Source organism: Parvimonas parva (genome assembly GCF_045866535.1).
GTDB classification, from domain to species: Bacteria; Bacillota; Clostridia; order Tissierellales; family Peptoniphilaceae; genus Parvimonas; species Parvimonas parva.
In genome coordinates this window covers 519,043-576,713 of sequence record NZ_AP038371.1, presented here as the reverse complement: position 1 = coordinate 576,713, position 57,671 = coordinate 519,043, and the positions used below count along the sequence as shown (strand labels likewise).

Genomic DNA, 57,671 nt, shown 5'->3' with positions numbered 1-57,671 from the left:
AATATCAATTCCCTTAGGAGCTAATATAAAAATGTCTTTTGTAACTTTTTGGATTTTTCCACTTAAAGAATAAATACCACCACTTACAAAGTCAAAGATTTGTCTTTTCTTATCAACTTCTAACATTTCTAAATTTAATACAACAACTTTTCCCTTTAAAACATCATCTAAAACTTGAGTTCCATCATCAAAAGTTATCGGTTCTCTAATAGAAATTAAAAATCTGCTAATATTTGGCATTGTAACCACATTAGATTTTTCTTTTTCTAAAGCTAATTTACTACTAGCGTTTTTAGCATAAGTTTCTCCAACTGATTTAGGTTGTTTTTCTACAACCACTTCTTCTTCATAATCATCGTATTCATCTTCTAAATCATCATTTCCAACAAATTTCTTTATTTTGTCCATAAAGCCTGCCATAACGTTCCTCCTCATATTTTTATTTTTTATAACAAGCGAAAATTTAAAATTTTCTAATTGTAATCTAAACATTATTCAACTAACAAATTAACATTTGATATAGTTTCTTTTACCAAATATTGAAGTTCCAATCCTTATAAGATTAGCGCCTTCCTCTATGGCAATTGTAAAATCATTACTCATTCCCATAGATAATATTTTCATATCCACATTTTTTAAATTTAATTTTGAAATTTCATCAAAAAGACTTTTCATCTTTCTAAAATAAACTCTTGTATCCTCAATATTTTCACAATATGGAGCCACAGTCATAAGTCCATTTACAAAAACATTATCTCTTTTTGAAATTTCTTTTATAAAATCAAATACATTCTCCTCAAAAATACCAGATTTACTTTCTTCTTTTCCGATATTTACTTCAACTAAACACTTTACAATAATTCCCTTGTTTTTTGCCTCCAAGTCCAATTTATCTAAAAGTGAAATTCTATCCAAAGAATGTATCAATTCAACCTTATCAATTATAGACTTAACCTTATTCGTTTGAAGATGACCAATCATATGAAATTTAACTTTTCCCTCAAAGTATTCATACTTTTTTAAAATTTCTTGAACTTTATTTTCTCCAAAAGTGTTAAAGCCTAAATCTATCGCCTCCTGAATCTTATCAACATCAACAGTCTTTGAAACAGGTAATAAAAATATTTCTTTTTCATCTCTATTTACATTTTTACAAGCTAGAGATATTTTTTCTCGTATATTATTTATATTTGATTTCATTATTTTAAAATTGCTCCTTCTTTAATCTTACTAGCATCTTTTAAAATATTAGAAAAAATTCCAACCGAGCTATTAACAGAATCAATATAAACCTTAGAATTTATCTTGTCGATAAATTTAATCACAACCTTTGACCTCTTAATATTATTAAAAGAATCAACAGTTAAAACATAATTTTCTCCATCTTTAGAAGTCAATGCACTAGAGGGTAACTCAAAAGCACCGGTAACAGATTTTACTACATTTAAATCTATAAATCTCTTATCTGCAACTTCGTTAAAAGCTGATGAGAATTGAGCAACTATTAAATCATATTCTGAACCACTCTTTATATTTTTTATAACTCCAGTAGCAACAGAATCTCCAATATTTACCTTTATGCTATTATTTACAGCTATATTATCCAACGCTCCAGTTTTTAATCTAATACATAAATAGTATTTTAAATTATCTACTATTTTTATGCCTTCGATATTTGATATATTATCACTACTATCAAAATTAAAATCTTTTTCGTCAATAGAATCAATAACAGAAAAATCATATACATTTTCAAGACCATCAATTTTTTTAAGGACAATTCCTGAATTTTTTGAAACAATTTTTCCAGAATTAATTGTATCATTTAACAAAGAATATCTAAAAAGTTTATCTGAACTGTATTTTTTCCCAAAAGCAATTTTATTTTGCTCACTTGAAAGTATATCAAAAGTTTTTGAAAAATTCTTATCTCTAATAAATTTCAAAATATTTTCCAAATCAATTTTTTCAGTATTTGTTTCCTTACTTTCAGATTGTTTCTTTAAAGTTTCAACCTTTTCAGCCAAATAATCTTTAAAGTTCGAATCAATTTGGGAAACATCAACCTCTCCAATTTCTTTATCAACATTTACTTTTGAACTATCTACTTCAATATCACTTTTTCCTAAATAATATAAGTATTCATCTTTTATAACTAATGCTTTAGAAGAAAGTTTTAAGTCATAAGTTTTAGGCTTTTCTAAAACAATTATTTCATCACTATAATTTTTATTAAAAAACACATTTTTAACTAAAAACAAAATACCAAATAAAATAAAAATAATTAAAACCCAATGTCCTCTAGCATTAGACAAAACATTATTACGTTTTTTCATATAATACCCAATTATGCAATTTACAAAAATAAAACAATATTTAATTATCTATTTTTATAAATTATATCTTCTCTCTTTGGACCATTAGAAATCATCTTAACAGGAACTTCCAATTCTTTTTCTATAAACTCAATGTATTCTCTACATTCGACTGGCAATTCTTCATAATTTCTAATTCCTCTAATATCTCTATTCCAACCTTTTAATACTTTCCAAACAGGTTTAGCTTTTTCTATCAAAGTTGTAGTTGGAAAATCTCTAGTAACTTTACCATCAATTTCATATCCAATACAAACTGGAATTTCTTCTAAATATCCTAAAGCATCAATAACAGTTAATACAGCCTCTGTACTTCCTTGAACTCTACAACCATATCTTGAGGCAACAGCATCAAAATAACCAACACGTCTTGGTCTGCCTGTTGTAGCACCATATTCACCCTTATCTCCACCACGTTTTCTTAATTCTTCAGCCTCTTCCCCAAAAATTTCACTAACAAAAGCTCCTGCACCTACAGCGCTGGAATATGCCTTAACAACTGTAACAATATCAGTAATTGTATAAGGTGGAATACCTGCACCAATAGCTCCAAAACCTGCTAAAGTTGATGAAGAAGTTACCATTGGATAAATTCCATGGTCTGTATCTTTTAAAGAACCTAATTGACCTTCAAGTAAAATCTTTTTACCATCTTTAATTGCATCATTTAAAAATTTTGACACATCACAAACATAAGGTTTGATTGCATCTCTCCAAACAAGCATAAGCTCATATAATTCTTTTGCATCAATTTTTTCTTTTTTATATAAATTTTCTAAAATTATATTCTTATATTCAACAACTCTTTCAACTTTTTCAAATAAATTATCATCAAATAATTCACTAACTTGGAAACCAATCTTAGCATACTTATCTGAATAACAAGGAGCTATTCCTGATTTTGTAGAACCAAAAGAATTTTTTCCAAGTCTTTCTTCTTCATAAGCGTCAAAATCAATATGATAAGGCATAACAAGTTGTGCTCTATCTGAAACTAAAATATTAATATCAGGAACATTTTTTTCCTTTAAATATTCAATTTCTTTAAGTAGATAAGGAATATTAAGTGCTACTCCATTTCCAATTACAGATGTTGTATGTTTATAGAAAACACCTGAAGGTAGTAAATGTAAAGCAAATCTTCCATACTCATTTATTATAGTATGCCCTGCATTAGAACCACCTTGAAATCTAACGATAATATCAGCATTTTCTGCTAACATATCCGTTATTTTTCCCTTTCCTTCATCGCCCCAATTTGCTCCTACTACTGCTTTAACCATAGTTAAAAATCCTCCTAAATATTAAAATAAAAATTTATAATAAAATCCAATATTATATAAATATATTGTCCAACTAAAAAATACAAGTCCCATCAAAGAACCAAAAACAACATCTGAAAACCAATGTACTCCAACAATGATTCTACTTATTGCAATACTAAGTCCAAACAAAAGTCCAACAGTCATCCAAATTGGAAATGAACTATGTCCACTAAATAAAACATACATCACAGTAGGATAAAAACTAAGTCCTATGCAAGAATGTCCACTCGGAAAGCTATATCCCCAATATTTTATATCACAATGTGAAACAGGACGTTCCCTTCTAAATAAAAATTTAAATGAATTTAAAAATATCATATTAAAAATTGAAGAATTTAATATTGCACTTGCCAATACATAATTCTTCTCTGAAACAGAATAAAAGAAAATTGGAAATATAATAATCAATGAAGTTACTACATCCCCCATTGAAGTTATATGTTTCATAGAAGATTTCAAAAATCTTAAATTATTATTTTGAAAAAAATTCTTCAATTTTAAATCTATTAAAAAATTCTGTTTTTTTAATTTATTTCCAACTATCGAAGTCAAAATAAAGACTACAACAGAAAATATAATCAAATATATCATTAACTCCTCCAAAAACTAAAATACAATCTTTTAGCCAAATTATAACAAAAATAACCCAATATAAAGCCAATAACAACATCAGTCGGCCAATGAACTCCTAAAATCACTCTACTAATAGCAACTAAAAAAATCAAAATATAAACAATCACATCAATTATCTTGCTATTTAATTTTTCTCTTAGTAAAAACCTAAAAGTTAAATAAAAAGAAGAGAAATTCATTGAATGACCACTTGGATAACTAAAACCATTCATATTTATTACAAAAAATTCAATCGGTCTTTGTCTTGATACAATCAACTTAATTAACTCATTAAGAGCAAAAGTAAAAATTAAAACAATAGCCAAAAAGACAAACTCTTTCTTTAAATTATTACAATAAAAATAAATTCCAAAAGGAATAAACAAAAACAAATAAGTTCTACTATTTCCAAGAGTTGTTATAAATTTAATAAAATTTAGAAGAATACTACTTTTAGTAAAAATATTATTACTTTGAATAAAAAACATAATTTTATAGTCGATACTATCCTTTAAATTAATATTTTTTAAATAAAAACCTAAAAAAACACTACAAACTAAAACAGTAAAAAACAAAATTATGAAATTTTGAAGATTTAATTTTACTTTTTTCATTTTATCCTCCTAAATCACAATAATTATAACATAAATTAAGCTATTAATCAAAATTTTTATAATTAACTTATAAAAAAACTACTATAAAATTATGTATATTGTAAAATTACAAAAATTTAATAGTAGTTTATTTCAAACAAATTAATCTCTTAAAAATAATTTTTAATATTATACAAAAAAGGTTCAGTAATACTACTGAACCAAAATTTTTTATTTATATTATAATCCTAATGCTTTTGTTAATTCAGCTTTATCGAAACCAACCATTTCTACATCGTCAACACAGATTACAGGAACGCCCATATGTCCTTTTGCCATTAATTCTTTTCTAGCTTCTAAATCTGTTGAAACATTCTTTTCAATGTATTCTACATTGTTTGCTTTTAAAAATTCTTTTGCTTGTTTACAATAAGTACAAGATTCACTTGAATATACTACTACTTTTGCCATTTTAATTTCCTCCTAATTTATCAATCAAAGTTTTTTGATTTTTTATTAATTTTTTTATACCCTAGAAATTTATCACTAAACAATTAAATTTCTTCATATTCTTTTGCAATTTTTTGAAATTCTATAAGTGATAATTTTTCAGCTCTTGTTCGTGGGTCTATATTTAATTTTTCTAAAACTTTAATAATTTTTTCTTTTTCAATTCCGGATTTACAAAATGAATTTAAAATTGTCTTTCTTCTATTTTCAAATCCATTTTTAATAAGTTTGAACATAGTTTTTTCATACTCAAATCTTTCTTTTTTAAGTTTCATATTGACAACTGCACTATCAACATTAGGTGCCGGAACAAAAACATTTCTTGAAACATTAAAAGCTATACTTGCATCTGCATAATATTTTACAAAAAGACTTATGCTTGAATTGTCTTTGCTATTCTCATCAGCTACAAGTCTTTGAGCAACTTCTTTTTGTACCATTACGGTTACAGACTCCAAGTCTAAATCACTTTCCAAAATTTTTGTTATAATCGGTGTTGTTACATAATATGGTAAGTTTGCAACTACAACTATTTTCTTTTGAGTAAATTTTTCTTCAATAAGTTTTTTAAAATCAATCTTTAAAGCATCTGACTGAACAAATTCAAAATTGTCATATTCACTCAATGTATAATCCAAAACTTCTTTTAATCTTGTATCAATTTCTATGGAAACAACTTTTCCTGCCTTTTCCAGCAAAAATTTTGTAAGAACGCCAAAACCAGGTCCAATTTCTATTACTCCATAATCTTTGTCAACTTCTGAAACTTCAACTATTTTTTCTAAAATATTTCTATCTGTTAAAAAATTTTGTCCAAAATTTTTAGAAAAAGAAAATCCAAACTTATCACAAATTTCTTTTATCACTGATAATTTATATAAATCCATTTTAAACTTCCTCTCCTAAAATTTTTTCGGTAGCTAAAAGCAATTCTTCTTTAGTTATTCCAAAACTGTTTAATCTGTTTACAAATTGTTTTGAATTACAGTAGCCAATTTTAAAATATTCACAAAGTTTTTCTCGATACATTTTGCTATTTCCTGTTCCACTTATTCCAAGTGAAATTAAATCACTCAAATCAATTTCATCTTTTCTTTCCAAAACTGTTACTTTTGCATTTTCAATCGCCTCAATTACATCTTCAACCTTTGCATTCTCAACGCCTACATTATCGCCTTTTAATGCAAGATTTCTACTTAAAAAAGCATTTTTACAATTTGGAACAACTCTATTTATATTTTTTCTAATCTTTTCTCCTGCATAGTCGGGGTCGGTAAATACAATTATCCCACATTTTTCATTTGCCTCTTTTAATCTTTTTAACAAATTTTTAGAAAAATGTGTCCCGTTAGTTGCGATAACATCACAATCAAAGGCTGATTTTACTTTTGAAATATCATCTTTCCCCTCAACTACTATTATTTCCTTAATTTTTTTCATATTAATCCTCTATTGAAAAAAGATTTCTAACATTACTATTTGTATTATAAATTAAATCATTTATTTCCATTTCTTTAAGTTCTGCAACTTTTTCAGCAGTAAATCTTACATACTTTGGCTCATTTCTCTTTCCACGATTCGGCTCAGGAGTTAAGTACGGACTATCCGTTTCCACAAGCAAATTATCAAGTGGAATAGTCTTTACCATTTCTCTAACATTAACTGCATTTTTAAAAGTTACTGCTCCGGAAATTGAAATATAATATCCAAGCTCCATAAATCTTTTTGCCATTTCACTTGAACCGGTATAACAATGCATTACTCCGACAACTTCTCCTTTAAATTCAGATAAAATATCGTAAGTATCTCCCATTGCATCCCTTGTATGAATTATAACCGGAAGATTTCTTTTTTTAGCTATTTCAAGTTGTTTTCTAAAAATTTCTTTTTGTTTTTCTCTTGGAGAATTGTCGTAATAATAGTCAAGTCCAATCTCTCCAATGGCAACTATCTTTTCGCTAAAAGACATTTCATAAATTTTTTCCAAATCTTCATCAGTTATTCCTTCAACTTCATGTGGATGAATACCGACAGCTCCATAAACTCTATCGTATTTTTTTACAATTTCTATAATCTTTTCACTTGATGCAATATCACAAGCAGGGTCAACGATAAAGTCAATCTCGTCATTTTCAAAATTTGAAATTATCGCATCTCTATCTTGGTCGAATTTTTCATCATCAATGTGGCAATGACTATCTACTATCTTCATTATGATACCTTTGTTCCTTCTTTCATATCACTTAAAACAGTCAACACACTCAAATCTTTATCGTCAGAGGCAGCAAGAATCATTCCATTACTTTCAACACCTCTTAGATTAACCGGTTTTAAGTTTGTAACAACGATAACTTTTTTACCTATCAAGTCCGTTTCTGAATAGAATTTTCTTATTCCTGAAACGATAGTTCTAACTTCATTTCCTAAATCAATTTTGAAAACTAAAAGTCTATCAGCTTTTGGGTGTGGCTCACATTCTAAAATCTTTCCAACTTTTAATTCAACTTTTGCAAAGTCATCTATTGTTATAGTTTCTCTTTCTTCTACAACTTCTTCTTTTTCTTTCTCTCCTGAATTTTTCTTCTTTCTAAATTCTATAAGCTCAGCATTTTTTTGAACAATTATCTCTAATTCTTTTTCAACATCAAGTCTGTCAAATAAGTTTTTGCCTTTACAAACTTTTGTGCTTTCTTTGATAAGACCAAATTTAGTTAAATCTTCATAAGAAAATTCAGAATAACCTATTTGTTCATTTATTTTTGATGAAGTTTCACTCATAAACGGCTTTATTAAACCTGAAATAATTCTAATGCTTTCAAGTAAATTGTAAATTACAGTCTTTAATCTATCAACTTTTTGCTCTTTAATCAAAGCCCAAGGAGTTGTTTCATCTATATATTTATTTGTTCTTCTAACAAATTTCCAAATTTCTTCAAGTGCCATTGAGAAGTTAAGTTTATCAATTAAGTCAGAAACTCTATCTCTTGTACTTGTTGCCATTTCAATTAAATCTTTGTCAAGTTCTGTTAATTCTGTTTGAGCAGGAACTAAACCTTCAAAATATTTTTCACACATTGCAACACTTCTTGAAACTAAATTTCCCAAATCATTTACAAGGTCTGAGTTAATTCTATTTAACATTTTTGAATAAGTGAAGTTTCCGTCTTGTCCAAAAGTAAATTCTCTAAGCATAAAATATCTTAAAGCGTCCATTCCATATCTTTCGATGATTGGTTCTGCGTAAACAATATTTCCTTTACTTTTACTCATTTTATCTTCATCGAATAAAATCCAACCATGTCCAAAAATTTTCTTTGGAAGTGGTAAATCTAAAGCCATTAAGATTGCAGGCCAAATAATTGCATGGAAACGCATAATTTCTTTACCAACTAAATGAACATCACAAGGCCAAAATTTATTGAATTTTTCTTCATCTGTTCCATATCCTATACCTGTTAAATAACAACTTAAAGCATCTATCCAAACATATACAACATGCTTTTCATCAAAAGGAACTTTAACACCCCAATCAAAACTTGAACGTGTAACAGAAAGGTCTGTTAAACCCTCTTTAATGAAACTAATCATTTCATTTTTTCTTGATTCAGGTTGAATGAAATCCGGATTTTCTTCATATAATTTTAGAAGTCTATCTTGATATTTAGAAAGTCTAAAGAAATATGTTTCTTCTTCACTAGGAACAACTTCTCTGCCACAATCAGGACATTTATTTCCCTCTACAAGTTGACTTTCAGTCCAAAAAGCCTCACAAGGAACACAATACATTCCCTTGTAACTTCCCTTATAGATTTCACCTTTTTCATAAAGTTTTGTAAAAATTTCCATAACATTTTTTTCGTGAGTTTTATCTGTACTTCTAACAAAGGCATCAAAATCTATATCTAAAGTTTTCCAAAGTTCTTTTGCACTTTCAACTATCGGGTCAATATATTCTAACGGTTTTTTACCAGCTTTAATTGCAGAATCTTGTAACTTTTGACCATGTTCATCAGTACCTGTTGTAAAAAATACATTAAAACCTTGAGTTTCTTTATATTTTTTCAAAACATCTGCAACTATTGTTGTGTAAGTATGCCCCAAATGTAAATTACTATTTGGATAATAAATCGGTGTTGTTAAATAAAAATTTTTCTTTTCCAAAATAATCCTCCTATCAAATCTTTATTTTACTTGCAAATCCAAAAATTTCTTCTCCCTCAACTGAAAGACCATTACAATAAACTACTTTATTTTTCATATTTTCATTGTATGGAGCAGAGAATCTGATATAATTTCTTGTATAACCCACAAGTCTATTTCCATTAACATTTTCTTCAAATAGCACTTCATGTCTATCTGAAAGTTCTTTTTTCAAAAATTCCGTTGTCATATCTTTTGCCAACAAAATTAATTCATTACTTCTAAGTTTCTTTATATTACCATCAACTTGTTCTTTAAAATCATAAGCCGGAGTTCCTTTTCTTGGAGAATATTTAAAGACATGAATTTTAGAAAATCCAATTTCTTTTACAAATTCTAAAGTTTCCTTAAAGTCTTCATCATTTTCTCCTGGAAAACCAACGATTATATCTGTTGTAAGAGCAACATTTGGAAAAATTTCTTTAATCATTAAAACTTTTTTTCTATACATATCCGTTGTGTATCTTCTATTCATAAGTTTTAAAATCTTATCGCAACCACTTTGTAACGACAAGTGGAAATGCTCACAAACTTTCTTGCAATTTTTAAGTCTTTCTAAGAAATCTCTCGATATAATTCCTGCCTCAATTGAACTAAGTCTAATTCTGTCAATATTTTCTATCGTAGATAATTTTTCTATAACATCAATAAGTCTAATATCATTTCCAAGGTCAAGTCCATAAGAGCCAACGTGAATTCCGGTTATAATTATCTCCTTATATCCGTTGTTTCCAAGTTTTATAGCCTCATCATATATATCATCAATCGATCTTGATTTAATTGGACCTCTTGCATAAGGAATTATACAGTATGTACAAAACATATTACAGCCCTCTTGAATTTTTATATATGCCCTTGTTTTGCTCTCCTGATTGTCGATTGACAACACATCGAAACCACAATCTTTTGTAAGCTCTGAAACAATATTAAATTTTATATTTGATTTTTTAGATTCTTCACATAATTCAACTATCCTAGCTCTATTTTTCGTACCGATGATTACATCAACATCATCAATCGCAGAAATCTCGTCCGGTGCAACCTGTGAATAGCAACCTACAACGGCTAAAATAGCATCTTTATTTAATTTTTTCGCTCTGGAAATAAATTGTCTTGATTTCCTATCGCTCAAATTAGTAACGGTACAAGTATTTATAACATATACATCGCATATATCATTTTCGTTACAAATCTCATATCCTCGCTTTTTAAATAACTCCTGCATGGCCTCAGTTTCATACTGATTGACCTTGCAACCTAGAGTTAAAAAACTAACTTTATTCATAAACCTCCTACATAAATTCATATTGTAAAATTGAAAGTAAATTTATGCCTGCAGTTTCTGTCCTTAAAATTCTAGCACCAAGTCCAATGCTATAAGCACCTTTTTGAGTCAGAGATTCAACCTCTTCTCTCTCAAATCCACCCTCTGAACCTATCAATATATAAATATCTTTATGGGTATTTTCTTCCTTTATCTTGGCAATTATATTTTTTAGAGAAATATTTTTATCCTCCTCATAAGCGACAAGCAAAATATTATCTCCAACAAAATCCATAATTTCATTAAACTGTATCAATTCATTAACTTTAGGAACAATCAATCTCTTTGACTGCTTTGATGCCTCATAAGAAATTTTTTGCAATCTTTCAATTTTTTTATGCTCTTTTTTTTCATCAAATTTTACAACACATCTTTTAGAATTTACCAAAGTTATATCAAAAACTCCAAGCTCAACAGCCTTTTGCACTATCAAATCCATCTTTTCACCCTTTGCTAAACATTGTAGCAAATGAATTTTTACATTTGATTCAGTATTTTCTAAAGATTTTTCTAAATTATATACAGAAATGTATTTATCACAAATCTGTATATTTCCAATATAAAGTGCTCCCGAAACTACAACTTCGATTTTCTCGTCCTCTGCAATTCTAAGAACTTTTTTTATGTGATTATAATCATCACCATAAATTTTAACTTCTCCGTCTATAATAGACTCATCTGTAAAAAATCTATGCATTTTTTCTCCTTGCAATAACACAAACCCAGTCTTTATTTTTGTTTACTTCCAGAATTTCAAAATTACTTTCAATCAAAGCATCTTCAACGTCTTTGTACTTTGAATCAATAATTCCTGAGCCGACAAAAATTCCATCATCTTTTATAAATTTACTTATATCTCCAAGTAATTTTACCAAGATATGTGCTAATATATTTGCAACAATAACATCAGCTTTTGAATTTAATTTTTCACATAAATCTCCATGATGAACTATAATTCTATCTTCAACTTTATTAAGTTTTGCATTGTCTAAAGTAGCCTCCACACCTAGAATATCAATATCTACTGCCTCAACCTTTTTGGCCCCAAGTTTTAAAGCTCCAACAGATAAAATTCCACTACCTGAGCCTATATCGAAAACTAATTTATCTTTTAACTCTAATTTTTCAAGAGCCTCTAAACATAAAGCTGTTGTTTCGTGAGTTCCTGTTCCAAAAGCCATTCCAGGGTCTAATTCAATCATAACTTCATTTTCGGATAAGTCATATTCTTCCCAAGTTGGTTTTATAATGAAATTTTTACCGACCTTTGTTGGTCTGTAATATTTCTTCCATTCATTAGCCCAGTCCTCAGTCTTTATCTTAGAATCTATCTTTAAAATGACTTTTTCATTATATTCCTTTTCAAATTCTGAAATTCTTTCATTTAAAAGTTTTAAATTTTCTTCAAGCTCATCATCATTTTTTAGATAAGTTTTAGCAGTAATAAATTCACTCTTAACAAAATCTTCCTCATCTAAAACTACCCAATAAGGCTTTTCTTTCGCAAACTCTTCATAATCTCTTGAATCTGATATATTTATACCATCAATATCAAATAAATAAAGTATTCCTACAATATTATTTTCATATTTATTCTTTACTACAACTTCAATTTCGGTCCAATCCATTATTCAAATAGCTCCTTTACTTTTTCAAAAAAGTTCTTCTTATGCTCTGTTAAATGTTCTTCTCTTTCATTAGAAAATTCTTTCAAAAGCTCTTTTTGTTTATCAGTTAAATTCTTTGGAGTAATAATTTTAACCTTAAAACTTAAATTACCCTTCCCATATCCATTAACATCAGAAATTCCTTTATCCTTTAAAGTAAATACAGTTCCTGTATCCGTTCCTTCAGGAATTGTATAAGTTTCTTTTCCTTCAAGAGTCGGAATTTCCACTTCTGCACCCAAAGTTGCCTCTGTAAAAGAAATTGGCAATTCATAAGAAACGTCGTTTCCGTTTCTTACAAAAAGTTCATGAGATTTTACTTTAAAAATTACATAAACATCTCCATTAGGTCCACCATTTTCTCCACAATTTCCTTGAGCCTTTAAAGTCATAATATTATTTGTATTTACACCCTTAGGAACTTTAATAGTGAATTTTTTTCTAACTAAAACATATTTTTTACCCTTACATTTTTCGCATTTTTCTTCTACAATTTCTCCTGTACCGTTACATTCGCTACATAATTCCTCAGATACAACTGTTCCAAAAAAACTTTGTCTTTGAACTCTAACACTACCACGTCCATTACATTTTTTACAAGTTACCTTTTTTGTTCCGGGTTTTGCGCCTGTTCCTGAACAAGTATTACATACAGTTTTTACATTTACAAAAATTTCTTTTTCTACACCATTAACTGCCTCAAAAAAATCTAAATCTAAATAAACTTCAGTATCTTGACCCTTTCTTGGACGATTTGAATTCCTTGAACTTGAACCAAATCCACTAAAGTCTCCAAATCCACCAAAGAAACTTTCAAAAATATCTCCCATATCTGAAAATCCACCAAAGCCTGAGCCACCTGATGCGTTTGAATTAAAACTTGCCTCTCCGTATGTATCGTACTTTTGCCTTCTATCATCATCGCTTAAAATTTCATAAGCAAAGTTTACTTCTTTAAAATTTTCTTCTGCCTCTTTATCATCAGGATTAACATCAGGATGATATTTCTTTGCAAGCTTTCTATAAGCAGATTTTAATTCTGCTTTATTACAATTTTTATCCACCCCTAAAATTTCATATAAATCTCTCATAATCTCTCCTAACATAAATAAATCATAATTTCTCAATATATTATTTTACCACAAATGTGATTTTCTTTCTAGTATTAAAGATTATTTTGAGTAACAAAAAAATTGCATTAAAGCTAATGCAATCTTCTTTTAAAAATTTTCTAATATTAATCTGGCAAGTTTATCTTCATTATGTCTTGAATAACCTGAAGTTTTACTTACTAACTTTTCTTCTAAGACTCTTATTTTTAATTTTTTTAAATATTCTCTTTCTTCATCAGTTAGTAACAACTGACTTGCACTTTTTCTTTTGTATTTTATATTTATTTCATCAGAAATTTTTTCGTTATTTACAATTATGGTATCAATCTTAATTCCCTCACAATGCTTATAAATTGCATTTAAATGGTCAATAACTTTGTAATTGAAAGTTTCTGTTGATTGATTAACAACATTTAAAACAAAGCATATTTTTGCCTTTGTATTAACTAACGCATCACCTATTTCAGAAATTAATAAATTAGGAATTACAGAGGTGTATAAACTTCCTGGACCTATTAAAATTACATCTGAATTATAAATTTCATATACAACTTCATTAAGTGGTTTTGCAAATTTTGGAGAAATAAAAACTCTATCAATTCTACTGCTGTTTTTATCTTCTAAGTTTAAAGCTGTTATATTACTTTCACCCTCAATTATTTCTCCATTTTCAAGCTCTGCAAATAATTTAATATTATCCAAAGTAACCGGTAAAACTTTCCCCGTTATTGCTAAAATATTTGAAGTTTCTTCTATTCCCAAGACAAAATCTTTGTATATATCAGCCATTGCAACTAAAAATAAATTTCCAAAATTTTGTCCTTTTAAATTTCCCTCTTTAAATCTATAATTCATCAATCTTTCCATAGATTTTTCTGTATTTGCAAGAGAAATTAAACAAGCTCTAATATCTCCGGGAGGAATAACACCTAAATCTTCTCTTAACATTCCGGAGCTTCCTCCATCATCAGCAACAGTTACAATTGCAGTAATATCTTTAAAATATTTTTTTAACCCTTTTAGTATAGTCGAACTTCCTGTCCCACCACCAATTGTTGTTATTTTAATATCTTCTACCATAGTCTTTCATCCCTATGAGAAATATTTACATTTGAATGAGATTTTTTTAATTCTATAAATAATTTTTCAGCTAAGCAAACAGAACGATGCTTTCCACCAGTACAACCAACTCCAATAGTAAGCATACTCTTTCCCTCTGCCTTATATTTCGGAATTAAAAATTCTAACAAATCTACAATTTTATTTAAAAAAGTATTTGAATCTTCAAAACTCATAACATAATTTTGGATTTCTTCATTTTTTCCGTTAAGCGCTTTTAATTCTTCAATATAATACGGATTAGGTAAAAATCTAACGTCAAAAACTAAATCTGCCTCTACTAAAATTCCGTTTTTAAAACCGAAAGATTCAATATTTATAACTAAATCTCTCTTATTTCCATTAAAGAAAAATGAATTCAATCTATTTTTAAAACCCGTTGGAGAAAGTCTTGTCGTGTCTATAATAATGTCTGACTTATCTTTTATATCATTAAGCATTTCTCTTTCCAATTCTATTGAATCAGATAAAGAGCCATTCGGATTTATCGGGTGTGGACGTCTTAACTCCTTATATCTATTTATAAGAGTTCTATTACTTGAATCTAAAAACAAAACTTTAAGTTCACAATCCATCTTTTTTAAATTTTGAATTGTTTCTGATAAATCTTCAAAAAATCTCGCTCTAACATCTATAACTATCGCAAGTTTTTCAATTGTTTTTGTGGAATTATTTATAAGTTCAACAAAGTCAACAATAAATTTTGGTGGCAAATTTTCCATACAATAATATCCCATATCTTCAAAATGATTAAGGGCTAATGTCTTTCCTGCACCACTCATTCCTGTAATTATAACTGCTTCCATAATCTAATCCTTTAAAATTTTTACTTCCATTTCCAACTTAACGCCAAATTTTTCAAAAACTATATTTTTTACATGGTCGATAAGTTCTAAAATTTCTTTACAACTTGCATTTCCTTTATTAACTACAAAACCGGAATGTTTTTCGGAAACCCAAGCGTCATTTATATGATAACCTTTAAGCCCTGAATCTTCTATTAACTTTGATGCAAAATGTCCTTCAGGTCTTTTAAATGTACTACCGGCTGAGCCGAAATTCAAAGGTTGTTTTGAATTTCTTTTTTCTCTTAAATCCTCATAAATTGCTTTTATTTCTTCTTTATTTCCTTTTTGCAATTTTAATTTTATTGCCAATGCTATATAATTTTTATTTTGAATTATACTATTTCTATAAGAAAATTCAAGTTCTTCATTTTTTAATTCTTTGACTTCGAAAGTATCCATATCCAAAACTTCAACAGTTTCAACTATGTCTTTCATCTCTCCACCATAAGCACCGGCATTCATATAAATAGCTCCACCTATGGTTCCTGGAATTCCTGAGGCAAATTCAAATCCGGCTAAAGAATTTTCTAATATTACATCAAAAACCTCTGAAAGCTTTGCGCCGGATTTTGCTATTACATACTCCCCTTCAACTTTGATTGTTGAAAATTCTTTCTTTAATTTTATTATAACTCCATTGTATCCTTCATCTGAAACCAGTAAATTTGACCCATTACCTATTACAAAAAATTTAATATTATTTTCTCTACAAATTTTTATAGCCTCAATTATATCTTCAACTTCTCTTGGCTCTATCAAAGCAATACAACTTCCACCAATTCCAAATGTCGTGTGATTTTTTAAAGGCTCATCGTATCTTACAATACAATTTAATTTATCAAATATCATATCTACCTACCTACTTTGTTTTATTTTTTATTTCTTCCATTATTCTCTTGCTAAGTTCCTCAGCTGCATTATAACCATACATTTTTTGACGCATATTTCTAGCTGCAACTTCAACAATCAAAGCAATATTTCTACCAGGTTTTACCGGAATTACAATATAAGGAAGTTCCATTCCCAATATAGTTTTATATTTATCATCAAGACCTAGTCTATCATATTCTTTATCATCTTTCCAATTTTCAAGCTCGATTATAAAATCTATTTCAGTAGATTTCTTTATTGCACCTACGCCATATAGTCTTTGAATATCCAATATCCCAAGACCTCTTATCTCTAAGAAATGTCGAATATTTTCAGGAGATTCTCCATAAAGTTTATTATCTATCTTTCTAATATCAACGGCATCATCGGCAACAAGTCTATGTCCACGACCAATAAGTTCTAAAGCAGTTTCACTTTTTCCTATACTACTTTTTCCAAGTATCAAAATACCCATACCGAAAACTTCAAGTAATCCACCATGTATTCTAATCTCTTCGCTAAGTTCATATTCTAAAATAGCATTCATTTTAGAAATTAATTTTGTAGTACCATAGTCAACTCTCAAAATTGTCCTATTATGTTTTTTAGCCAGAGAATAAACTTCATAAGGAACAGATATTCCATAGCTATAAATTAAAGCAGGAATTTCATAAGTAAAAATTTTATCAAAAATATTTCTTCTCTCATCAAAAGGCAAATATTTATTATAGTATTCATGTTCCGGTTGACCAATTATTTGAATTCTCTTATACGGAAAATTATCAAAAAAACCACAAAGTTGAAGTCCCGGTCTATTTACTTCATTAAAATCAATTTCTATATTTTCATAATTTTCACTTTTATAAACAATCTCAAGTCCAAGTTTTTCAACTAAGTCTTTTAGCAGAACACTTTTTTTCATATTATCCCTCACTATTAAAAAAATCAAAAATATTTTTAGCCGTCTTTTTATCCATTTTATCAACCATAGCAAGTTCATCTAAACTAGCTTTTTTTATCGCTGAAATACTTCCAAAATGTGATAATAATTTAATTTTCTTTATTTCTCCAACACCTTTTATCTCATCAAGTATAGAATTTTGTAATTTTTTATTTTGCAAACTTCTATGATAATTTATAGCAAATCTATGTACCTCTTCTTGAATATCAAAAAGAAATCTATATATATTTGTATATATATTTGTATTTATATCCAATTCAATGTAATTATCTTCAAAAATTATACCCTTAGTCCTATGCTTATCGTTTTTCACAAGTCCAATAACCGGAATGTTCAAATTTTTCTCCAAAAGAACCTCTTTTGCAACATTAACATGACCTTTCCCACCGTCCATAAGAATTAAGTCCGGAGTTTCTGAAAAACTGCTACCTGTTGAATTAATTTTTTCATCTAAAAGCCTATTAAATCTTCTTGTAAGCATTTCTCTATGACTTGAATAATCATCTTGCCCTACAACAGTTTTTATCTTAAATTTTCTATAATCTTTTGAGCTTTTAAAACCATTTTTATAGACAACCATACTTCCAACATTAAAATCTCCGGAAATATTTGAAATATCATAACATTCAATCCTATTTAAAATTTCAATATCTAAAATATTTTTAAGATAATTTATTGCTTGTAAATATTTAACGTTAATGCTCTTATTATCAAAAATATGTTTTGTTAAAATTTCGCTTGCATTCTTTTTCAAAATTTTCATTTGGTCAAATTTTACACCTTTTTTAGGATTTTTAACCAAAACAGAATTTTTAGAAAATACATTTGATAAGAATGATGAAATTTCATCTAAAAATCTCTCTTCTGCATAGTCTATATAAACCTCTTTAACATTACTATGATGATTTATATAGAATTGTCTTATTACATTTGAAAATAATTCTTCAAAATCCAAGTCCAAAATGTTTTCTACAATAAAATGTTTTCTATCAACAACAAGACCATCGTTTACAACAAAAATAGCAACTGTTAAAATATTCTCAGCATAAGCATAAGAAATCAAATGATATTCTTTAAATTTTTTTATATTAAAAATTTGTTTTGTAAACAAGTCATCTAATTCATTCAAAAAATCTCTATATTTCATAGCAAGTTCATATTCTTGCTTTGCAGATGCTTGTTTCATTCTATTAAATAAAATTTCTTTAACTTCAGTTGTATCCCCTGAAAGAAATTTTATTAATTTTTTTATATCTTTATTATAATTTTCTCTATCTATATTTTGAGTACAAGGTGCAGAACATCTCTCCAAGTAATAACTCATACATGGTCTTTGTAAAAATCTTCCCTTGTCAAAATTCAATTTACAATCTCTAACATTATAAATTAATATAGATAATTCCACTAATTTTTCCAAGTCTGAAATTGTAGGAAAAGGCCCAAAATATTGAGCCTTATCATTTTTTACATCCCTAACTTTTAAAATTTTAGGAAATTTTTCATTTGTAATTTTTATATAAGGATATTGCTTATCGTCCTTTAAATTTATATTGTACTTAGGTCTATTCTTCTTAATTAAATTAGCCTCTAAAACTAAACTTTCAGTTTCATTATTAACGATAATATATTCAAATCTATGAATATGCTCTACCATAGCTTGAACTTTTTTATGTTTATGATTTGTATTGAAATATGACCTAACCCTATTCTTTAAAGAAACAGATTTGCCAACATAGATAATCTTATCTTCCTTATCATACATTATATAAACTCCCGGAGAGTCCGGTAGCTTTTTCAATTCGTAATTTATATCAAATTCTCTTAAATTTCCTTGCATTGTTCTCTTAAATATTCTAAATCATGTCCACTTAAATATGGAGATAATTTTTCGTAACACATCTTATTATAGTCATTTAACCAAACAATTTCTTCTTTAGTTAATAATGACTTATCAACCGGTCTTGTGTCAATAGGTACAACTGTAAGATTATCAAATTTTAAGAATTGACCGAATTCAGTCATTTCATCTTTAACACAAACCATAATATTTTCAATTCTAATTCCATGACTACCACTAATATAGATTCCAGGTTCATCAGAAGTTACCATTCCAACTTCCATTGGATAATCATTTCCACCTGTAGCTATTCTTTGTGGACCTTCATGAACATTTAAAACATGACCAACCCCATGTCCTGTTCCATGGTTAAAGTTAATTCTGTTTTTCCATAGATTATATCTAGTGAAAGCATCTAAGTAACCACCATTTGTTCCTTCTAAGAACTTAGCGTCCATTAAAGCAATATGCGCTTTTAAAACTAATGTATAGTGGTAAATTTCTTCTTCTTTTAATTCTCCAAGAGCAATAGTTCTAGTGATATCAGTCGTTCCATCTAAATAATGTCCACCACTATCAATTAAGTATAAACCTCTTGGCTCAACTTTTACAGGATTTTCATGGCTTGGTTTATAATGTGGCATTGATGCATTTGCCCCATAAGCTGAAATTGATTCAAAACTGTCTTCTATGAATAAGTCTTGTTGCTTTCTGAATTCTAATAATTTTTCAGAAGCAATCATTTCAGTTATAGTTCCTGTAGGAACCCCAGTTTCTAACCAATTGAAATATTTAACTAAAGCAACACCATCTTTGATGAAAGCATTTTTAGTATTTTTTATTTCAATTTCATTTTTGTGAGATTTCATTATTGAAGTAAGATTTAGACCCTTAACAACATTTATGCCTCTAGGGATTGATGAATAAACAGCAACATTTGTTTTTCTAGCTTCTAAATATAAAGTTTTCTTTGATTCTATATTTGAAATATCTCTACCGATAAGTTCATAATCTCTAATTGTAATTTGATTTTCTTCCAAATATTTAATAACATCTTCTGATAATTTTGCTTTATCAATATATAAATTACAATTATTTTCAGAAACTAATAAATAAGAAATGACAACAGGATTGCATTGAACATCGTTTGCTCTAATATTTAAAACATAAGCAATATCGTCTAAAGAACCAATAAAATGATAATCAATTCCTTTATCTTTCATCATTCCTCTAAGTCTTGCAATTCTATCAGAAGTTGATTCTCCAGAATATTTTTCATCAAAAATATAAACTTTACTATCTGGACTTGCTGGACGACCTTCTTCATTCCAAATTTCTCCAACATAATCAACATCAGTTATAAATTCAAAATTAGGTAACTTTTTCATCAAATTTTCATATTCTGCAACAGAAGTATTATTACCATCAAAAGCAACCTTTGCCCTATTAGGAAATTCTTGTAATAAAAATTCTTCAATAGTAATTGAATCTGCAAGCCCCATTTTATAAAGTTCAACTTCACTTCCTGCTAATTCTTTTCCTGCTTGAATAAAATATCTACCATCAGTCCATAAGCCAGATTTTTTTGTAGTAATAACAGCAGTACCTGCTGAACCACTAAAACCAGTAATGAATTGTCTAGTTTTGTAATAATCTGCTAAATATTCAGATTGGTGTGGGTCTGAACTAGGAACAATATACGCATCTATATTTTTCTTGTCCATCAACTTTCTCAATTTTCTTATTCTTTCATTAATCATAACAATACCCCCTTAAAAATTTAATTTTAACAATTATATTATAGCATTGTAAATTTAATATTTCAATAAATTTTCAAACAATAATAAAAATCTTTTCCTGAACAAAAAAATAGATACCATTTCAAAAGAAATGGTATCTATTTTTTCAAATTTAATTATTTCTTATTTTTTAAATCTTTAGATATTAAAGCATCAAGAACTAATTCATAGCCTTCTGCTCCAAATTGTAATGATCTATTTACTCTACTAATTGTAGCAGTTGATGCTCCTGTTTCAAGTTCAATTTCATTGTAAGTTTTTCTAATTTTTAAAAGTTTAGCTACTTCTAATCTTTGAGAAATAGAATTTAACTCACGTAAAGTACAAACATCTTCAAAGAAAGCATAACAATCATCTTTAGTCTTTAACATTAAAATTGCTTCAAAAAACTCATCTAATTGTCTTGATTGTAATTTTTTTAAATTTGACATAACATACCTCCATTTATTTAATAATATTTTAACATTATTATACTTCATTATAAAACAATAGTCAAGTATTAAACTATTTTATAAAAGATTGGCGGGAATATGTGGGAATCGAACCCACCTAAGAAGCTACAAACTCCTTACGCTGGTTTTGAAGACCAGAGAGCACACCAGAACTCATCTACTCCCATAAAACAACATTATGTATTATACATTATTTTTTGAAAAAAATCAACATTTTTATGAAAATTTTTAATAAATAAGTTCTATCCACCAATCAAATGTGCTTAAATTAAGTAATTTACCTATTTTTCACCTAATTCTCCAATTATTTCTGTTATTTCATTAATTTTATTAACCCTATCAAACTTAACTCGCTTAATTGACTTAGAAAACACAGAAGAAATTAAAACACCGATTGCTATTGAACATGCATGAACCACTGTATTAATTCCACTGTCTAAAGCAAATAAATATTCATTTTTAGCAAAATACTCCATCGTTTTATACATTCCATATCCAGGAACCAACATTACAATTCCTATGTATAAAAATACCGTAGAAGGCATTTTTAATTTTACAGAAAAATATTCAGCAAAAAGCCCAACAACAACTGATGCAATTAAATTGCTAACTGCATTTCCAAAATATTTACTAGATAGATAATAAACTATCCAACTAATTGTTCCAATAACTGTACAATAAGGAATTGACTTTTTAGGAACAATAAAAAATACAGAAAATGCAACACTGGATACAACCGCACATAATACATTTAAAAACAAATCCATAAAATCACCTATCCAAAAATTCTAAGCATCAAAACTACACCTATCGCAATAGAAACTGCTGTAAATATTGCAGACATTATTCCTATTACACCTGACAAAATATCCCCTGATAAAATATCCCTCATAGAATTAGTTATCTGTATTCCGGGAAACAGTGGAATAATTCCTGCAATTATAATACTTGATACATTTTGTATATGAATAATCCTAGACATAGTCATTGTAAAAAGTGTAACTGTACTTGCAGATAAAAAAATTGTCAAAAAAGATGGTAATTTTAATTTTTCAACATAAGTCAAAAATGACATTTCAACTAACATTGCTAATGATGCAGGAATAAAATCACCTAAAGTTCCACCAAATATAAATGCCAAAAATGGTGCTGATATTGTAACTAATAAAATTATAGTTAAATTATTATAGGAATTTTTATTTTTTATATTTTTTAATTCTTTAAATGCTCCATCAATATCAACATTTCCTGAAACTATATTTCTGGATAACTCATTTAGCAATGCTATCTTTTCTAAATTTTTCCCCGAATCATTTACTCTTCTCATAGTTGTATAATTAGTACCATTATACACAAATGAAATTATCACCATATTACTTAAAGCAAAAGTATTAACTGCCTTTATGTTTTCAAAAGACTTACAAATTCTATTTATACTATCCTCTACCCTATAAACTTCAGCTCCATTGTAAAGCAAAGAATATGAAAATTTAATACTAAAATTTAATAATTTTTTTGCCTCAATATCACTGCTTATAGAATTATTCTTCATCATATTCATCTTCAATACGTTCTTCCATTTCTTTTAAATATTTTTTTCTTGAACGAACAACATAAAATATCGCTAAAAATAAAATTCCCGGAACAATTAAAAGTACTGGATTTTTAAATAAATTAGCTATAACTTCCATTCTTTCTTTATAATCTTTTTCAGATTTTTCATTAAATGCCTCTAATCTATTTTTCTTTTCTTCTTCAGTTAATTCATCATAATTTTTCTTAAAATCATCTTTAGGCTTTGTAGTCTTATTAGCCTCTAAACGCCTATTTTTTTCCATTTCAGTAAGATTAGGGACATACTCTCCCTTATTTATCATATTTTGAAATAATTTAACTTCAGAATTTTCCGGGTCTTTATCATTTGCAAGATACAAAGTTTCATAATTTCCTGAAGTTGCCTTAAAAATCCAAGTTAAATCTAAAGTATTATCTTTTTTTAGAATTCCTACAAAATAATCTCCCTTTACAGGTGTTAAAACACTATAACTATATTCTTTAAATTTAGGAACTTCTATTTCTTTTAAATTTTCTCCTAAAAATATTGTAGTAATCTTTACTTTAAATTTATCATTAGAATCATCAACAATATTACCTATAAAAAATGTTCTATAATTCATATCGTAAATTCTATTAGCTCTATCAAAATTATCATCTGCAAAAGAAATTTTAGAAGTAAAAGAAAAACTAAAAATAAAAATAATAGATAAAACAAAAACTTTTTTTAATTTACTTATATTAAAAATATTAAAAAATTTATTATTCATAAAATCACCTCTAAGTATATTTTACCATAAACTTCTAATAAAAAATAGAGAAGAAATAATTTCTTCTCTATAAATTTTAATTTTCACTAATTAGCATTTTCTTTATTTACTAATTTCATTAAGAAATAAACAACTACTCCAATCGCTAATCCACCAAGACCTATAATAATCTTTTGCATATCTGATTTATATAATAACCAAAAACTTACAACAACTGCAAAAATTGGAATTATTGGACCAAATGGAACTCTAAATGATGGTTGTAAGTCAGGACGTTTCTTTCTTAAAACAATTACTGATAAACAAGTTGGTACATATTGTGCAAATCTTGAAACTACACTGATAGCTGCTAAGATTGCAAATGAACCAATTAATGAACCATATAATCCTAATGCTAAAGTAATAACCCCTGTAATTATGATAGCAAGGTATGGAACATCTTTTGAATTTTTCTTAGCAATAACTCTTGGAATTAATCCGTCATTTGCTAAAGCAGCACCACTTCTTGGAGTTCCTATTGATGCAGCAATATTAATACCACCAATTGATACTAAAGTACCTGCTCCAACTAAGAATTTACCTGCATTACCAATTATTTTTTGGAAAGCATCTTGAACAGGAGCTTTAGAAACAGCTAAATCAGGTCCCAATATACCAATAGCTATACCAATAATTGCGATATAGAATATTGAACATAATAAAATTACTAATAGAATTGATTTAGGAACATCTCTTTCAGGATTTTCCATATCTTCAGCAGCAACAGCAATATTTTCAAAACCGGTAAATGCATAGAAAATTGTAAGCGCTGCAGCACCGATAGCCGCTCCGGATGACATAACTGAACCATCTTTTAATTTACCAGGAGTAAAGAATGGAGTAAAGTTTGAACCATTTATAAAGAACAAACCAACGGCGATAAAAATAATAAGTGGTAATAACTTTCCAGTTGTTACAATATTATTTACAATTTTTGTAGCTTTAATACCTGATAGATTAAGTACAGTAAGTAAAACAACTATAATTGTTACAATTATTGCTTTAACTAAATTTGGATTTGAAAAAGTATCTTTTGGTAATAATCCCATTAACGCTTCAGCAAAACCAACTGTCATTGTTGCCCAAGCAATAATAGCGATAGCCCACTTCATAAATCCTACTTCAAAGCCTATAAATTCTCCGAATGCTTCCTTAGCGTAAACATAAGGTCCTCCATTTTTCTTGAACATCCCACCAGCTTCGGCAAAACACATTGCTATACTAATAACCAAAATTGCATCAAAAACTGTTACCAAAAGTGCGGAAGGACCAACTAATGCCATTACTTTGTTAGGTAATAAAAATATACCTGAACCAATAATAGAGTTAAATCCTAATAGAATTATACTTAATAATCCCATCTTATTTTTATTGGTCATAAAAATTACACCTCCTATTTTTTACATTCTATGACTTTTTTTACAAATGCATTGAAAATTGCTTGAGATTTTTCGTTGCTTGCAGACAACATTTCAGGGTGCCATTGAACACCTATTACAAAATTATCTTCTGTAATTTTTTCAATAGATTCTATAACCCCATCAGAACTCTTTGCAACGACTTTAAATCCAGGAGCAACATCTTTTAATATTTGGTGATGAAAACTATTTACCTTATATTTTTCACCTAGAATATTTTTTAAGAAAGTTCCTTCTTCAAGCTCTACAAAATGAGTAGCTTGTGTAGGATTATCTACTTGATCATGTTTAATCTTAACAAAATCAGCATAAGATAAATCTTGATATAAAGTTCCTCCGTTAATCACATTAATTATTTGATATCCTCTACAAATACCAAAAATCGGTTTCTTTAACTCAATAGCAGTCTTATAAAGTTCCATATCAAAAACATCTCTTTCCGGAAAAAGTTCTCCAATTTTTAACATAGGGTCTTCTCCGTAGTAATAAGGGTTTACATCATGTCCTCCAGACAAAATAATCCCATCAACTTTTTCTACCATTTCTCTTGTAGCCTCTAAATCTTCATTGAATGGTATAATAAAAGGAATAGCACCAGCTCTTAATACAGCTTCAACATAGTCTTGATTAACATAAGACCTTCTATATCCAGAAAAGGCATTACCTTTATTAATTAAAATACTCCCTGAAATTCCAATAACTGGTTTCATAAAATACCTCCTAAAATAGTGTCTTGACAATTATATCATCAAAAACAAAAAAAATCAATATAAAAATAACTTTAATTCATAAATTAATGTATTAAATTTTCTTATCAATTAGCATTAATAAGTATTTATCATTACAAAAATATGAAAAATAATTTTTTAAATAGAATTTCAAAATAAAATATTATTAAGTTAAACTAAAAAATAATACTTATTAAAAGTTTACAAAAATTTAATAAATTGTCAGTGAGATAAATATATCCAATTAAATCAAAAAATTAAATTTATATAAATTTAAATAATTACTAAAGTGCCATCTATATGATAAATAAAAAAACTGAGGAATATTACTCTCCTCAATCTTAGTTATTAAAAGATATTTTAATTTAATAATTTATAAATCACTTATTTTTATATGTAAAAATCCTACAATTATCAATGAATATTTTAAGTTTTCAATCAGTAAATACCCTAATATACCACCAATGATAAAAAATAATATAGATAAAAGATAAAATTTAATTTTCCATACATCTTCTCTATATAGTTTAAGATATTCTCCAAAAGTAAATCCGGCATCTGTTAGATAACCGTTATATGACTACTCCTAACCAGCACTTATTTATATGTAATGAACATAGCGTTCTGCATAATATAAAAAAAACAACTACTTAATACTAAGATAGTTGTCTTTTGGCGTGCCATAGAGGATTCGAACCCCTGGCCTTTTGGTCCGTAGCCAAACGCTCTATCCAGCTGAGCTAATGGCACATAACAGAAAACTCAGAATAAATTCTGAGTTCTTGGAGCGGAAGACGAGATTCGAACTCGCGACCCTCGCCTTGGCAAGGCGATGCTCTACCACTGAGCCACTCCCGCATATATGGAGCTGGTGGGAGGACTTGAACCCCTAACCTACTGATTACAAGTCAGTTGCTCTACCAATTGAGCTACACCAGCATAATTGTTGGCGACCTGGATGGGACTCGAACCCACGACCTCTAGCGTGACAGGCTAGCATTCTAACCAACTGAACTACCAGGCCGTATTTGGTGGGCACAATAGGGCTCGAACCTATGACCCCCTGCTTGTAAGGCAGATGCTCTCCCAACTGAGCTATGCGCCCAAATATAACCTACATTTAATATGTATAATCTAAGATTATAAATCTTCAAAGTTTTCTCAGTTCTTCGTTTTCTACGAAAACTAGACTAAGTATCTTCGGACTCAACTTCGACTACGTCTTGTTTCATCTCGAATTCAACTTATCCCAACTGAGCTATGCGCCCAAATAAGTCCTAATATCCTAATAAAGATAAAAAAATGGTAGCGGAGAAGGGATTTGAACCCCTGACACTGCGGGTATGAACCGCATGCTCTAGCCAACTGAGCTACTCCGCCACATAAATGGTGACCCCACCGGGATTCGAACCCGGGTTACCGCCGTGAAAGGGCGATGTCTTAACCGCTTGACCATGGGGCCTAAATAATTGGTGCCGAGGACCGGAATCGAACCGGTACGATGAGTTAACATCGCAGGATTTTAAGTCCTGTGCGTCTGCCAGTTCCGCCACCCCGGCACAATTGGCTCCCAGGGTGGGGCTCGAACCCACAACCTACCGGTTAACAGCCGGGTGCTCCACCATTGAGCTACCTAGGAGTTTGGCTGTTTTCTAATCTCCCAATACGAAATGTATTAGTACCTTCGACGTTTAGGAGCTTGACTTCCGTGTTCGAGATGGGAACGGGTATATCCTCCTAGCTATCACAACCATACTTTTTTATTTAATTTTGCTGTTAAGCTCTGAGCTTTCGCAGTCGAAACTTACAATTTTTAAAAATTTCATATTTAAAAATTGAGTTTCTTTGCATCTGACCTACGACGCAATCATAGATTGCTGTTAGGTCATTAACTTCCGTGTTCGAGATGGGAACGGGTATATCCTCCTAGCTGTCACAGCCATACTTTTTTATTTAATTTTACTGTCAAGCTCTGAGCTTTCGCAGTCGAAACTTACAATTTTTAAAAATTTCATAATTAAAAATTGAGTTTCTTTGCATCTGACCTACGACGCAATCATAGATTGCTGTTAGGTCATTAACTTCTGTGTTCGAGATGGGAACAGGTGTATCCTCTTAAGCTTTCCGTAGCATACAACAAATATAAAATTATAATTGTTCAAATAAACAAAAAACCATTCTTTCGAGTGGTTTGTTTGGCTGTTTTCTAATCTTCCAATACGAAATGTATTAGTACCTTCGACGTTTAGGAGCTTGACTTCCGTGTTCGAGATGGGAACGGGTATATCCTCCTAGCTATCACAGCCATACTTTTTTATTTTGTAATATATTTCATTGAAATCCTCTAATTAAAGAGTATATATTTCTGGTCAAGCTTTCGATTTATTAGTATCAGTTAGCTTTGATGTTGCCACCTTTACACCTCTGACCTATCTACGACATTTTCTGTATCGAATCTCTCTTGTATTTCTACAACAGGAAATCTCATCTTGAGGGGGGCTTCGTGCTTAGATGCCTTCAGCACTTATCCCTTCCAGACTTAGCTATTCAGCATTACCATTGGCATGATAACTGATACACCAGCGGTCTGTCCATCCCGGTCCTCTCGTACTAAGGACAGCTCCTCTCAAATTTCCTACGCCCACGATGGATAGGGACCGAACTGTCTCACGACGTTCTGAACCCAGCTCGCGTGCCTCTTTAATGGGCGAACAGCCCAACCCTTGGGACCTACTCCAGCCCCAGGATGAGACGAGCCGACATCGAGGTGCCAAACCTCCCCGTCGATGTGAACTCTTGGGGGAGATAAGCCTGTTATCCCCGGGGTAGCTTTTATCCGTTGAGCGATGGCCCTTCCACTCGGTACCACCGGATCACTAAGTCCTAGTTTCCTATCTGCTCCACTTGTTGGTGTCGCAGTTAAGCTCCCTTTTGCCTTTGCACTCTTAGAATGATTTCCATCCATTCTGAGGGAACCTTTGAACGCCTCCGTTACTCTTTAGGAGGCGACCGCCCCAGTCAAACTGCCCAACTGACAGTGTCCCTGTACTCGATTCAGAGTACCAGGTTAGAAATTTAGTATCAAAAGGGTGGTATCCCAACAACGACTCCACGAAAACTGACGCTCTCGCTTCTTTGTCTCCCACCTATCCTGTACATTTAATACCAAATTCCAATGCCAGCCTACAGTAAAGCTCCACGGGGTCTTTCCGTCCTATCGTGGGTAAGTCGCATCTTCACGACTACTACAATTTCACCGGATCCTTTGTTGAGACAGTGCCCAAATCATTACACCTTTCGTGCGGGTCGGAACTTACCCGACAAGGAATTTCGCTACCTTAGGACCGTTATAGTTACGGCCGCCGTTTACTGGGGCTTAAGTTCTATGCTTCGATTGCTCTAACATTTCCCCTTAACCTTCCAGCACCGGGCAGGTGTCAGCTCCTATACTTCATCTTTCGATTTAGCAGAAACTTGTGTTTTTGGTAAACAGTTGCTTGGGCCTATTCTCTGCGACCACTCTATGCTCTATCCGTTTGAATTTCACATCTAATGGTACCCCTTCTCCCGAAGTTACGGGGTCATTTTGCCGAGTTCCTTAACAAAGGTTCTTCCGCGCGTCTTAGGATTCTCTCCTTGCCTACCTGTGTCGGTTTTGGTACGGGTATCTTCTCACTCAATAGTACCTTTTCTTGGCAGTTTGGAATCTGTTGCTTCACTACTCATTTTTCGCTCCCCATCACATCTCGATATTAAGATTAGGGATTTGCCTCTAATCTCTATCTACTTGCTTAGACGTGCTCTACCATTCACACGCTCAACATATCCTCCTGCGTCAGTACATCTCTCAAACATTCAAAGATAGTACAGGAATCTCAACCTGTTGTCCATCGCTTACGCTTTTCAGCCTGGGCTTAGGTCCCGACTTACCCTGAGAGGACGAGCCTTCCTCAGGAATCCTTAGGCTTTCGACGGGCAGGATTCTCACCTGCCTTTTCGCTACTCATGCCAGCATTCTCTCTTCTGTAAAGTCCACTTCGTCTTCCAACTTAGCTTCACCCCTTACACAATGCTCCTCTACCACTAATTTACATTAGTCCACAGCTTCGGTATTAGATTTTAGCCCCGTTCATTTTCGGCGCTCTACCACTTGACCAGTGAGCTATTACGCACTCTTTAAATGTATGGCTGCTTCTAAGCCAACATCCTGGTTGTCTAAGTAGTAAAACATCCTTTACCACTTAATCTATATTTAGGGACCTTAGCTGGTGGTCTGGGCTCTTTCCCTTTTGACTATGAAGCTTATCCCACATAGTCTGACTCCCAATCATCATTTATCAGGTATTCGGAGTTTGATAACTTTCGGTAATGTCTAACACCCCTACGGTATTCAGTGCTCTACCCCCTGTAAACTAAATTGAGGCTAGCCCTAAAGCTATTTCGAGGAGAACCAGCTATCTCCAAGTTCGATTGGCTTTTCACCCCTATCCACAAGTCATCCGATAACTTTTAAACGTTACCCGGTTCGGTCCTCCATGAAATTTTACTTTCACTTCAACCTGCTCATGGATAGATCACCTGGTTTCGGGTCTATGGCATACGACTTATTCGCCCTATTCAGACTCGGTTTCCCTACGGCTCCGTAACTTCATTACTTAACCTTGCCGCACACCATAACTCGCTGGCCCGTTCTACAAAAAGTACGATATCATCTCTCTATAAGACTCTATCTGCTTGTAGGCATAAGGTTTCAGGTTCTATTTCACTCCCCTCCCGGGGTTCTTTTCACCTTTCCCTCACGGTACTATTCTCTATCGGTCACTGAGTAGTATTTAGCCTTAGGGGGTGGTCCCCCCATATTCACACAGGATTTCTCGTGTCCCATGCTACTCTTTCTAAGTCAGATATTAATCAATTTCGTTTACAAGACTTTCACTTTCTTCGGTTGGCCTTCCCAGACCATTCTACTATCAATCTTTATCCTTAACTTAATTTGGGCTCTTTCCATTTCGCTCGCCGCTACTTTGAAAATCGAATTTTTTCTTTCTTTTCGTCTGGCTACTTAGATGTTTCAGTTCACCAACTCTCCCCTCTTATTGCTATGTATTCACAATAAGATACTTGAGGTTTGCTCAAGTAGGTTTCCCCATTCGGACATTCCCGGATTAACAGATATTTGCTCCTCCCCGAGACTTTTCGCAGCTTATCACGTCCTTCTTCGGCTCTCAGTGCCAAGGCATTCACCTTATGCCCTTGGTCGCTTGACCAGAAATATATTACTCTTTAATTTTCAGGTTTCTTGGTGGAGATGAGGAGATTCGAACTCCTGACCCCCTGCTTGCAAGGCAGGTGCTCTCCCAACTGAGCTACACCCCCAAAATATTTTTTTCGATAGTAAAAAATGTTTTGGGGGTCTTGCGTGCCCGACTTTGAAATTTTCAAAAATTTATTTTTGTTAAAATTTCATAGATTGGGTGCACCCCTTCTCCTTGAATGATTATTAACAACTTTATCTTCAGTCATAAAAATCAAACATTAGGATTCTTTTATACTATCATTTTGGTATTCTCTTTTAGTTAGCCTTACAGCTTTTTTGGTTAAAAAAATCGAACCTTAAAAAACAGTGATAAAAAACATTGTTTACTTTTTTGAACTGTCGTTCTTAGTACTCCTTAGAAAGGAGGTGATCCAGCCGCACCTTCCGATACGGCTACCTTGTTACGACTTCACCCCAGTCATTAACCCTACCTTCGACGCCTTCCTCCTTGCGGTTAGATCGGCGGCTTCGGGTATTGCCAACTCCCATGGTGTGACGGGCGGTGTGTACAAGACCCGGGAACGCATTCACCGCGACGTTCTGATTCGCGATTACTAGTAACTCCGACTTCATGTAGGCGAGTTGCAGCCTACAATCCGAACTGAGATTGGCTTTTAGAGTTTTGCTTCACATCACTATGTCGCTTCTCGTTGTACCAACCATTGTAGCACGTGTGTAGCCCAAGACATAAAGGGCATGATGATTTGACGTCATCCCCACCTTCCTCCGATTTATCATCGGCAGTCTCTCCAGAGTCCCCATCCAAAATGCTGGTAACTGAAGATAAGGGTTGCGCTCGTTGCGGGACTTAACCCAACATCTCACGACACGAGCTGACGACAACCATGCACCACCTGTATAGCTGTCCCGAGGGACTTATCAATTTCTCAATAACTCAACTATATGTCAAGCCTTGGTAAGGTTCTTCGCGTTGCTTCGAATTAAACCACATGCTCCGCTACTTGTGCGGGTCCCCGTCAATTCCTTTGAGTTTCAGTGTTGCCACCGTACTCCCCAGGCGGAATGCTTAATGTGTTAACTTCGGCACCGAGGTTTGACCCCCAACACCTAGCATTCATCGTTTACGGCGTGGACTACCAGGGTATCTAATCCTGTTTGCTCCCCACGCTTTCGTACCTGAGCGTCAGTAAAAGTCCAGAAAGTCGCCTTCGCCACCGGTATTCCTCCTAATATCTACGCATTTCACCGCTACACTAGGAATTCCACTTTCCTCTCCTTCACTCAAGTCTATCAGTTTCAAGTGCTTAATGAGGTTAAGCCTCACGCTTTCACACCTGACTTAATAGACCGCCTACGTACCCTTTACGCCCAATAATTCCGGACAACGCTCGCCCCATACGTATTACCGCGGCTGCTGGCACGTATTTAGCCGGGGCTTCCTCCTATGATACCGTCATTATCTTCTCATAGGACAGAGCTTTACAATTCGAAAACCTTCTTCGCTCACGCGGCGTCGCTGCATCAGGGTTTCCCCCATTGTGCAATATTCCCCACTGCTGCCTCCCGTAGGAGTTTGGACCGTGTCTCAGTTCCAATGTGGCCGTTCATCCTCTCAGACCGGCTACTGATCGTCGCCTTGGTAGGCCTTTACCCTTCCAACTAGCTAATCAGACGCGAGCCCATCTTACACCGATAAATCTTTGACCCCTTTACCATGCGGTTCTGTGGTCTCATGCGGTATTAATCGTCGTTTCCAACGGCTATCCCCCTGTGTAAGGTAGGTTGCTCACGTGTTACTCACCCGTTCGCCACTTTCATTCTATTTCCTATCCCGAAGGCTATTCCATAAAAATCACGTTCGACTTGCATGTGTTAAGCACGCCGCCAGCGTTCGTCCTGAGCCAGGATCAAACTCTCTATTAAAAGTTCGTCTGCTCTCGCTGACTTTTTTGTTACACCAAATTATTGTTTTTCTTTGTACTCTCAAAGTTTCTATCACTGTTTACTTTTCTTGGTTCGTTGTCACTATCATTGCGACCTCTATATTATATCACTAACTTTTTGTCTTGTCAATACCTTTTTAAAAGTTTTTTAAAGTTTTTTTAAAAGTTTTTAAAAAGTTTTACTAACAAGTTATTAATTCTATAACTCTTAAAGGCCTCCCCTCAAGTGCCTTAATATTATATCAGCCTTTATCCCTCCCGTCAATACTCTTTTGGCATATTTTTTATCCTTTATTAATTTTTTTATCGTTTTTATTAAAATTCTTTTATTAAATCTATTATTTTTTCTAATATAACAAAAAAGACGAGCTATAAATGGCTCATCTCCTCTGTTTTATATCGGAACATTATATGAAAAAGCAACTGAATAAACTCACCGTTAAATATATGTAAACATTAAACAACATTTAACTTTCGCTTTTTATACATAAATTATAACATATTTACAGAATAAATCAATAATTTACTTATATTAATTTTCTATGGATATTATAAGCTTTTCTTATAAGAACTTGTCTTTCATATTTATCCAGTACCAATTTTCATTAAATACCAATTTGTAAAGCTTTGATTGTGATTTTTTAAATTCAAAATATGATACATCTGTATATCCTTTTTCAATACCATCAGCAACAAAACTTATTTTCTTATGTTGATTTTCTAATGGAACAATTTTCAATGTTGACGTATTCGGTATTACTATTGAGTTTGAAATCGTCCTATATACTTTTGAAAAAATCGGCGCTAAAGGAGTTAATTGAAATCCCTTTAAAGTTGGATACATTATACTTCCCCCTGCAGACATATTATAAGCTGTGCTACCTGAAGGCGTGGAAATTATAAGTCCATCTCCGGCAAAAGTTTCTAAGTGATTTCCATCAATATATACTTCCAAATGTATAATTTCCGAACTATTCGACTTTATAACAAAATCATTCAAGCATTTATTAGAAAAAATCATATCATTTGTTTTTAAATTACATTCTAAAAGTCTAATTTTTTCAACTATATATCTCTTTTCTATATAATCATCTATAAATTTTTCGATTTTATCAAAACTAATCTCTTGAAAAAAACCAAGAGTACCCGTATTTATCCCAACAAAAGGTACTTTTGGAAAGTCGGAATTATGTACACCCCTTATAAACGAACCGTCCCCACCTATACAGATACTTAACTCTGCATCATCTCTAAAAGTTTGGAAAACTTCAAATCCTTTTTTTTCAAAAAGTTCTTTTGTCCTAATAAAAGCCTCTAATGATTTTATATTATCATTAAAAAATATATTAACTAATCTTTTCATAATTTCACCTTATATCCTTACAAAAATATTTTAACATATTTCCATTTTGATAAATTTAAAGTGGTAAATATGATGAAATAAATATTCTTTTACACAAGAATTGTAAATTCATATTTATTTTAACACAATAAATATATATTCGCAAGAAAAAAGGAGCTTACGCTCCATTTTGAACACTTTTTTTCTTTTTAATTTTTTTAAGTCTATAAAAATCTTCTCTTTCTTTTTCTTCAAGAACTTCTGCAATATATTTTTCAGTTTCTTCGAGGTTTGGAATTTGAATTTTATCAAGAGCATTTGCTCTTTTTTGATTTTTCTTTATCTCAATAGATAACTTATAAACAGTATTTTCAGTTTCAGCAAGTCTATAAGTAAGTCTTTTTATTTTTTGAAACATTTTTATTGCCTCATCAATAGCCGGACTTGTCATATACATTCCATAGTGAGGCCTTAATGTTCCATGCTCATATTTTACACTTGGCACATCAAGTCCCATAACTGATTTATAAGAAATTTCAAAATTTTCAGACTTGTCTATAGATAAAGAAATATCTTGAACATTCATAACTCCCATAGTAATGTTAGCCTCTTGTAAAACTAAATATGCTTTTTCAAACAAAACTCTAACATCTTCTTGAATTTCTTTTGCCTTTTCAATTTGTTGCATCATTTCTTTTATTAATACAGTCCTTTTTTTATCTATAAGATTGTATCCAACTTTAGAAAGTTTTAGATTTTCTTTTGTCTTTAACAAATTTGACTTTGTAGGTGCAATATTTTGAATCATATTACCACCTTCCATACTTTTCCATATATTTACTTTCCAACCTATCAAGCTCAATTTTAGGGAATAATTTAAATAAATCCCAAGCAATATCCAAAGATTCTTCAATAGTCCTGGACTCATCAAAATCTTGACTTAAAAATCTCTGTTCAAACTGTCTACCGAATTCCATATATATTTTATCTATTTGAGTTAAATCGTCCTCCCCAATTATTTGTGATAATGAACGAACTTCAATAACCCTTGAATAAAGAGCAAATAGTTGAGATTGAACTTGGTCGTGGTCTTCCCTTGTAAAACCTGCACCTATACCGTCTTTCATAAGTCTTGATAATGAAGGTAAAATATTTATAGGTGGATAAATATTCTTTTGAAACAAATCTCTTGAAAGAACAATTTGTCCTTCAGTAATAAATCCTGTAAGGTCAGGAATAGGGTGAGTTATATCATCATTTGGCATTGTTAAAATCGGAATCAATGTAATTGAACCTTTTTTTCCTTTTACCATTCCGGCTCTTTCATATAAAGTTGAAAGGTCTGAATACAAATATCCAGGATAGCCCTTTCTACTTGGAACTTCTTCTCTTGCAGAAGAAATTTCTCTTAAAGCCTCTGCATAACTTGTAATATCAGTCATAACTACCAAAATATGCATTCCTTCTTCAAATGCAAGATATTCAGCAGCAGTTAAAGCAGTTCTTGGAGTTGAAATTCTTTCAACTATCGGTGCATCAGCTAAATTTATATATGAAACAACTCTTGATGATGCTCCTGATTCTTCAAATGCAGTTCTGAAAAAATCATAATCATCATGTTTTATTCCCATTCCCGCAAAAACTATTGCAAATTTTTCATCTGAATTTTTAAGCTTAGCTTGTCTAACTATTTGTGCTGCCAATTCATTGTGTGTTAATCCATTAGAAGAAAAAATAGGTAATTTTTGCCCTCTAATCAAAGTTGTTAAGCTATCAATAGCAGAAATACCGGTTTCAAGATAATCTCTTGGATACTCTCTTGCAACGGGATTCATCGGTCTTCCGTTTACATTATATTTTTTATCTGAAATAATAGCATCTCCGTTGTCAATAGGTTCTCCAACTCCATTAAAAGTTCTTCCTAAGATTTCTTTGCTTAAAGAAATTTCAAGTGGTGTTCCTGTAAAAGTAACTGCTGAATTTTGAGTTGAAATACCTGTTGTTCCTTCAAAAACTTGAGCTATAACTTTATCTCCTTGAATACGAACAACTTTAGCTCTCCTCTTTTCTTTCCCATCAATTACAATTTCCATCATCTCATCATAACTAACATTATCAACCCCTTTAAGTACAATCAAAGGACCATCTATTTTTTCAAGTTTTAAATATTGTCTTTGCATAATTCTCACCTACTCTCCCTGATTTTCTTCTATCAAAGCAGTATAATAATTATTTATTTTTGAATTTAAAATTTCAAATGCTTTTTCATAATTTTCATTTGGAATATTGTATTTCATCTTTATAACTTCTTCAAACAAATCATCATTTTTTATTTTAGCAAGTGCAACTTGTTCCTTTACTGCCAAAATTGAATTACTATACAAATTATCTATTACCTTTAACATTTCAAATTGTTTTTTCAACGGAACATAGGAATCTGTTTCATGCATTGCATTTTGTTGCAAAAATCCCTTTTTTAAAACTTTTGCAATTTCTATAACAACTCTTTGGTCATTAGGCAAAACGTCCTCTCCAACTAATTGAACAATTTGATTTAACTTATCATCTTCTGATAAAAGCTCCATCATCTTTGCCCTTAATTCCAAAAGTTTTGGAGATACACTTTCATCATAATAATCCTTAATCAACTTAATATATCCACTATAACTTGTAAGATAATTAACAGCAGGATAATGTCTTATATATGCCAAATTCTTATCAAGCCCTATAAAAGCAGAAACAAATCTCTTAGTATTTTCAGTTACAGGTTCTGAAAAATCTCCACCTGGAGGAGAAACAGCACCAATTACAGTAATTGAACCTTCCTCTTTTGAAAGAGTTCTTACATAACCTGCTCTTTCATAAAATTGTGCAATTCTTGAAGGAAGATATGCAGGGTAACCTTCTTCAGCAGGCATTTCTTCAAGACGGCCTGAAATTTCTCTTAAAGCCTCTGCCCATCTTGAAGTTGAATCAGCCATTATAGCAACATGGTAGCCCATATCTCTATAATATTCTGCAATAGTAATTCCGGTATAAACCGATGCTTCACGAGCAGCAACCGGCATATTGGAAGTATTTGCTATAAGAATTGTCCTTTCCATAAGAGGTTTACCGGTTCTTGGGTCAATTAACTTTGGAAACTCTTCAAGAACATCAGTCATCTCATTTCCACGTTCTCCACAACCAATATAAACTATAATATCAGCATCAGACCACTTAGCAAGTTGATGTTGAGTCATTGTTTTACCAGTACCAAAGCCACCAGGCAATGCTGAAGTTCCTCCCTTTGCTATAGGAAAGAAAATATCCAATACTCTTTGACCTGTTATCAAAGGTTTTGATATTGGCATTCTAACATTTACAGGACGTGGAATTCTTACCGGCCATTTGTGATACATTTTTAATTTATGAATTTCTCCATCTTCATCTTTTATAGTTACTAAGTCCGTATTTAAATTATATTTTCCTGACTCTAAAACTTCTATTACTTCTCCACTTACTGTTGGTGGCACTAAAATCTTATGTTTTATAAAACTTGTTTCTTGAGTTGTTGCAAAAACTTGTCCTGAAGATATCTTATCTCCAACTTTTACAAGCATTTCAACTTCCCAAAGTTTTTCTTCATCAATAGAAACAAGTCCAATCCCCTCTGCAATAAATTCTCCGGTCATTGAATATATTTTTTCAAGAGGTCTTTGAATACCATCAAATATATTCCCTATAATTCCCGGCCCCAATGTTACAGATAGAGGAACATTTGTACTTTCTATAATTTCTCCAACCTTTAGTCCTTGAGTTTCTTCATAAACTTGTATAGTCGCTATATCTTCATCGATAGATATAATTTCTCCGATCAATTTTTTACTACCAACCAAAACCATATCACGAACTTTATAGATTCCCATACCACAAGCTTTAACAACAGGACCATTTATATCAATTATTCTAGGTGTATTACACATATCTTTCACCCCATTACATTAATTGTTTATACCTATTTCTTTTTTAAATTCAGATAAAATCTTTTGATATTTCGTATTTAAAAGAAAATCAAGCGAATAATTTAATCTATAAGTTTTTTCTTCATTTTCAACTTCAAATCCACCGATTTTTATATTTAAACTTTTTTCAACTCTAATATCTCCTAAAATATCTTTAACAATATTTTTATCTCTTTCAAAAGTTTTTTCAAAGATATAAACAACATCACTTTCTTTTACATCTTTTTTTACATTTTCCAGAGCATTTTTTAAATACACTTCGCCTTTTTCATCAACATAAGAAAACATCAACTCTTCTTTTAATAATTTAAAAAATTCATCATAAATTTCTTTATTTGTATTTAAAATAATGTCTTGACCTTCTTTTAGAGTTTTTGAATGAATTTTATCTGTCTTATTTTCTAATTTTACTCTATAATCTCTTTTTAATCTTTCAATTTCTTCATACTTTTTAGCTTTATATTCTGTAATCAGCTTTTCTGTTTCTAAAGAAATTTTTTCTAATTCTTCATCATATCTTTCGTAAATTTCTTCATTTAGTATTCTTTTAAAAGATTCTATCTTATCTTCAATTGTTATCATAAGACGCTCCTTATATATTAATTCCTATCGATTCATTTATATACTTAGTAATGAAATTTGCATCTCTTTTCAAACCGGTTCTATCCGGTATTTCAACAATAAGAGGAAATTTTTTCTTTAATTTAACTTCCATAACCTCTTCACTAATCAAGTCAAAAATCTTTTCTGTCAAAATCAAAATTCCAATTTCCTTATTGTTCAAGCAGTCGTTAAACTCTTCTAATGCCTCTTTTCTACTCTTTAAAACAACTCCAGTTATCCCTGCCAATCTCATTCCTACAAGTGTATCTGTATTATCTGATATAAGATAACTTATCATAAAAATCTCCTAAACTCTTTGTAAAATCATTATTGAAATGATAAGACCATAGATTGCAATACCTTCTGCAAGTCCAAGAATAATAAGTGTTTTTCCTAAAATTGAAGAATCTTCTGAAACTGCACCAATTGCTGCTGAACCGGCTTGTCCTACACCAATACCTGTACCGATAGCTGCAAGACCTGTTGATAAAGCAGCCGCTAAATATCCTAAACCACTTGCTGAATTTGTTGACTTTTGAGCAGTTTCAGCTGCAAATGCTACATCTGGAACAAGTCCCATTAAAAATAAAGCTAAAATTGAACAAACATTAATCGCTATTGCCTTTTTTAATCCTGACTTTGTTGTTTTCTTTCCTTTTCTTAAATAAGAAATTCCTGTTAAAATTGTTGTTCCTATTCCTAAAGTTATTAATAATAAAGTTGTTTTCATAATTTGCCTCCTAAATTTCTTTTCCTTGTAATTCAACTCTTAACGGCTCATAACTAATACCTTCGCCGTTAAAATACTTACTAAATAATTCATAATATTCCAATCTTATTGCTTGAATAAAAACTATAAGTCCTTCAAGACACACGATGAATATATTTCCTAAAATAATCATAAATATATTTCCGATGCTTGAGCCTAACATTTGACCCAAAGCATGAAAAGCCATAAAAAGCCCAACATGGTTAATAGCAAACGCTCCAACTCTTATGAATGAAAGAGTGTTTGAGAAAAATCCCATTACAGTTTCAAACATTTCAAAACCACTTTCAACTGGAGAAAATTCCTCTTTTTTTTCAGATTTATTAACCATTGGAGCAAGTTTTGGTTTCATAAACATCAAAGTTGAAGTTATAATCAAAACTGCAACACTAAAAATTGTAATCATAGATGATACATTAATACTTACATACTTTTCGAATAAAACAGTATTTAAAACAAGAGCTATAAATGAAATATAGAATAAAAATCCTGATAAACCATTTTTATCAAAAAATAATTTTCCAAATTCTTTTCTCATTTTTAAATTTCTAAAATTGATGAAATATGCAATTAAAATCATCAAAATACCAAGTCCAATAGTAGCAACAAGTATCGTATCAATATCTTCCATAGGTCTTATCACAAATGCCGGAATTAAATCTTCAATTCCAAAAACACTACCATACATAAAACCGAAAAATATAGAAGAAAATCCAATTCTTTGAATGATTTTAGCAATCGAACCAATCTTCTTAGATAACATCATTCCAGCTAAAACAAAAATCAATCCTTGACCAACATCACCAAACATCATTCCAAATAAAAGCAAATAAGTTATTGCAAAAAACGGTGTAGGGTCTATTTCCTTATAATCCGGAATTGAATACATTTTTACCAAAGCCTCGAAAGGTTTTAAAATAAAATTATTCTTTAACTTTGTCGGTATCTTAAATTTTGAAGGTATTTTAGTATCATCTTCAAAATAAATCGCAGAACTTTCCGATGCTTTTTCAACCGAATTTTTTACACTTTCAACCTTTGACTCAGGAACGAAAGCACTTAACAAAATAAAATTTTTGCTCTCTGCAATATGCCCTTCAAGCTCTTCAATCTTTTCAATAATTTTATATCTATAATACATAGCTAAAATATCTTGTAAATATTTTTTTCTAAAAGCTGACTTTTCTTTTAAAATTTCATCTTGTTCTTTTTCTAAAAGCTCTAATTCAGACTTTTTATTTACAATAAATTCCTTAAAAGAAATATCTAAGTTTGGAAGTTCAATCATATCAAAAGACAAAGAACGAATAAAATATTTCATATCCTTTGCATAAACTGACGGAGTAAAGATTATAACAGTTTCTCCATAACTGTTACTTCCTAAGTGAGCAACCAAACCATTTATATTTTCATAATTAGCCTTTAACTTTATCCAAGAGTTTTTAGAAATTTGTCCCATATCAAAATTAATATGTTTTAAACTATAAAACTCAGAAAGTTTCATATCACTATCAGAAAAATATTCAACAGCATTTAACAAAATTTTAATTCTCGCTCTCTTTTTTCTATTCTCATCTTCTCTTAACTTAATAGCAGAAGATTTTTCGAAAATATCATCTAAAAATTTCAATTTTTCACTATAATTAAGACTTTGTAAATCATCTAGTGTAACTTCTTCTTCCTTAATATCAAAAAAGCTGAATATTTGGTCTAAAAGCTCTTTATACTTCCTCTTTTTAAAAACTTTCTCTCTATGATATGGTCTAATTTTATCAACCGCAACTCCCATGTCATTGAAAATACCAATTTGTGAGTCCATATACTTCATTGTGAAATTTTCAGAATTTCCGGAATTTGTAATATGAATTGAACCGTTTAAAACAATTTCTCTAAGTATGCTATGAGTATCTTGTTTTAGTGCAACAAGATTCATCATCTTCATTTTTTCAACAGCCAATTTTGCACCCCCTAACCATTAATGAATATTAATCAAATATTTTTTAACTTCATTTTTACCAAGTTGATATTTATTAGCCTCTGCAATTCTAATTAAATTTTCATTTTGAACATTTAATTGAATGATAAATTTAAGCAAAGTAGAAATAGAATTATCATAGTCTTTAAGTTTCTTTAAATGGCTAAGATAAACATATTCTTTAATATTTCTATTTGAAACAATAGCATTTCCGTTTTCATCTTCAAGAGTATATCTTAATTTTGTTTTCTTTATCTTCTCAACAATGGCCTCAATACTATCACTATAAATTAAATCCTTTAAAAAATCTCCCTTAATATATTTACCAAACCTTAAACTATAACTATAAATTTCCTCATTCGAAAGATTATAATACTTCTTAGCCCTAATTATCCATTGAAGATTAATCGTATCTATCAAAGCCGAAAAATAATCACTTAAAATATTTTGACTGGACTTCGATAACTTATCAATAGATTTTTTCATAGATAAAAAGTACAAACTATCAAGTTTCATCTCAACATGAAAATGCAGTCTAAAAACATCTTCATCAGTTAAAGATGCAATAGTCTTTTTGTAAATCGTACCCTTTAAAATCTCTAAAGCCTGATGAAAAGTTTCACAATTTACAAGTTTGTCATAGTCAATATGTTTACTTTTCTTATACATTATCGTATCTCTTTCCAAATCTATTTTCTCATTTTCAACGATACTTCTAAGAATTATCTTAATATCCTTAAATTCATATTTCATAAGCATAACTTCAATAATCTTCTTATCCTCACCAAAAAGGAAAAATTTTAATCTGCCAAGTAAATCCGCTTCAATCTTATTGAGCATAAATTCCGTATCGTATCTATTTCTCATAGATCTTTCTTCATACAAAGGAATTTCATATTTATATAGAGGATTGTTTTTTAAATAATCAACTATTTCGTGCCTTTGTTCAAAAGACAAAATTTTTTCATAATCAGATTCTTTTAAAATTCCCTTTCTCAAAACGCCAATCTTAGCATTAATTGAATGAAAATTATTCCCCATAAAGCTCACCACTTTCTAAAATAGAATTAGCAAAATTTTTAACCAAAGTTTCCTTTTTATCCATAAAAATATTTTTAGTTTCAATAGACTTTCTATTATAACTTTCAAGTTTTTTTAAATCTTCTTTTTCTATCGATTCCAAACGCAAACTTAAGTTTTCTTTTTCTTCCTCTAAAACCTTAAAATATTCATCATCAATACATTTAAGTTTTTCTTTTCTATCATTAAGTAGCTTTTGCTTTTTTATTTCCAAATCCCTTTGATAATTTTCAGCATTTTCATCAATATCAAATATTTTTTGAATAAAATTTTCCATTTAAAACCCTCCTCTCCAAAAAAATTTAAAGTAGAAAAGTAAATTTTCTCCATTAAAAGAAAGTATAATTTTTTTATCCAACAAACTTTTTGTCCCACAACAAAAGTGCATTCGTAAAAATGCACTTTCAAATTTGCGATAATAAATTATACTTTCAATAACTTTTTATTAAATTGTTAAAATTACAATATAGTTAAACTCACTTTTCAATAACTATTTTCATATCTTCTAAAATCAAATATATTATACTCCCAATTTTTTATAAAATCAAGCATTTAAATCACAAAATTTAAAGTTTTTTAAAAATATTTGTTACAATATGGGATTTAATTTCTACTTTTTAATTTAATATAATAAGAATTTTTTTTGTAATTTTCACAAAACTTTTCATAAATTTTAATTAAACTTTTTTCATAAATATTATCACTCAAAAAGTTAATCAAAAAATATTTACTTTTATTTTTATGAAAATCCACTATAGAATTTTTTTCGTATATAAAAAAATCTATTTCTTTACCATCAAAAGATAAACTTATAGCTGGAGGAGTTTTTTCTACATCTTCAATTTTAGAAAAAAATTTAATTTTATAATCGGTAATCAAATCTATAAGCTCATTTCTTTCTTCAACCGTTTTTAAGTTAATGGTATGACCATTTCCTTCAAAATAAATTTTCACTTTTTCACTTGATAAAATATCCTTTTTCAATGTATTCACTTCATAGTTATATCTAATTAATATAGAAATTAAAGTTATACCTAAAATTATTAATATTATTTTTAAAATTCTATTCTTTTTCATAAATATCATATTCTGTCTTAAATTCTCCATATCCATCAAAAAAATATTCAATTTTACCAATAACAGTAACACCTATAGTCATTTCACCAGAGCTAAACAAATAATATGTTTTTTTTTCTAAATGTAACCAACCGGTTTGCATAGCTCCTGAACTATCTATATAATATAAATTACCATCATCGCTTTTTTTCCAACTTCCACTTGCGTTTGCGGAAACGATTTCTTTTCTTAAAGCTAAATTGTTATCTATCCTACTATTAGATAAAACAATTGCAAGTGTTAATGCACAACCAACAAATAATTTTCTTAATTTAATTTTATTCATCCTATTAATAAAAAATATTGCATATATTAATTATAAATTAAATAACATATATTTAAATTATATCAAAGTAAAAAAGCAAAGTCAACTGACTTTGCTTTTAAACTTCCACATATTCATTTATTCCAAATAGATATAGTCCTTTTTTGGCTACTTTTTTTCCGGAGATTTCTTCAATCGCCGATTTGTATAAATCTAACTGTATCTTATATCTATTTTTTACTTCTTCCAGATTTTCTTTTGTTACATAATCCGTTTTGTAATCCAATAAAATTATTTCTCCATTTTCATTTTCAAAGAAAAGGTCAATTATTCCTACCACCATAATTTTTTCATCTTCCGAAATATTTTCATCTTTGTAAAGATTTTTGAGCTTCAAGTTGTAGTCAATGGCTTTTTCTTTATATAATTTTCCAAATTTGTTTGAAATGTAAATCTCTTTAAAAATATCCGACTGAACGAACTTTACAATCCAATTTATATTTATTGTATTTGATTCTTCCACTGTCATAATATTTTTTTCTACAAATGAATTTATCTGTCTTTTTATTTCTTCTTTGATTTTGGAAACATCTTCCATATCAAATTTTAAAAAATCTAAAAGTTGCATAGCCAAGTGGAAAATTGTTCCTTTTTCAGCAGAATTAAATTCAACTTTTTCTTCTCCTTGATGAATAAATGACGGAGTTTTTAAAACTAAATTTTCACTATAATATTTTTTATGCTTATCTTCTTCGTCTTCTTGTATCATCTTTTTCACTTCAGAAACGGTAATACTTGAAGGCTTATCCAAAATATTTTTATAGGCATACTCTTTGTCGAATCTTTCGTTCAAAAATTCTTTGATACTAAGTTTCTCGGCCTTTTCTTGTGCAATATCCTCTTCTAAACAAATATTTTTAGACTTTATCTCTTCTTTAATTCTTTGATATTCTTTAAACTCATCAGCCTTATTACTAATATCAATTTGGAATTTCAAATCTTCATTACCTAAAAAATTTTGTTCTTTTCCTAAGCAATTCAAAGTTTTTCCACAAACATTAAGATTTTGAATAGAACTTAATATCCATTCCAGATAATTTTCAGAATGAATTATCTTGTAACTACTTAAATTTCCTCTTTCATCAAGATTTGAATTTATTTCTTCTTTTAATTCTTCATAGCCCTTAACTTTTCCGGTTATAATAAGTTTTTCTTTTGCTCTTGTCATTGCAACGTAAAGTAGTCGCATTTCCTCTGCTATTTGTTCTTTTTCTTTAATATTTTTAATTTTATTTTTCATAATACTGTCAAAACAAATTTTTTTATCCATATCATAAACAACTGCTCCAAAGCCAAGTTTTTGGTGTAAAAGCAAATTAGTTTCTTCTTTTTTATTACTTTTCTTTTTCAATGACTTATCTGTGTTTGAAAGAAAAACAATCGGAAACTCAAGTCCCTTGCTACTATGAATAGTCATAAGTCTAACTATATCCTCTTCTTCTGAAAGTATTTTTGCCTCACTGTCCTCATTTTTAAAACTAACTTTTTGAACATAGTTTATAAAATTAAATAATCCTTTATAGGAATTTTTTTCATAATTTTTAGCCTTTTCAAAAAGTAACATTAAATTGGTTTTTCTTCTCTCTCCTCTTTCTAAAATACCGACATAGTTATAATATCCGGTATATTTATACAAAAACCATATTAGCTCATCAGTTGAAATCAAATTTTTCTTTTTTGAAAATAGTTTTAAGTCCGAAATAAATTTTGAAATTTTTTCTTTCAAATTTTCTCTAATATTTATATTTTCATCTTCTAAAATCTTTATTAAAAGCTCATAAAATTTTAATTTTCTATCTACAAGTCTAATTTCACTAAGCTCTGCCACAGTAAAATTATATATTGGAGAATACATTATTGAGATTAGAGGAATATCTTGCATTGGGTTGTCAATAATCTTAAGTAAATTTATAATCGTATCTACTTCAAAAGTATCAAAATATCCTCCCTTATTTTCAGAATATAACGGAATATTATATTCTAAAAATACTTCCTCTAAAATTTTTGCCTTTACACTTGGAGAACGCATCAAAATTACAATATCTTTATACTTTATCTTTCTATAATCGTCCAAAGTCTTATCATAAACCATAAAACTATTTTCTTTTGTGTTAATCATATTATAAATTGTATTTGCAATCTTTATACATTCAAGTTTAAAGTTTTTTATTTCTTCAAATTCTTCTGAATATTCATCGGTTAAATTTATTTCTTCATCTTCATCATCTATTTTTTCATCGACAATAAAAATTTCAACTGCCCCACCAACATTTTTATCCGTTTCTTTAAAACTTGCCATAGGGTTTAATCTTTCATCAACTGTATAGTCAAGCTCTCCCGTTTCTTTTCGCATTATTTTTGAAAAAATTAAATTTGTTCCCTCAAGAATTTCACTTCTACTTCTAAAATTTGCATAAAGCATTATTTTTTTATTCAAACTTTCAAAATCTTCTTCTGCCTTTTTATAGCTTTCATACTTTTCCATAAAAATGCTTGGGTCTGCCTGCCTAAATCTGTAAATACTTTGTTTTACGTCCCCAACCATAAATCTGTTATTTTCTTTTGCAACGGCAGATAAAAGAATCTCTTGAACAAGGTTACTGTCTTGATATTCATCAATAAAAACTTCATCATATCTCTTTTGATAGTCCAAAGCGATTTTTGACGGTTTAAAATTTCCATTTTCATCAAAATCTACTAATATCTCTAAAGCTAAATGCTCCATATCTGCAAAATCTATGGAATTAAGTTTTTGCTTTTTCTCCCAAAACTTTTCTTTAAATTTAATTACAATGTCTGAAATAGCACGAATATAAGGATAAATATACTCACTTTCCTTTTTTATATCTTCGACATTTACTTTCAAACTGTCTAAAGATTCCTCTATTTTCTTTTTCAAACTATCCAATTCTTTTTTTACGATATAATAAATAGCTTTAATTTCTTCATCACATTTTCTAGGAATTGAAAATTTTATAAAATTAGTGTCTAAATACTCATCAGATATTTTTATCAAATCTTCAAAATTTTCTCTACTATTTAAAAATAATTTTAAACTTTCTTTAACTTCACAAAGTTTGTCTAATAAGGCATTATAACAATCTACATAATTTTCAAACTCCGAATAATCTTCAATTTTTTTCAAATTATTTTTTATACTAAGCTCAAAAAATTCCAAATTGGTATTAACAGAATTTGCAATATCCAAAATATAATTTTCCAAATAAAAATTATCGTCTTTGTTACTTGTATTATAAAATTCTGCTTTTTCATTTAGCCATACCTTAGGAAAAGGGTGAGAATTTACAAAATTATTTACATTTAATAAAATATTGGAAAGCATACTATCTGTATTTTTTTTCGCGTACCAATTAACTAATCTTAAAAAACTTTCATCTTTATTTTCATAAAGCTCTTCGAACAAGTCCTCTATTACCTCTTTAGCTAAGATTTCCGACTCAACAGATTCTATAACCTTTATGTTACTATCCAAATTAACCAAATGAGCATAGCTTGTCAAAACATTTTTACAAAAAGAGTCAATTGTGGTAATATCAGCACCACTAAGAAGTAGTAATTGCTTTTGAAGATGCTCACTTTCAGGAGTTTCTTCAAGTTTTTTTTCTATTGCCTTACCTACTCTTTCTCTCATTTCAGATGCAGCAGCTTTTGTAAAAGTTACTACTAACAGCTTGTTAATATCTATCGGATTTTTTTCATCTAAAATAAGCTCTATAATTCTTTCAATGAGGACAGCAGTTTTTCCGGAACCTGCAGCAGCAGATACAAGTAAATTAGAATTTCTACTGTCTATTACCTCTCTTTGCTCTTTAGTCCACTTTACATCACTCACTAATCCTCACCTCTTTTCTTCTCATTTTCTGATTTCATTAAATCAAAAACTTCATTCTTTATGTCTTTGATATTATTATATTTATTTTTCTTAGGGTCAAACTTACAAACTGACTTGTATTTACAATATTCACAAGCCTTGTTATCACCTTGCTTATAGGGCTTTATATCAATATTTCCGGAGTAAATTTCCTCGCAAATATCTTTAGCTTTATTTATAACAAATTCATTAACAATTTCAAATTCATCTTTCGTTAAGCCTTTTGTATAACTTCCAATATCCATTCCTTTTTTTAATACTATTGGTAAAATTTCAGATTTTAAATTTTCTTCATCTAAAGTTCTATCTAAATTTTTTAAAATTTCCATATCTTTTATAACAAAACCACTCAATTTGTTTTCTTTTAGCTTATCAGAATATTCAACTTCTAGCATATCAGCATAAGTTTTAGAATTTACAAAACCCATATCCAGACTACTATAAAAAAGACCGGCAGGCTTATATCTTTCTTTATTGGAAGATAAAATTGCATTCATATATATAAAAAGTTGTAATTGTAACCCTTTATAAACTTGATTTAAATCAATATCTCTTTTAGATGACTTATAGTCAATAATTCTTAGAAAATCAGAATTTTCTCCTTTTAAAACATCAATTCTATCAATTTTACCAACCAACTTAATATCCTTTCCGTTTTCTAATGTATAAGTGATTGGTTTTATAGAATTTTCATCTCCGAAAGTTGTTTCAAAACCTGTTGGAACAAAATTTCCACGTCTTACCTGTTCAGCCATAATTTCAATCATTTCAACAATATTTTTATTTGCAATATTTGAAAGATATTCATATTTTGATGAACTTCCAAGAATAAAACCCTTTTTTTCAAGCATTTTTGTAGTTATATTTTCAACTTCAGTACTTATAAATTTTTCATCAATTAAATTCCAATCAACTTTTATTTCAAAAACGCCTTTAAAAAAGTCGTCTAAAATCTTATGGCAATATGTTCCATAATCTGCAGAAGAAAATTCATAAACTTCCCTCTCTTTTGCTCTAAGTCCATAATTCATAAAAAACGAAAAAGGGCAACGCATAAAGTTTTCAAGTTTTGAAATACTTACATTTCCATTTTCATAAAGATACTTAGTAAAATCACCAATATTTTTAGTTTCATTTTTATAATTCAACTTATCTTTTAGCATTTCAATCTTGTATCTATAATTTTCATCTTGAACTAAAAAATCAATAATTTCTTTAAAATTAAATTTTTCATTTTCACTCATTTTATTTGAATTCAAGTTTTCAATATTTGAAACTAAAATTTGATACAATCTTTCTTTAGAAAAGGTTGTAAAAATATCACGAATTGAAAAATCTTTTAAAGGCTCAATAATTTCTATTTTAAGATTTTCAAAAATAAATTTTATTTTCTTCACAAATCTCGAAATTAGCATAGCTTTGCCAGCTAAATCAGAATTTGGATAAGTTATATACAATTTTTCTTTTGCAATACTAAAAGCCTTGTAGCTTAAAAATTGTTCATCTGTTATTTTAATTAAATTATTATTTGAAAAATTAAGTCCAAAACTTTTTAAACTTTTCTTTTCGCTCTCACTAATCAAGTCGTTATCTACAATATTTTTAGGAAAATTCCCATCATTAACACCAAGAATAAAGGCAACCTTAGTTGAAGGCTTTTTCATCCTATCAACAGTTGTAACAAAAACCTCGTCCTTTGAAGGAGGAATAATTCCAAGTTCAATATTTTCAAGCTCTGTCTTAATTAAATTTATAAATTTTGAATAAGCAATTTTATCATCACCCATAAATTCAACCAACTCATCTAAAACTGAAATAAAACTTCCCCAAACTTGTGAATATTCCTTAGCCTTATATAAATTTCCTTCATTTTGAAAATTTTTAACAAATTCATTTATTCTATCAAAAAGTCCAATCTCTAAAGTAAATTCATATAAATATTTACAGATTTCCTTTACAGTATTTCTTCCTTTTAACTTTTCGTGTAAATTTTTTATCGGTGTTACAACCAAATTTTTTATTTCATTTATCTTTGCAAGTTTTTCATCATCGCTATCTTCTTCAAAACTATGGAGGATCGGCTTATCCCAAGTTTCATCAAACCATCGACTTCCTTTTATTCCATTTGCTATAACATAATTCTCTAAAAGAAAAATATCTTCATCTGAAATTCCTGTAAGACCACTCTTTAAATATCTAAAAATTGAATCGTATGAATAATTTTTATCTTTCATATCTAAAATGGATAAAATCAAAATCATAATAGGATTTTCCATAACAGAAATTTTTTTATCCAAGAAATAATCTATCCTGTAATCTTCAAAAACTCTTTTTATTATATATGAATAATCATCTAAATTTCTCATACATAAAGTTATATCATTATATCTAAAATTTCCAGTTCTTATTAACTTCAAAATTTCCTCTGCAATAAAAGAAACTTCTTCATATATATTTTTAAATTGTAAAATTCTAATATTTTCTGAAATCTCAGAATAAGTTTTTGGAGAAAAACCTCCAATATTTTTTTCTAAAAATGCCAAATCTTTTGCATCATAATATTTTTCATTAGAAATAAAAATATTATCAATCAAAGGAATATTATTTTTTTCACAAATAGACTTAATATTCAAAAATGTTGAATTACTCCTTTGGAACATATTCATTTTTGAATTCAAATTTCTAAAATCAGTTAAAAGAGAAAAATAAATATTTTTTGAAAAAGTAATAAGTTTTTCAATAACTAAATATTGGGCAGGAGTAAAATCCATATATTCGTCAACAAAAATTGTTGCACCTTTTATGCTTTCAAAATCGTCAAGCTTTCTAGCAAAAATATTTAATGTATCTTCTGTATCCAAATATTTTTTTTCAATTAAACTCTCATAAGAATTATAAATCTTATGTAAATCACTCATCTTTACTTTTAATGACTCATTCTCTATATTTTCTGACATAGCAAAAACATCTAAGACAGAAAAATCATTTTGCTTAAACTCTATTATCATATCCATAACATTATTTACAAAACCCATTTTCAAATCATTAGACTTAAAAGTAACTAAATCTTTTGAAACCTTATTTATTGCCTTAAAAGTTAAAAGACTTCTTGCACTTGTTGTAAGTTTTCTCTCTTTAAGACCTCCAACACTTGTGAAAATTATTTTACTTAAAGTAGAAAAACTAACAACTCTAATCCTAAAATTAGGGTCGATATTCTTCTCATCTTCAAACATTTCACTAAGTCTTTTTTCCATTTCGTATGTAAATTTTTCCGGAACTAAAATAAAAATAGGCTTTCTATCATCACGCCTTGTCTCTTCAAAACAAAGCTCCAAAAGTTTTTTTGTCCTATCAGCTCCAAATCTTCCCGTTATAAAACCAACTGCCACAATAATTACCTCTTTCAATCTGATATGAATATTTTATCATATTTTTACACAACAAAAAAGAGTTACCACTTAAGTAACTCTTTGTAAATTTTACTCTTTTTTATAAATACAAAAAATTTTTGATTTTGTTCCACTAGCATTTTCAATTTGCATATCATATCTTGTATATAACACTCCATTTGTATCTTTAACTTTTTTGTGGGAAACCACTTTCAGTTTTTGATCTTTTACATCTTTATTAGCATTATCAACATATTCTTTAATAGTCTTTTCTTTTTCTAATATTACAGATTCTGTTTTTGAAATTTCTTCATCTACTTCAACTTTAAAATGATTATAAGAAAGTATTGAAACTAAAAACAAAAATAATATTAATAACAACTTAAAGGGTTTATTTTTCATAGCTTGTCTCCTTTAAATTTTTTTAATTGAATATAATAAATTTTTTATCTTTACAAAATTATTTTCCTATATATTTTTCTTCATATAGAAAAATTATAGATTTTTTCCCATCAAAAGTACGCTCTATTTCATAACGATTATAAAATTTATAGTCTTGATGAATAAATTCAGTTTTAATTACTTTCAATTTTTCTCCGGTTTTATCTTCTCTATACTTTAAATATCTATCTATTCCCAATTTTGAAAGAGCATCATCAACTTTTATATCAAATTTTTTATTCTCAACTTTTGTAACTTTAAATTTATTATCTTTAACGACTATTTCGTAACCATCTAATAATTTTGCACCTTTATATTTTTCATATAAATGGTAAATTATTTTTCCGTCAATATTCTCTTTATCTTCTATATATGAATTGACATCAAAACTTCTATAATTTTCCCTTATTTGTTTATAAACATCAGAAATATTTGTAAAATCACCCTCAAGACCATAAAAATCTTTTTTCCCATATTTTTCAAACAACTTATTTAATGACTCTTCTTTTAAAAATCTTCCTCCAACAGAAAAATCTCTTAACATAAATTTAAAATAATAATCATAGCATTCATAAGCATTTACATAATAACTATCTGTAAAAATTTCTACTCTAGGTAAACATTTATAAGATAGTATATTAACTTTTGAACTTTTATTAGAAAAATCAGTTATAAGGTCAATAATTTCTTTTTTTTCTTCAAGAGTATCTATTTTATATCCTATTTCATCGACTATAAATTCCAATTTTTTGCCATATAAAAATTCTTGTTTAAACATATACACATTAAACATAAAATACAGACTTAATATCAACTTAAAAATTAAATATATTAATATTATCTTAATTATTTTTTTAAAAGTCTTACGATATATTCTATTTTCCAAACTAAAATCTAAACTTAAATTATTCTTTTTCATAAATATCAAGCACCATCTTTGAATTATTTATTGAATATTCTACAGAATGCAAAGTATAAAATTTCTACACTCTATATTGATAATGTACAATACCATTATATATCATAAAAAAATCAAAGTCAAATTATAGACTTTGATTTTTAAACTTATTAATCCAATTCAAATTTTCCTGTATATAATTGATAGTATCTTCCTTGTTTTTCAATCAATTCATCATGAGTTCCCATTTCTAAAATTTCTCCATTATCCAAAACTATTATTCTATCAGAGTTTGAAATTGTAGAAAGTCTATGAGCAATTATAAATACAGTTCTACCTTCCATTAGAACATACATCGCCTTTTATACGATATTTCCTTTTTCAATTACCAAAATCATATTTGCATCTTGAACTGATAAAATTCTTTGTGCGATAATAATTTTTGTAGTTTCAGGCATATAGGTAGCTAATCCTCTTCTAATCAATTCATCTGTTTTAGTATCAACAGCACTTGTTAAATCATCAAAAATTAAAAATAAACTCCCACAAAATTGTCTATTTTATTAGACCCAATTAAAGCGATTTTTTAACTTTTAATTTGAAAAAATTTTTTAATTTAATTGTTTATTATCAATCCTAATTATTCTATCTGCAAGACGTTCTGCCTGTTTTTCATTATGAGTTGAAATTATTATAGTGTATTTTTTTGAAAGTTCTTTTATTAGAGATTCAATTATTATAGAATTTTTCTCATCTAAAGAAGAACAAGGTTCATCAAAAATCAAAACCTCCGGACAAGTCGTAAGCATTCTTGCAATACAAAGTCTTTGCCTTTGCCCCCCTGATAACTTATAAGGAGAAATGTTTAAATTATCCTTTACTTCATCATACAAATTTACACTTTCAAGTAGATTTTTAACTCTTTCTTTTTTGTTCTTAATCTTCCCCTCATAGAACTCCATTGCATAGGTAAGATTTTTTTCTATTGAAAAGTCAAAAGGCTTTGAATCTTGAAAAAGAGTTGACATCTTCCGTTTCAAATCTATCGGCTTTATATCTCTTATATTTTTTCCTTTAAAAAATACATCACCCGTATAATTTCCGCCATTTTCAACTAAAAATCCATTTAAACAGGAAAGTAAAGTAGATTTACCCGAGCCTGAACTTCCCATAATGCAAATTATTTCATTTTCTTTAATATCCAAATTAACATTTTTCAAAATTTCTTTTTCCTTATAAAAAATGCTAAGATTTCTTATTTCTAATATATTCAACTATTTTACCTCCAATATTTCTCATTATAATTTCAGACAACAAATTCAAAATAATCAAAATTCCAATCAAAACCAAAGCTGTTGCATAAGCTTTTTGAGTTCCAACGGATTGACTAAGCAACATATGCAAATGGAACGGTAAAGCCATAACCGGACTTAACAGTCCATTCGGTTTTGCCATAAAAACAACACCGGTCAAAAGCAATGGAGCAGTAGCTCCGATTGCATAACTGCCTGCCAAAATTGAAATTGAAACTATTTTGTTTGAAATAGTTGGTAAAATTAATTTTCTACACATATACAACTTATCAATTCCAAGAGCATAGCTATCTCTTATACATTGCCTATCAAACTCCGCAAGTAGCTTTTCCACATTTAACTCAACGAATGGAAAAACCATAAGAGAAAGAGCAATACTTGCAGTAAATAAGCTCTTTGGAATGTTTAAAGTTACAATAAAAAAACCATAAACAAAAAGTCCGATAATTATAGACGGAATTGATGAAACACATTGAACAACAAAACTTAAAACAGTTTTTAAAAATCTTGATTTACAAAAAATTTTATTATAAATCGCAAAGCAAACTCCCAAAACCGTTGAAAAAATCATTGATAACAACATAAGCAAAAATGAACCTATTATCGCATTTTTTATTCCACCGTCAACACCTATAGGTAATCCCTTAGGATTTTCCATTAAGAATTTTAAACTTATCTCTGAAAAGCCGTTGAAAAATATAAAAGAAAAAATTGAAAAAATTGCAATCATAACCACGAAAATTGAAAAATATGCAAAAATTTTAATTAGATTATCCTTAAATCTTATCATAATTATCTCTCTTTCTGTTAATCAAAAACAACAAAATATTTATGGTTAAAACCAAAATCAAAAGCACAAAACCACTTGCAAAAAGCGCATAATAATGCTCACTATAAACCTCACTCATTCCTATCTCAAGAGCAATAAGTGAAGGAATTGTTTGAGCCTTTGACAATAGCTTTGGAAAAATTGGAGCATTTCCAATCACCATCATAACTGCCATAGTTTCTCCAATAGCCCTTGAAAATGAAATCATAAAACCGGTTAAAATTGAAAAATTTAACTTTTTCAAAACAATTTTTCTTATAAAAAATTCCTTGCTAATTCCCAAAGCGTCAGAATCTCTTTTATATTTCTTTTTTATAAGTTCAATAGTTTCAATTAAATTTGAAACAAAATAAGGTAAAATCATAATTGATAAAATAATACTACCGGCAAGCACACTTTCTCCTGCCGAAACTTTAAATATTTTTTCTATATTTTTTACGATTATAAACATTCCGAAAAAACCATAAATAATTGACGGAATACCTGCCAAAATATTTATAAGCCACATTAAAATCGTCTTAGATTTCTTACAATAAAAACATATAAAAAGTGAAGTTCCAAAAGCAATTGGAAGTGAAATCACACAAGCAAGTATGGATATAAAAATACTCGCAAGTAAAATATTAAAAATTCCAAAACTTCCAGAAAACTCACTTGCGTCCCAAGTTTTATTAAAAATGAATTTTAAAAAATCATTCTTTATAAAAAAAGGATAGGACTGATTATACAAAAATACTATCAAAGTCAATAAAAGCAAAATAGTAAATAATGTAAAAAAATATATCGTATGTTTAAAAATTTTATTTTTCATAACAACTCCAAAAAATAGGAATACCAAAAAGTATTCCTAAAAATTTGTAATCTTAAATAGCAAGAAAAGAAAAAACTCCCTATCTTTAGCCACTAATCCATTATTTACTTGGAATGAATCCCATATTTTTTATAGTTTTCTTTCCTTCTTCTGATTGAAGTAAATCAACAAATACTTTTTCTGTTGCAGTAAGTTTTCCACTCTTCATAATGATTAAAGGTCTTGAAATATAGTAACTCTTATTCAAAATATTTTCTTCAGTAGGCTCAACATTATCAACCTTTAATGGAATTAATTTTCCTTTATTTTGATTAGTTATACCAAATGATGCATAACCGATAGCATTTTTATTTTCAATGATTTTTGAAACTAATGCACCCATTGAAGGAGCTTGAATTGCATCTTGTTTAACCTTTGTTTCTTTCATTATTTTCTTTTGAAAAACTTCATGAGCTCCACCACTTAAATCACGAGTAACAACTACAATTTCTTCATCAGGCAATGATGGGTCAACTTGTTTCCAAGTTTTATATTCTCCTGAGAAAATCTTTATAATTTCTTCTTTAGTTAAATTTCCGTTCTTAGCTTTTATAATATTATTTTCAGGGTGAACACAAAGACAAAGAGCGTCAATTCCTAAAGTAAATGATTCTAAATCTTTAACTTTTTCTTTTTCACTATCTTTTATATCACGAGCAAGCATACCAAAATTCGCTACCTTATCAAGAACAGCCTTAACACCTGCACCTGAACCACCGGCAGATACGAAAATAGTTATATTTTCCTTTGGCAATGAAGAATCAACCTTATCCCAAGTAGTATGTTTTTCAATAAAATCAGTAGAAATCTTATTGATTACCGGAGCTAAAGTTGAAGAACCACTAAAACTGATTTGTGTATTTACAGTATCAGACTTCTTTTCTGTCGTTTTAGTTTCTTCTTTCTTTTCAGTATTTTGTTTTTGACCAGCACAAGCTGTAAGTAAAACGCAAACAGCTAAAAGTGCAGTTAATTTTTTAAAATATTTTTTCATAATATCCTCCTAAAAAATAAATATATACCTATATTCTACATCAAAGTTAGTATAATGTAAAATAAATTTTACTAATAGATAAAAACTATTCATAAGAATTTTTTATAAATAATTTTTTATAAAAAAAAGCACTGATTTCTCAGTGCCTTGATTTTATATTAAGTAAATTATTTTACTAACTCTAAAATTGCCATTTCAGCTGCGTCCCCTTGTCTAGGTCCTAGCTTTAATATTCTTGTATATCCACCGTTTCTTTCTTTGTAAAGTGGAGCAATTTCTTCAAATAGCTTATGAACTGTTTCAGTCTTGTAAATATAAGCTAAAGCTTGTCTTCTTGCGTGAAGATCGCCTTTTTTACCAAGAGTTATCATTTTTTCAGCTACTCTTCTAGTTTCTTTTGCTCTTGTTAACGTAGTTTCAATCTTACCATTTTCAATAAGAGATTGAACTTGATTTCTAAGCATTGCATCTCTATGGTCAGCTCTACGTCCAAGTTTTCTTAAATTAGCCAAAG

At 29.4% G+C, this 57,671-nt stretch carries 49 protein-coding genes, 11 tRNA genes, 4 rRNA genes and 1 pseudogene (1 of these 65 running past the window's edge); all 65 read right to left on the bottom strand.

From position 1 onward, the window contains the following. Positions 1-420: the 5' portion of a cell division protein SepF gene (locus tag ACKTSI_RS03050; RefSeq protein ID WP_068471906.1), read on the bottom strand. It extends 51 nt beyond the left edge of the window; 420 of the gene's 471 nt are visible here — the first part of the coding sequence; the start codon lies at positions 418-420; the stop codon falls past the left edge of the window. Positions 421-507: 87 nt separating this feature from the next. Then, a complete protein-coding gene (locus ACKTSI_RS03045) occupies positions 508-1,200 on the bottom strand; it encodes a YggS family pyridoxal phosphate-dependent enzyme (protein WP_407863068.1) in 693 nt (230 codons plus the stop codon). Beyond that, on the bottom strand, positions 1,200-2,336 hold the full coding sequence (locus ACKTSI_RS03040; RefSeq protein ID WP_068471910.1) for an HlyD family efflux transporter periplasmic adaptor subunit: 1,137 nt from the start codon (positions 2,334-2,336) through the stop codon (positions 1,200-1,202). The genes ACKTSI_RS03045 and ACKTSI_RS03040 overlap by 1 nt, the downstream gene beginning before the upstream one ends. A gap of 44 nt (positions 2,337-2,380) precedes the next feature. Further along, entirely contained in the window at positions 2,381-3,658 is a 1,278-nt protein-coding gene (locus ACKTSI_RS03035) for an adenylosuccinate synthase (RefSeq protein ID WP_068471912.1), read from the bottom strand. A 21-nt stretch (positions 3,659-3,679) separates the two neighbouring features. Then, positions 3,680-4,291, bottom strand: coding sequence for a phosphatase PAP2 family protein (locus ACKTSI_RS03030; RefSeq protein WP_288979541.1), 612 nt, complete (start codon positions 4,289-4,291; stop codon positions 3,680-3,682). Continuing rightward, the gene (locus tag ACKTSI_RS03025) at positions 4,291-4,926 is read right to left on the bottom strand and encodes a phosphatase PAP2 family protein (protein ID WP_308577313.1); all 636 of its coding nucleotides are present in this window, start codon (positions 4,924-4,926) and stop codon (positions 4,291-4,293) included. The genes ACKTSI_RS03030 and ACKTSI_RS03025 overlap by 1 nt, the downstream gene beginning before the upstream one ends. 219 nt (positions 4,927-5,145) lie before the next feature. Then, entirely contained in the window at positions 5,146-5,376 is a 231-nt protein-coding gene (locus ACKTSI_RS03020) for a glutaredoxin domain-containing protein (protein ID WP_068471918.1), read from the bottom strand. A gap of 83 nt (positions 5,377-5,459) precedes the next feature. Continuing rightward, complete coding sequence (gene rsmA / locus ACKTSI_RS03015; protein ID WP_308577311.1) at positions 5,460-6,302, bottom strand: 16S rRNA (adenine(1518)-N(6)/adenine(1519)-N(6))-dimethyltransferase RsmA; 843 nt, start codon at positions 6,300-6,302, stop codon at positions 5,460-5,462. A gap of 1 nt (position 6,303) precedes the next feature. After that, on the bottom strand, positions 6,304-6,855 hold the full coding sequence (gene rnmV, locus ACKTSI_RS03010; RefSeq protein ID WP_068471922.1) for a ribonuclease M5: 552 nt from the start codon (positions 6,853-6,855) through the stop codon (positions 6,304-6,306). Position 6,856: 1 nt separating this feature from the next. After that, positions 6,857-7,627, bottom strand: a complete 771-nt coding sequence (locus ACKTSI_RS03005) for a TatD family hydrolase (RefSeq protein WP_068471924.1) — start codon at positions 7,625-7,627, stop codon at positions 6,857-6,859. Next, the gene (metG, locus tag ACKTSI_RS03000) at positions 7,627-9,582 is read right to left on the bottom strand and encodes a methionine--tRNA ligase (RefSeq protein ID WP_407863120.1); all 1,956 of its coding nucleotides are present in this window, start codon (positions 9,580-9,582) and stop codon (positions 7,627-7,629) included. Before metG ends, ACKTSI_RS03005 begins: the two co-directional genes overlap by 1 nt. 7 nt (positions 9,583-9,589) lie before the next feature. Next, the gene (mtaB, locus tag ACKTSI_RS02995) at positions 9,590-10,900 is read right to left on the bottom strand and encodes a tRNA (N(6)-L-threonylcarbamoyladenosine(37)-C(2))-methylthiotransferase MtaB (RefSeq protein WP_407863067.1); all 1,311 of its coding nucleotides are present in this window, start codon (positions 10,898-10,900) and stop codon (positions 9,590-9,592) included. Between the two features lie 7 nt (positions 10,901-10,907). Next, positions 10,908-11,636 (bottom strand): 16S rRNA (uracil(1498)-N(3))-methyltransferase, encoded by a 729-nt coding sequence (locus ACKTSI_RS02990; protein WP_288868139.1) that lies wholly within the window; start codon positions 11,634-11,636, stop codon positions 10,908-10,910. Beyond that, positions 11,629-12,567, bottom strand: coding sequence for a 50S ribosomal protein L11 methyltransferase (gene prmA / locus ACKTSI_RS02985; RefSeq protein ID WP_407863066.1), 939 nt, complete (start codon positions 12,565-12,567; stop codon positions 11,629-11,631). Before prmA ends, ACKTSI_RS02990 begins: the two co-directional genes overlap by 8 nt. After that, entirely contained in the window at positions 12,567-13,697 is a 1,131-nt protein-coding gene (gene dnaJ, locus ACKTSI_RS02980; RefSeq protein WP_407863065.1) for a molecular chaperone DnaJ, read from the bottom strand. The genes prmA and dnaJ overlap by 1 nt, the downstream gene beginning before the upstream one ends. A 129-nt stretch (positions 13,698-13,826) precedes the next feature. Beyond that, the gene (locus ACKTSI_RS02975; RefSeq protein WP_308577303.1) at positions 13,827-14,798 is read right to left on the bottom strand and encodes a YvcK family protein; all 972 of its coding nucleotides are present in this window, start codon (positions 14,796-14,798) and stop codon (positions 13,827-13,829) included. After that, positions 14,792-15,643: an RNase adapter RapZ gene (gene rapZ / locus ACKTSI_RS02970; protein WP_311525808.1), complete on the bottom strand. Its 852-nt coding sequence runs from the start codon at positions 15,641-15,643 to the stop codon at positions 14,792-14,794. The genes ACKTSI_RS02975 and rapZ overlap by 7 nt, the downstream gene beginning before the upstream one ends. Positions 15,644-15,646: 3 nt before the next feature. Then, entirely contained in the window at positions 15,647-16,534 is an 888-nt protein-coding gene (gene murB / locus ACKTSI_RS02965) for a UDP-N-acetylmuramate dehydrogenase (protein ID WP_407863064.1), read from the bottom strand. A 10-nt stretch (positions 16,535-16,544) separates the two neighbouring features. Next, positions 16,545-17,477: an HPr(Ser) kinase/phosphatase gene (gene hprK, locus ACKTSI_RS02960; protein WP_201275087.1), complete on the bottom strand. Its 933-nt coding sequence runs from the start codon at positions 17,475-17,477 to the stop codon at positions 16,545-16,547. A 1-nt stretch (position 17,478) separates the two neighbouring features. Beyond that, on the bottom strand, positions 17,479-19,353 hold the full coding sequence (uvrC, locus tag ACKTSI_RS02955; protein WP_407863063.1) for an excinuclease ABC subunit UvrC: 1,875 nt from the start codon (positions 19,351-19,353) through the stop codon (positions 17,479-17,481). Then, the gene (locus tag ACKTSI_RS02950; RefSeq protein WP_407863062.1) at positions 19,338-21,113 is read right to left on the bottom strand and encodes an aminopeptidase P family protein; all 1,776 of its coding nucleotides are present in this window, start codon (positions 21,111-21,113) and stop codon (positions 19,338-19,340) included. The genes uvrC and ACKTSI_RS02950 overlap by 16 nt, the downstream gene beginning before the upstream one ends. 155 nt (positions 21,114-21,268) lie before the next feature. Then, positions 21,269-21,583, bottom strand: coding sequence for a YerC/YecD family TrpR-related protein (locus ACKTSI_RS02945; protein WP_201275090.1), 315 nt, complete (start codon positions 21,581-21,583; stop codon positions 21,269-21,271). 89 nt (positions 21,584-21,672) lie between these two features. Then, a tRNA-Sec gene (locus tag ACKTSI_RS02940) sits at positions 21,673-21,769 on the bottom strand. Positions 21,770-21,885: 116 nt separating this feature from the next. Continuing rightward, complete coding sequence (locus ACKTSI_RS02935; RefSeq protein WP_201275091.1) at positions 21,886-22,371, bottom strand: threonine/serine exporter family protein; 486 nt, start codon at positions 22,369-22,371, stop codon at positions 21,886-21,888. Between the two features lie 8 nt (positions 22,372-22,379). Beyond that, positions 22,380-23,165, bottom strand: a complete 786-nt coding sequence (locus ACKTSI_RS02930) for a threonine/serine exporter ThrE family protein (RefSeq protein WP_201275100.1) — start codon at positions 23,163-23,165, stop codon at positions 22,380-22,382. Then, complete coding sequence (locus ACKTSI_RS02925) at positions 23,146-23,928, bottom strand: hypothetical protein (protein ID WP_407863061.1); 783 nt, start codon at positions 23,926-23,928, stop codon at positions 23,146-23,148. The genes ACKTSI_RS02930 and ACKTSI_RS02925 overlap by 20 nt, the downstream gene beginning before the upstream one ends. An 86-nt stretch (positions 23,929-24,014) precedes the next feature. Continuing rightward, a complete protein-coding gene (locus ACKTSI_RS02920) occupies positions 24,015-25,346 on the bottom strand; it encodes an APC family permease (RefSeq protein ID WP_288981014.1) in 1,332 nt (443 codons plus the stop codon). Positions 25,347-25,360: 14 nt separating this feature from the next. Beyond that, positions 25,361-26,095, bottom strand: coding sequence for a gamma-glutamyl-gamma-aminobutyrate hydrolase family protein (locus ACKTSI_RS02915; protein WP_407863060.1), 735 nt, complete (start codon positions 26,093-26,095; stop codon positions 25,361-25,363). A 691-nt stretch (positions 26,096-26,786) separates the two neighbouring features. Continuing rightward, positions 26,787-26,863: transfer RNA gene (locus ACKTSI_RS02910), tRNA-Arg, on the bottom strand. Positions 26,864-26,896: 33 nt separating this feature from the next. After that, positions 26,897-26,971, bottom strand: a tRNA-Gly gene (locus ACKTSI_RS02905). A gap of 5 nt (positions 26,972-26,976) precedes the next feature. Further along, positions 26,977-27,052, bottom strand: a tRNA-Thr gene (locus tag ACKTSI_RS02900). An 8-nt stretch (positions 27,053-27,060) separates the two neighbouring features. After that, positions 27,061-27,137, bottom strand: a tRNA-Asp gene (locus ACKTSI_RS02895). A 5-nt stretch (positions 27,138-27,142) separates the two neighbouring features. Beyond that, positions 27,143-27,218 (bottom strand) — tRNA-Val (locus ACKTSI_RS02890). Between the two features lie 198 nt (positions 27,219-27,416). Next, a tRNA-Met gene (locus ACKTSI_RS02885) sits at positions 27,417-27,493 on the bottom strand. Between the two features lie 7 nt (positions 27,494-27,500). Then, positions 27,501-27,575 (bottom strand) — tRNA-Glu (locus tag ACKTSI_RS02880). An 8-nt stretch (positions 27,576-27,583) separates the two neighbouring features. Beyond that, positions 27,584-27,672 (bottom strand) — tRNA-Leu (locus ACKTSI_RS02875). A 5-nt stretch (positions 27,673-27,677) separates the two neighbouring features. Further along, a tRNA-Asn gene (locus ACKTSI_RS02870) sits at positions 27,678-27,752 on the bottom strand. Then, positions 27,753-27,868 (bottom strand): 5S ribosomal RNA (gene rrf, locus ACKTSI_RS02865). It abuts the tRNA gene before it with no gap. A gap of 438 nt (positions 27,869-28,306) precedes the next feature. Further along, positions 28,307-28,422: ribosomal RNA gene (gene rrf, locus ACKTSI_RS02860) — 5S ribosomal RNA — on the bottom strand. Between the two features lie 56 nt (positions 28,423-28,478). Further along, positions 28,479-31,380, bottom strand: a 23S ribosomal RNA gene (locus tag ACKTSI_RS02855). 33 nt (positions 31,381-31,413) lie between these two features. Continuing rightward, positions 31,414-31,489, bottom strand: a tRNA-Ala gene (locus ACKTSI_RS02850). 300 nt (positions 31,490-31,789) lie between these two features. After that, positions 31,790-33,314 (bottom strand): 16S ribosomal RNA (locus ACKTSI_RS02845). The 16S, 23S and 5S rRNA genes sit together here with 10 tRNA genes alongside, the layout of an rRNA operon. Before the next feature lie 582 nt (positions 33,315-33,896). Next, complete coding sequence (locus ACKTSI_RS02840) at positions 33,897-34,697, bottom strand: NAD(+)/NADH kinase (RefSeq protein ID WP_407863059.1); 801 nt, start codon at positions 34,695-34,697, stop codon at positions 33,897-33,899. Between the two features lie 157 nt (positions 34,698-34,854). Beyond that, positions 34,855-35,484 carry a V-type ATP synthase subunit D gene (locus tag ACKTSI_RS02835; protein WP_311525874.1) on the bottom strand — a complete coding sequence of 210 codons (630 nt, stop codon included), beginning with the start codon at positions 35,482-35,484 and terminating at the stop codon, positions 34,855-34,857. A 1-nt stretch (position 35,485) separates the two neighbouring features. Then, positions 35,486-36,856 carry a V-type ATP synthase subunit B gene (locus tag ACKTSI_RS02830; RefSeq protein WP_068474027.1) on the bottom strand — a complete coding sequence of 457 codons (1,371 nt, stop codon included), beginning with the start codon at positions 36,854-36,856 and terminating at the stop codon, positions 35,486-35,488. 9 nt (positions 36,857-36,865) lie between these two features. Then, a complete protein-coding gene (locus tag ACKTSI_RS02825; protein WP_068473647.1) occupies positions 36,866-38,641 on the bottom strand; it encodes a V-type ATP synthase subunit A in 1,776 nt (591 codons plus the stop codon). Positions 38,642-38,659: 18 nt separating this feature from the next. Further along, positions 38,660-39,262 (bottom strand): hypothetical protein, encoded by a 603-nt coding sequence (locus tag ACKTSI_RS02820; protein ID WP_407863058.1) that lies wholly within the window; start codon positions 39,260-39,262, stop codon positions 38,660-38,662. A gap of 10 nt (positions 39,263-39,272) precedes the next feature. Continuing rightward, a complete protein-coding gene (locus ACKTSI_RS02815; protein WP_068473652.1) occupies positions 39,273-39,581 on the bottom strand; it encodes a V-type ATP synthase subunit F in 309 nt (102 codons plus the stop codon). A gap of 9 nt (positions 39,582-39,590) precedes the next feature. Next, complete coding sequence (locus tag ACKTSI_RS02810; RefSeq protein ID WP_068473656.1) at positions 39,591-40,013, bottom strand: ATP synthase subunit C; 423 nt, start codon at positions 40,011-40,013, stop codon at positions 39,591-39,593. Positions 40,014-40,023: 10 nt separating this feature from the next. Next, positions 40,024-42,009 (bottom strand): V-type ATP synthase subunit I, encoded by a 1,986-nt coding sequence (locus ACKTSI_RS02805; protein ID WP_407863057.1) that lies wholly within the window; start codon positions 42,007-42,009, stop codon positions 40,024-40,026. Between the two features lie 18 nt (positions 42,010-42,027). After that, the gene (locus ACKTSI_RS02800) at positions 42,028-43,068 is read right to left on the bottom strand and encodes a V-type ATPase subunit (RefSeq protein ID WP_407863056.1); all 1,041 of its coding nucleotides are present in this window, start codon (positions 43,066-43,068) and stop codon (positions 42,028-42,030) included. Continuing rightward, positions 43,058-43,384, bottom strand: coding sequence for a hypothetical protein (locus ACKTSI_RS02795; RefSeq protein ID WP_068473665.1), 327 nt, complete (start codon positions 43,382-43,384; stop codon positions 43,058-43,060). The genes ACKTSI_RS02800 and ACKTSI_RS02795 overlap by 11 nt, the downstream gene beginning before the upstream one ends. Before the next feature lie 326 nt (positions 43,385-43,710). Continuing rightward, complete coding sequence (locus ACKTSI_RS02790; RefSeq protein WP_068473668.1) at positions 43,711-44,193, bottom strand: hypothetical protein; 483 nt, start codon at positions 44,191-44,193, stop codon at positions 43,711-43,713. After that, on the bottom strand, positions 44,171-44,509 hold the full coding sequence (locus ACKTSI_RS02785) for a hypothetical protein (RefSeq protein WP_068473670.1): 339 nt from the start codon (positions 44,507-44,509) through the stop codon (positions 44,171-44,173). Before ACKTSI_RS02785 ends, ACKTSI_RS02790 begins: the two co-directional genes overlap by 23 nt. 97 nt (positions 44,510-44,606) lie before the next feature. Continuing rightward, positions 44,607-48,401: a helicase-exonuclease AddAB subunit AddA gene (gene addA, locus ACKTSI_RS02780; RefSeq protein ID WP_311525872.1), complete on the bottom strand. Its 3,795-nt coding sequence runs from the start codon at positions 48,399-48,401 to the stop codon at positions 44,607-44,609. Continuing rightward, complete coding sequence (addB, locus tag ACKTSI_RS02775; protein WP_407863055.1) at positions 48,401-51,832, bottom strand: helicase-exonuclease AddAB subunit AddB; 3,432 nt, start codon at positions 51,830-51,832, stop codon at positions 48,401-48,403. Before addB ends, addA begins: the two co-directional genes overlap by 1 nt. A gap of 90 nt (positions 51,833-51,922) precedes the next feature. Further along, complete coding sequence (locus ACKTSI_RS02770) at positions 51,923-52,234, bottom strand: hypothetical protein (RefSeq protein WP_407863054.1); 312 nt, start codon at positions 52,232-52,234, stop codon at positions 51,923-51,925. Positions 52,235-52,292: 58 nt separating this feature from the next. After that, positions 52,293-53,192, bottom strand: coding sequence for a hypothetical protein (locus tag ACKTSI_RS02765; protein WP_407863053.1), 900 nt, complete (start codon positions 53,190-53,192; stop codon positions 52,293-52,295). Positions 53,193-53,341: 149 nt separating this feature from the next. Then, positions 53,342-53,533, bottom strand: a pseudogene (locus tag ACKTSI_RS02760) (ABC transporter ATP-binding protein); the annotation flags it as partial. Further along, positions 53,534-53,656, bottom strand: a complete 123-nt coding sequence (locus tag ACKTSI_RS02755) for a hypothetical protein (protein ID WP_255353738.1) — start codon at positions 53,654-53,656, stop codon at positions 53,534-53,536. A 126-nt stretch (positions 53,657-53,782) separates the two neighbouring features. Next, on the bottom strand, positions 53,783-54,445 hold the full coding sequence (locus tag ACKTSI_RS02750) for a phosphate ABC transporter ATP-binding protein (protein ID WP_068473685.1): 663 nt from the start codon (positions 54,443-54,445) through the stop codon (positions 53,783-53,785). Next, positions 54,417-55,274 (bottom strand): ABC transporter permease subunit, encoded by an 858-nt coding sequence (locus ACKTSI_RS02745; protein ID WP_311525868.1) that lies wholly within the window; start codon positions 55,272-55,274, stop codon positions 54,417-54,419. Before ACKTSI_RS02745 ends, ACKTSI_RS02750 begins: the two co-directional genes overlap by 29 nt. Continuing rightward, positions 55,261-56,124 carry a phosphate ABC transporter permease subunit PstC gene (pstC, locus tag ACKTSI_RS02740; RefSeq protein ID WP_407863052.1) on the bottom strand — a complete coding sequence of 288 codons (864 nt, stop codon included), beginning with the start codon at positions 56,122-56,124 and terminating at the stop codon, positions 55,261-55,263. The genes ACKTSI_RS02745 and pstC overlap by 14 nt, the downstream gene beginning before the upstream one ends. A 100-nt stretch (positions 56,125-56,224) precedes the next feature. Beyond that, entirely contained in the window at positions 56,225-57,157 is a 933-nt protein-coding gene (locus ACKTSI_RS02735) for a phosphate ABC transporter substrate-binding protein (RefSeq protein WP_288979976.1), read from the bottom strand. A 167-nt stretch (positions 57,158-57,324) separates the two neighbouring features. Continuing rightward, entirely contained in the window at positions 57,325-57,669 is a 345-nt protein-coding gene (rplQ, locus tag ACKTSI_RS02730) for a 50S ribosomal protein L17 (protein ID WP_009372580.1), read from the bottom strand. Positions 57,670-57,671 lie beyond the last annotated feature (2 nt).

Coding starts and splice junctions, on each gene's coding strand:
- ACKTSI_RS02735 (WP_288979976.1), bottom strand. CDS start 57,157: ATGAAAAAATATTTTAAAAAATTAACTGCACTTTTAGCTGTTTGCGTT.
- hprK (WP_201275087.1), bottom strand. CDS start 17,477: ATGAAAAAAAGTGTTCTGCTAAAAGACTTAGTTGAAAAACTTGGACTT.
- ACKTSI_RS03005 (WP_068471924.1), bottom strand. CDS start 7,627: ATGAAGATAGTAGATAGTCATTGCCACATTGATGATGAAAAATTCGAC.
- pstC (WP_407863052.1), bottom strand. CDS start 56,124: ATGAAAAATAAAATTTTTAAACATACGATATATTTTTTTACATTATTT.
- ACKTSI_RS02950 (WP_407863062.1), bottom strand. CDS start 21,113: ATGATTAATGAAAGAATAAGAAAATTGAGAAAGTTGATGGACAAGAAA.
- uvrC (WP_407863063.1), bottom strand. CDS start 19,353: ATGCAAGGAAATTTAAGAGAATTTGATATAAATTACGAATTGAAAAAG.
- ACKTSI_RS02770 (WP_407863054.1), bottom strand. CDS start 52,234: ATGAAAAATAAACCCTTTAAGTTGTTATTAATATTATTTTTGTTTTTA.
- mtaB (WP_407863067.1), bottom strand. CDS start 10,900: ATGAATAAAGTTAGTTTTTTAACTCTAGGTTGCAAGGTCAATCAGTAT.
- ACKTSI_RS02765 (WP_407863053.1), bottom strand. CDS start 53,192: ATGAAAAAGAATAATTTAAGTTTAGATTTTAGTTTGGAAAATAGAATA.
- ACKTSI_RS02935 (WP_201275091.1), bottom strand. CDS start 22,371: ATGGATTTGTTTTTAAATGTATTATGTGCGGTTGTATCCAGTGTTGCA.
- ACKTSI_RS02800 (WP_407863056.1), bottom strand. CDS start 43,068: ATGGGGAATAATTTTCATTCAATTAATGCTAAGATTGGCGTTTTGAGA.
- prmA (WP_407863066.1), bottom strand. CDS start 12,567: ATGGATTGGACCGAAATTGAAGTTGTAGTAAAGAATAAATATGAAAAT.
- ACKTSI_RS02920 (WP_288981014.1), bottom strand. CDS start 25,346: ATGACCAATAAAAATAAGATGGGATTATTAAGTATAATTCTATTAGGA.
- ACKTSI_RS02745 (WP_311525868.1), bottom strand. CDS start 55,274: ATGATAAGATTTAAGGATAATCTAATTAAAATTTTTGCATATTTTTCA.
- rsmA (WP_308577311.1), bottom strand. CDS start 6,302: ATGGATTTATATAAATTATCAGTGATAAAAGAAATTTGTGATAAGTTT.
- ACKTSI_RS02835 (WP_311525874.1), bottom strand. CDS start 35,484: ATGATTCAAAATATTGCACCTACAAAGTCAAATTTGTTAAAGACAAAA.
- ACKTSI_RS03040 (WP_068471910.1), bottom strand. CDS start 2,336: ATGAAAAAACGTAATAATGTTTTGTCTAATGCTAGAGGACATTGGGTT.
- ACKTSI_RS02990 (WP_288868139.1), bottom strand. CDS start 11,636: ATGCATAGATTTTTTACAGATGAGTCTATTATAGACGGAGAAGTTAAA.
- rapZ (WP_311525808.1), bottom strand. CDS start 15,643: ATGGAAGCAGTTATAATTACAGGAATGAGTGGTGCAGGAAAGACATTA.
- rnmV (WP_068471922.1), bottom strand. CDS start 6,855: ATGAAAAAAATTAAGGAAATAATAGTAGTTGAGGGGAAAGATGATATT.
- ACKTSI_RS02840 (WP_407863059.1), bottom strand. CDS start 34,697: ATGAAAAGATTAGTTAATATATTTTTTAATGATAATATAAAATCATTA.
- ACKTSI_RS02810 (WP_068473656.1), bottom strand. CDS start 40,013: ATGAAAACAACTTTATTATTAATAACTTTAGGAATAGGAACAACAATT.
- ACKTSI_RS02785 (WP_068473670.1), bottom strand. CDS start 44,509: ATGAATAAAATTAAATTAAGAAAATTATTTGTTGGTTGTGCATTAACA.
- ACKTSI_RS03030 (WP_288979541.1), bottom strand. CDS start 4,291: ATGATATATTTGATTATATTTTCTGTTGTAGTCTTTATTTTGACTTCG.
- ACKTSI_RS02925 (WP_407863061.1), bottom strand. CDS start 23,928: ATGAATAATAAATTTTTTAATATTTTTAATATAAGTAAATTAAAAAAA.
- ACKTSI_RS02790 (WP_068473668.1), bottom strand. CDS start 44,193: ATGATATTTATGAAAAAGAATAGAATTTTAAAAATAATATTAATAATT.
- dnaJ (WP_407863065.1), bottom strand. CDS start 13,697: ATGAGAGATTTATATGAAATTTTAGGGGTGGATAAAAATTGTAATAAA.
- ACKTSI_RS03045 (WP_407863068.1), bottom strand. CDS start 1,200: ATGAAATCAAATATAAATAATATACGAGAAAAAATATCTCTAGCTTGT.
- murB (WP_407863064.1), bottom strand. CDS start 16,534: ATGATATTTGATAAATTAAATTGTATTGTAAGATACGATGAGCCTTTA.
- ACKTSI_RS02915 (WP_407863060.1), bottom strand. CDS start 26,095: ATGAAACCAGTTATTGGAATTTCAGGGAGTATTTTAATTAATAAAGGT.
- ACKTSI_RS02830 (WP_068474027.1), bottom strand. CDS start 36,856: ATGCAAAGACAATATTTAAAACTTGAAAAAATAGATGGTCCTTTGATT.
- ACKTSI_RS02825 (WP_068473647.1), bottom strand. CDS start 38,641: ATGTGTAATACACCTAGAATAATTGATATAAATGGTCCTGTTGTTAAA.
- ACKTSI_RS02975 (WP_308577303.1), bottom strand. CDS start 14,798: ATGGTAGAAGATATTAAAATAACAACAATTGGTGGTGGGACAGGAAGT.
- ACKTSI_RS02820 (WP_407863058.1), bottom strand. CDS start 39,262: ATGATAACAATTGAAGATAAGATAGAATCTTTTAAAAGAATACTAAAT.
- ACKTSI_RS03035 (WP_068471912.1), bottom strand. CDS start 3,658: ATGGTTAAAGCAGTAGTAGGAGCAAATTGGGGCGATGAAGGAAAGGGA.
- ACKTSI_RS02930 (WP_201275100.1), bottom strand. CDS start 23,165: ATGAATATGATGAAGAATAATTCTATAAGCAGTGATATTGAGGCAAAA.
- ACKTSI_RS03020 (WP_068471918.1), bottom strand. CDS start 5,376: ATGGCAAAAGTAGTAGTATATTCAAGTGAATCTTGTACTTATTGTAAA.
- ACKTSI_RS02815 (WP_068473652.1), bottom strand. CDS start 39,581: ATGATAAGTTATCTTATATCAGATAATACAGATACACTTGTAGGAATG.
- ACKTSI_RS03025 (WP_308577313.1), bottom strand. CDS start 4,926: ATGAAAAAAGTAAAATTAAATCTTCAAAATTTCATAATTTTGTTTTTT.
- ACKTSI_RS02945 (WP_201275090.1), bottom strand. CDS start 21,583: ATGTCAAATTTAAAAAAATTACAATCAAGACAATTAGATGAGTTTTTT.
- ACKTSI_RS02795 (WP_068473665.1), bottom strand. CDS start 43,384: ATGGAAAATTTTATTCAAAAAATATTTGATATTGATGAAAATGCTGAA.